Genomic DNA, 57,671 nt, shown 5'->3' with positions numbered 1-57,671 from the left:
TAAGAGTAGATTCTGTTGAAATCACCTTTAAATTAGACTTCATAATGTCTATAAGGCTTGTATCAAAGTACGTTGTCTGCACCACGTTCTGGAGGAAGCAGTGAAACGATGGATCAGTTATTTACAGGTAAAATTTGATTCACTAATTCAATTGCTCTTTGTGTTCTTTCCTCATAGTCTCCATCTATAGAAGTATATTTCACTTTATACTCATCAAGAAGTAATTTCAGAAGCTTATTGTTTTGCTCTCTTTCCTCTTTTTCACCGAATGAACGTGTCCCATCCTGGATCCATTCTACGGTTGGTTCGAGAAACAACCATAAATCATAATGTTGATTCTTAATGATTCCATCTAAAGAATTGTTGATATTGAGTCCTTCAGAATAAATCATTGAGTAATATTTAGTTACAATCGCTTCTGTGTCAATAAATATAATCGGATCACATTTACTCAAAGACAACTCTTCACGATATTTATGTCCAATAGCAATATTCATAAAGTCTTGAGCTATTGTAATATTGTCCAATTTTGAGTTGCCGAATAGATTCTCATAATAGGCTCTGCCATACTCTTCAACATAGGATGCATGGAAATGTTTTGATAAATTTTTAACCATCGTACTTTTCCCACAACTTTCCGTTCCAACTACTACAACTTTCTTGGTAAAATAGGGTTTCACTTCATTAGGTATGAAACCCCAATTTTTAAAAACGCCTTCTTTGCGAATTTTTGTGGCGGATATATTGTGCGTGCTGCGTTTTTGATCAATGATAGTGTGTTTTGCTTCGGGATATAGTTTATTAAATATTGGTGAATATGATTCTTCTGAACTGAAAACATAATGAATAGGTTTGTTAATTATCTTCCTAATTCCTTTTGCTCCCCTTGCCCAATCTGCAATACTTCCTGTTTGTTGCTCATAAACAGAATGAACATGGACATTGGGCATATTTTTTGTAATTTGTTTCCACCATCGTACTCTTAATTTCGGTGGAATCGGTTCAACTTTCGTGCTTTTACAAAGACTTTTCTCCCATTCTTCATCATGCATGACCATTACATAAAGTTCATCTACTATCTTACTAGCTTCTTTCATGGCGTATACATGACCATTATGGATCGGTAAAAATTTACCTCCATAGAAACCTACTGTTTTACTCATGCCATTTTCGCCGCCTTATTCCATTTAATATATCCATATAGACTGTTGAAGAAAAAAGCACTGTACATTACCAACAGGGTTACATCATTTCCGTCACTTATAAATGCAGAAGCCCACAATGTAATACTTGCGATGTTTACCATAATCCACAGCAACCACTGTTCCGTATAGCGTTTAATCATTAAAATTTGTGCAATGATAGATAAGATTACAATAGAAGCATCTAGGATGGCAAAGTTGCTGTCAATCATCACTAAGAAGTAACTATATCCAATCATAGAAGCAATAAATACTATGAATAACATCACCATCTGCTTTTTACTCATTTTCTTTGCTTTTACTTCATTTGTATAATGGTTCATATTTTTCTTCCACATGTAGAATCCGATGAATTGAATTGGAAGGTAAAACAGTATATAAAGCATCACTTCTCCATAAAATGCATTCCCTAATGCGATATAGGCATATGTCACTGTATTAACAAGTCCAAAGTAATAATTAGATAACTTTCCTCGTGCTGCTTGAACGACGCATATCATTCCTGTTAAAGAAGAAATCAGTCCGATAACGGTATCATCCCAGATAAAGAAAAGTGAAATGTTGATAATTGTAAAAATGCTTAACCATGTAATCTGGAATAGCGTCCATCCTTGTAATAATTTATTCATTTATGTAAAACCTCCATTTTCATAACCTTAAATAACAACTGAAAGTCCATGACTAAAGTAAAGAGAGTCGATATGATAATCAATATTTAAAAGTTGAGTCAAAACACCGTATTCTTTGTTTTTCAACAAAATTGCAACTGTGTACAAAATTAACTCATTAATTTATGTTCTTCGCTGTTTCATGTATAATTTTTATGTGAATTTTGCACAATATGTATTTATTTTCAATAGATAAAAGAAAATCGGTTCATATAGCTGAATCACTCCGTGTTCGATACAATCGTGTTACGCTCTGTTCGACAAACTCTGCCCTTCGCTGATTCAAGCTGCTCTATCTCTACTTCATAAACAAAAAAGTACACCACTATATATAAGTGATGTACTTAATTTTCATTTAACATGATTTCCGACAGAAGTCTCCCACTTCTAACCGCCGCGGGCAAAGCCCAGTTAAAATGGTGAGATGAATGTCGATTGGCTTCAGCCAGAGGCTTTTTGTTCATACTGCCAATTATGGTTGTGATGGATCATCGTCAATTCCTTTAGGCTGACTTGTTTGTAGCTTTTATTCGGAACGGTGATATAGTCCTCTTCCATTGTCTTGACATAAGCACCGCTAGTTCCGGTGAATCCAGTAATATAACCCATTTTCCCGAATAATCTCACTTTGTCATTCAGATAAAAACCTTTGAGCTGTTTTGTATTCTTTTCGTTTCGCTTACTTGTGATATTCTTCGCTGTACGCCCTTTTCTTGCTGTTGCTTCATGCAAGGAGCGTTTCTTTTTGCGAAACTGTTTGATTTTGAACATCGTATCGGCATTCTTCTTGATGGCAAGTATCCCACTAATCGCAATCGCATCATTCGTATGCGTCTTTTCTAATCCTAGTTCTTTACGCTTTGGTGTGGTGATCGAGCCGTATGTGAACGACGCATCGGGATACTTAGTGAATACCCGCCTGCGAAATACATTCATGAAGGTGCCTTCTTTGTAGCGCGGCAGCTTCTTTCCTTCCATCATCCATTTATACAGAATGTTCCCTTTTTGATGATTGTCGTACGTATGGCAATCGGTACAAACCGTCACTAAATTATCTGCCCGATCTGTTCCGCCATGTGAGCGGTAAACAATGTGGTGCGTGTTGAAGATTTTGTTCTTTTTCTTGCATATTTGACACGTATAGCGATCTCTCGCAAGCACGAAATACCGCACATCATAATAGCCAAGCATTTGCCCTTGCTGGTACTCCACTCCCTGTATGTCGGGATTCATCATTTTTTGAGCATCGAATTTCCCCACTTCAATCGTCAATATGGGATTGGGGACAAACGAACAGAACTTGTCAACCCAAAAAAACGTATTTTCGATTCGACTTTGGATACTTGGTGGCAGCCAGCCAGCTGGACGTGTACGATTCTGAAATCGGGGTTTCCGATACCGGGTTTTCCGGTTTCGCCTTGAACGTCTGTAACTCCGTCTAGTATCAAGTAACGTTTTTACATCTTGCCGTAACTCGATTTCACCTTTGATTAGGACGTTTTCTTCACTTGTCATAGCAAGGCCAACGTGTTTTGCCCCTAAATCGACGCCGATTCTTACTTCTTGTTTATAGCCGCTGCTTCCATACAACAACTGGATGGTAAATGGTTTGTATGACACAATCTTTGCTTTCTTTTGTTTCAGTAACAATCTTGCTTTTCTTGGCTTACATGGCATCAATGCTTCACCATGTATATTCATGACGAACACGAGCATAACGTGTTCCCTCCTTTCAGAGTTTGTTACCCTTCGCCAATGTTGATAAGGCTTTGCGGTAATACCGCCACATCAGGTTGACCGTTCCTCCCCATTCGGAACTATTACAGCGCCTGCACAGAGCAACGGACTAGGGTATCATCCGAGGGTGTGATAACCAAACCAACGTCGTTTTCGAAAAACGTAGGCTAGACAACTAAAGGCTCTTGCAAGCCCCCACTTCAATCAGACTGCAAGGTCGATAAGTGGCGGGTAGTTGACTGTGTGACATTAAAGACAAACATCTACTCTGCCAGTAGCAAGATATATTTATTTTTCCTTAATTTTATAGCACAACAGTCTTTCTTCTGAATTAAATCCATTAGTTCAAGAATCATTTATTTTTTTTCAGTTCTATAATCCCACTAATAAATCCTATATAACCGACGATTATAAAAATAACAGGAACAAATAATCCATTTGGATAGACAACAATTAAACGATACACGCCAAAAATGAATAGAATAAGACAACTTATTAAACCAATTATCATCTTTGCCTTTTTATTAATGAAGGGCACCTCCATAAAATTGTATTAATTTTTTACTCTTTATCAGATAAAGGAAAAACAGGCCATTATGACGTGTGAGTGTGGAAGAGGCTTGTTGTTCTAAATAAATGTATCTGCTTTATACAAATTGTCATTATAACGGATTTATGAGACTCTGATAGAATGTATTCGTTTCTTCACCGATGATATTGTGGTGCAAAACAGCAATGATCACGCCCGCTTCTTCTTTGGTAAGTTCTGTACTCTTTTTTATGAGTTTGATTTTATTTATTTTAATCAGGTTTTCAACGAGTTTCTGCTGCTTTTCAGTGGCTTTAAGCTGTGGTGCGATCGATGGACTCTTCATATTTACATTCACTCTATACACGAGACCGTCCACCAATGAGGATACACAGGCACGCTGATAGCTACCTGTCAGGTATTCATCTTTATGCGTCCGATAATACTTAGGAATGATATAATCTGCATATTCTGCAACCTCTTGCACGAAAGTCGGGTAGTTTTCAATGATGACCTCCTGCGGGCCCACTTTCTCCACTTGTTTTACTAAGTCTATAATGTGCGGCAGGATCTCCATCGCTAACTCTATTCTGTTTTTATCATTTAAAGCTTGTACGATCGATTTTATCTTACCGTCTAATGTTAAAAACAGTGGTTTTACTAATTCCTGCGATACATAATCCCTAATCGCTTTCTTAATGGCCATCTCCGTTTTATTGCGGCCTTGTGTATTTAGACTCTCTTCAAAGTAATCAAACATCTTTATCTGACCTCCCTTTCCTGCATACATGTGCACGATAGAATCCTATCATCCACGGTCACCCCGCTTCTGATAATCGAGCCATCATATGAAACTGTTATCATAACTGTCATCCCACTACCTCATGTCTCATTAAATGTATCCATATTATACAAGATATGTAATGATATGTTTAACGATTACACTCCGCTACACGTGCAAAATTCGTGACCTTTTCCTTTTCTAAAAACGCCACAATTTCTTTCGTTGTTTTATGTTCCAATTGTTCGAGCTGCTGTTTACTTTTTTGACGAATACGACTTTTCGCTTGCCGATATTTTTTCCATTGGTTCGATCCTTTTTTGCAGCGGGACATTTTCTTACTCAAGTCTGCTAATGCCTTGGCGCGAAATGGAGAAAGACTGCGCATCGCCCGTCCGGATACTAATAAGGCTTTGTCCTCCGTTGCCACCGTCACCGCATGAATTTCCCCTAAATCGCCACCGGCTACTTTACAATCATACACAGAAAGGTCTTTTTCAGGAACTTGAACGGAATAACAAAACCAATACGCTCCGTTTCGCCACACGATTTCCGCATAATTGCAGTTTTCAAGATTTTCCTCGGACCGATTCGGAATAACAACGGCCTTATTTTTCTTCGGAACCTTTTCCGTCCACGCATTCTTTTTCTTTTTCGTTATCAAGTCCGAAAGAGCATATCCATACTCCGCTTTTTTAATCGTGATCGTGTCTTTAGAAACGTCCATAGAGGCTTTTTTTAACGGAAGACAATAATAATACTTTCTACGCCACGGATATTGGGCTTTTTTGTCCGTTTTTCGTAGCTGCCGGATCGTTTCACGATTCGCCGCGTATTTATCCGCAATCGCTTGAACCGTTTGAGAATGAAGATCGTAGGTTTGTTTTCGGATGGATTGAATCTCTGTTTTACTCAGCCACTTTTTACACGTGAAATAATAAGATGCCGCTTCTCGAACGATATCATTCCATACGGATGCGGCTTCTCGCTGCATCATTCTCAATTCATTGTACAGCTCTTCATCATAAGGGATTCGAAAGGAATGTGTCACAAACATAGGATTCGCCCTCCTTTCTCGGTTGATAGGTCCATTATAACAGAATATATGTTCTTAATACAATTGAGATATGTTAAAAAAACAAAAAAGTCGAACAATTAACGTGCCAAAAGACACGCTTTGTTCGATCTCACTCTTATCCCCTGTCTAAAGACGATGGGCTTTCCCACTCAGAATATCTGTAATGTTTTTTTGTTAATCCAACGCTTATAATAAAGGAGAAGATTTTGAAATATTGTACTTAAAGGAACGGGTGCGTTAATATAAGAAAGTCCAGTAGAAAATTTTTTCCGTTTGATTGTGAAAAAAGGAAAAGCAAAAACAAATTACATTCAACTTTAATAATTTAAAGTTAGACAGAAAAACCTTAAGGAGAAAAAATAATGTTAAATTCTGATTTGGATATACGCTTAGAACCGCGCATTAAAGAATTATATCGATTACACAAGGAACGTTCCGCAAATATTGACTGGAGCTATCACGAATTTATTCCATGGGACAAAGCCATGTCCTTTAAACGAGTTCCTTGGGATGAGGGTCAAGCAACTCTTCCAGAAGGTGTAATTGTAGCAATCGAAACAGCCTTGCTTACAGAAGTAAATTTACCTTGGTATACTTCACATTTGGATTATACATTAAAAAATTCAATGGAAGTAATAAACGATTTCGTACGCACTTGGACGGCTGAAGAAGATCAGCACTCTAACTTACTTGAAACGTATTTATTAGTGACACGAAACGTAAATCCCACAAGGCTGCATGAATTAAGAAGACGAGTAGTTGAAAGCGGTTGGTTTCCAGACTTCACGAACCCTCTAGCAACAATGGCTTATACTTCATTGCAAGAGTTAGCCACACTCGTTTTTTATAATAATGTAGCTAAAATAGCGAGTCCGCACGATAAAGATTTAGCAACATTACTTCGACGTTTAGCGAAAGACGAAGCACTTCATTATGCATTCTATCGCGACACAGTGAAAGCACATCTTGAACTTGATCCGAATTTCATTGTTTATTTTGAGAATGTAATTATTAATTTCTCTATGCCAGGCGCTGTTATGCCCGACTTTAACGATCGAATGAAAACCATTGCATTAGATGCGAATTATGGTCCACTGCAATACTTTGACCAAGTATTAGATGTAATTGTGTCTTATTGGGATATTGCCAACTTACAACCTACTAGCGAAGAGGCCAAACAATCACAAGCAAATATATTGAAATATCATGGCCGTTTAAAAAGAATTAGGGATCGTAATTTAGTAAAAAATAAAAAGTAAAGGCAAGAAAGGATTTTTTATAATGAAGACGACTTGCGAATTGTGTGAAAAAGAAACGAAAGAGAAAGTCAGTTATTTAGAACTTGAAACGTGGGAATTTGATTTTTTAAAGACAGAGAAAAAAGATTTTTACTTTATTTGTTTCGATTGCTTTGACAAACATACCAATCATTTTATTGACAAAGAAACAGATCTTGAATTGAGAAAAAAACGTTCTCTTTCGGTAAATCGAGAGATCCAAGAAGAAATCGAGGCTATTCTTGAATTCGAAGGATAATGCCAGCTGCGAATGACTGCTCTTAAAAAATATGAACGATTTATTATATTGAACTCATCGTTTGTAAAGCATTGGACTTAAACAAGCGGGGGCTTTAGTTGAAAAAAGGGACCGTCATTTTACGGTCCCTTTTTTGTATGAGTAAACATAATCGCCTATGTTTACTTTAAGAAAATCTAACAAGGCCTACCTTTTAGACAATTATTCAAAAAATTAAATTGAATCGATATTTAAATAATAGACCGAAACTGCGGATTAAAGTGGACGCTAGAAATCTTTAGTAACATGTTGTTTGGATTTTAAGATTCGATTAATTCAAAAGAAGCCGCAATCATTATTTCATTTTCTGGACTGTATTCTTTTTCGCTGTCGCTAAATTCTTTGATAATCCGGTAATCTCCAGCAGAGAGCTCTTCATTAAAAATATGGAGTGAAATTGTTTCAGATACTGTTTGACCTGGAATAAGGTTGTAACCTTCAGTAGTAAATCCCATTCCTTCTTTAAGTGGAACGTCATACCATGTGCTATTTACGTTTTTTTCTAATAAAAACCCCTTTCCATAAAGGAAAGTTGTTTCACTATCATTATCATTGTGCAGTGTAAACTTAACTTCTGGATCTTTTGTGGTGTATTGTTCTTTTTCGAGCTGAATCGTTATCCCCTTAGCTGAAGAAGAAATTTCTTCTTGATTCTTCGACTTCATTCGTTCTGGTTCTTGCTGGCAGGCAGCTAATACAAAAGACAAGAGGATTAAAAAGGAGATGAGCATTGTACGCTTATTCATGAAATCCCTCCTTTTCTTTAAAAGTAACATATACTTACATTTCAAAGAAAGAGGTTAACCAATAGTTCAATCATTATGTTGCATGAAAGTTAACGATTAAAAAGCATGATAAAACGGAAATTTTATTTTTTAAAGCGGTTTTCACTTCGCTAATTTTGCGGGCCCGTTCGTAATATGCTTTACCTTGTCAATGAGGCAACTCATCGCCGGTTTCAATGTAATTTAACGCCAAATCCAATACATCCACTGTTGCATTCAACCGGTCTCTGGCCGCCCTGCAAGACTGGATCTTTTTTGAATTGGCAGTCTGTTTTTCGTTGTGTCACGTTCCCCTTGTTATCTCTTATTTTCCTTTATATTGAGGAGAGCGTTTTTCTGCAAAAGCCCTTAAGCCTTCCAGCCTGTCCTCAGTGGGTATTAATGTGTTGTATGCCAGTTCTTCTATTTTCAGTCCGGTAGAAAGATCCACTTCCACCCCACCATTGATCGCAGCCTTTGCCTGGATAAGTGCAAGCGGAGCATTTTTCACCATAGATTCAGCAATCTTCAGTGCCTTCTCCAGCAGTTTTTCGCGTGGGACCGCATATTCAAGGATGCCAATGGCTTCGGCTTCCTCTGCTGTCAGCCGCTTAGCACTAAAGATTAGTTCCTTTGCTTTTCCAAGACCGATTAAGCGTGGCAGCCGCTGCGTTCCACCAGCCCCTGGTATGATGGCAAGGGATGTCTCAGTTAATCCAACTTTTGCTTCTAGCGCACCGACGCGAAGATCACATGCCAACGCCAATTCGAGTCCACCTCCGAATGCCACCCCATTCAAAGCAGCAATGACCGGCTGTGGCAACGATTCCACTTCATTCACTGTCGCACCAATCAACCGGACGGCTTGCTTGACCTCATTGTCCGTCATTCCTTTACGTTCTTTTAAATCCGCTCCTGCACAAAAGGCTTTTTCTCCGGCACCCGTCAGGATGACCACTCGAACGTCCTGATCATTTTTCAAATCATATACAATATCATTCAGATCATAGAGCATCTGCCTTGATAAGGCGTTGGCAGCATCTGGACGACTTAGTATGACGATAGCAATTCCGTCACTCCGCTTTTCAACTCTTACTGTCTTTTTTACGACTTCATTCATGACAAACACCCCTTTCTTCCTTTATGCAAAATATCCATTTAGTGACTATTCAACTTTTTACCCAGTATTTTTTCAATAAGCTGAGCCCATTTCACCACTGCGTTAGTCCATCTCTGTTTCTATACTCATTTCATGGAGCATATACAGCCAGTCCTCAGTGGCGACGTTTCCTGAGGATCTTTTTGTATGCGGGCATCCACCTAATCCTCCAAGTGCACTGTCAAAAGTTGTGATTCCCATTTCAAGTGATTTCACTATATTCGCTTGTGCTGTTTCTCTTTTGGCATAGAAATGAATGGAAAACGTGCTTGCTTCAAAATGATAGTAGCTTAGACTGGATATACTGGGTGCTTTCGCTCAGAGCAGACAACATACTTTGATGAATACGCCTCAAATCGATTCACTAACTCATCACGTAACGAATTGGTTGGAATGACCCCATCGATAATCATTTCGGAGGCTAGACGGTAGATATCAATATCCTGCTTATATTCTTCCCGCTTTTGTTCAATAAAAGAGGCCCTTTCATTCTCAGGTAATTGAGCAATTCTTTTGGCGTACACGGCATTCACTGCGGCCTCCGGTCCCATAACGGCAATTTGAGCCGTAGGTAAGGCGAGACAGCAATCGGGTTCAAAGGCAGGGCCGGCCATGGCATAGAGACCTGCTCCGTATGCTTTACGGACGATAACCGAAATTTTAGGTACACTCGCTTCAGACATGGCGAAAATCATTTTCGCACCATGGCGAATGATTCCTGCCCGTTCTACCTTGGTCCCAATCATAAAACCAGGGACATCAGCAAGAAACAGAAGCGGAATATGAAACGCGTCACAAAGGGTAATGAATTTAGCAGCCTTATCCGCCGTATCGTGGAACAACACGCCTCCCTTGACACGCGGCTGATTAGCAATGATACCGATCGGATTTCCATTCATTCGGGTCAACCCCGTGATGAGTTCGCTCGCAAATAGCTTCTTAATCTCAAAGAATGACCCTTCATCTATAATCCCATCGATCAGATCATACATATTAAACGGAGTATTCTGATTGGAAGGGATGAGTTCTTCCAACGTTTTCTCGAAGCGCTTAGGTGCGAATGCTTCCTGGACCGGCGGTTTTTCAGAAAAATTAGCAGGAAAATAAGAGAGATAATTTCGGGCTATCGCAATGGCTTCTTCTTCATTTTTAGCCAGTACATCCCCGCATCCTGAAAGAGAACAATGCATACGTGCACCCCCCATCTCTTCCAATGTTACTTTTTCCCCAATAACCATTTCTGCCATCCTTGGGGATCCAAGGTACATCGATGCATTTTTATCTACCATTATTACAATGTCACAAAACGCAGGGATGTAAGCTCCCCCTGCCGCAGATGGACCAAACAAAATACAAATCTGAGGGACTTTACCTGAAAGTTTGACCTGGTTATAAAAAATTCGGCCAGCCCCACGACGCCCAGGAAACATTTCTACTTGATCTGTAATACGTGCCCCCGCTGAATCTACAAGATAGATGAGTGGCACTCTCATTTTTTCAGCTGTTTCTTGAATCCGAATCATTTTCTCTACGGTCCTAGATCCCCAAGAACCCGCTTTTATTGTTGAATCATTAGCCATAATACAAACAACCTGGCCGTTGATCTTCCCCATCGTAGTCACTACTCCATCCGCCGGAAGGTCCCCGGCTAAGCAGTTTGCGAAGAGTGCGTCCTCTAGCTCAAAACCCGGATCAAACAATAACTTTAAACGGTCACGAACAAACAGTTTACCCTGCTCTTTATTTTTCTGATGATATTTAGGGTCTCCTCCTTTTTGAATCCGTGCCATTCTTTTTTGAAGCGTTTGCTGCATGAAGTTCGCATCAAATGACATTGTCTTTCCTCCCTTATTCCCTCATATTCCCTATAAAGCCGGGAGATCTTTTTCCTTGAAAGCTTATCGCCCTTCTAATCGCTCCTTCATCGGAATGGTTCTCATAAACATTTTGCTCCATAGCAAGTGGTTGCTAAATCTATGTGACCCTCTTATCAATAGAGAATTTAACCTGAGTAACGGCAATGGAAGCATTCTAAACGATCTGATTAGCTATATCTGATGCTTTTTTAAGCAAGGATGAGCCGTTATTATATACTCAACTAACCCAATCTCCCCTGCTTCCCCAGCATCAGTCCTTCTGACAGTGAAAATCAGCCCTTTAGCTCGTCCCTTCCCAGCCCAATCTTGACAAACGTTGTATTCCACCTGGGCCTCGAATAATTCCGAGTAAAGTCTCCGTATTACCGAACTTCGCTGTTTCTGAAGCGACCCGGATGTCACAAGCCAACGCAAATTTGCATATGCCGAATAACCACCCTGGCCTATCCAGTCGAGCCCCAGACTTGAAGACTACGGCTTGGCAAAGGCCTTCCTACCTTATCCTGAATAAAACGGGCTGCGCTTAGCAGCTTTTCCTGATTCACCCCTGTGTTAATCCCCATGCTGTTCAGCATGTAAAGAAAATCTTCTGTAGCCACATTGCCAGATGCACCGGGTGCATATGGGCATCCTCCTAAACCGCCAAGGGAGGCATCAAATATGGTAATCCCCATGTCTAACGATACTAAAATGTTGGCTAATGCTATCCCATGGGTATCATGAAAGTGTAAAGCAAATTTATTTGCAGGAAAACGCTTTAATAAGACCTCTAACACCTGTTGTACTTGCTTCGGATTCGCCACACCGATGGTATCACCTAGAGACAACTCTCCAATTCCCATCTCAAACAAAGTTTCCGATACCCTAATAACCTTTTCTATATCAACGATACCTTCATAAGGACATCCAAATACAGTTGAAACATATCCTCGGCTAGACTTTCCTGCTGATTGGGACTCTTCCACCACTTTTCTTAAAATAGGAAATGTATCCTCTATCGATTTGTTAATATTTTTCCGATTATGTGTTTCACTGGCTGACATAAACACAGCCACTGTATCAATGTTGGCTTCCAGCGCCCGCTCCAGACCTTGATGATTCGGAACAAGAGCGGTATAGGCTACACCCGACACACGCGTAATGCCTGTTGCTACCGCAACAGCATCTGAAAGGGCAGGAATCCATTTCGGATTGACAAAGGAAGTAATCTCGATATTTTTCAATCCGCTCTCAGACAATTGATTGATCCAAGCAATTTTATCCTCCGTAGAAATAAACACCTTCTCATTTTGCAATCCATCCCTTGGTCCTACTTCTTTTATCGTTACGCTGGTCGGCCAGTTCATCGCCACGTCTCCTTTCCTCCCATTTCATATCTTTAGGGGATTACTCAAGCTCCACCATTACATCTCCTTCATTAACAAAATCGCCTTCACTCACCTTTACTTCTTTGACAGTCCCACCGAAGTCCACTGCAATTGGAATCTCCATTTTCATCGATTCTAAAATGACCACATCCTGTCCTGCATCTACCTGGTCCCCAACTTTAACAAGAATCTTCCATACACTCCCCGCCATAATTGCTAATACTTGACTCATCTTTATTCCTCCTGTTTCATGCGATTTATGTGGTTCCTTATTTTTCTTGTAAATACTTTTCCACAAAGTTCGTTGTCGTATCTCCTGAACGGAATGCCGAATGTGCTGCCACTTCTTGTAACATCGGAATATTCGTTTTGATCCCCTGGACTTGATAATGGGCTAACGCAAATTGGAGACGATCAATCGCCTCATTACGGTCCTTACCTTTTATCACGAGTTTGGCAATCATCGGATCATAAAATGGAGTAACGACTGACTTATCGCTCACTGCTAATTCATGGCGAATACCTGGGCCTTCGGGTAACACCAATTTCGTAATCGTGCCGGGTGACGGAAAAAATGTCTTCGGATCTTCAGCATAGATTCGTACTTCGATTGCATGCCCACCAAGTTTTACATCAGACTGAATAAAATTTAAGGAATCACCAGCTGCAATCCGGAGTTGTTCTGCAACTAAATCCAATCCAGTAATTTCTTCCGTAACCGGATGTTCAACTTGCAGGCGAGTATTCATTTCAAGAAAGTAAAAATTCTTATCAGCATCAACCAAAAACTCAATCGTACCAGCATTTCGATATCCGATTGATTTAGCCGCCTTTACTGACGCCTCCCCCATCTTGCTGCGAGTAACTTCATCCAGAAACGATGAAGGAGCTTCCTCTACTACTTTCTGATGACGACGCTGTACCGAACATTCACGTTCCCATAAGTAAACTGTATTTCCACATCCATCAGCCAAGATTTGAATCTCAATATGCCTTGGATTTTCTATATATTTCTCTACGTACATAGCACCATCACCAAAAAAATCCGTTGCTCGTTTTTGGTTCCCTCCAAACGCTTTACGAATTTCATCTGCACTGCGAACAATCTGCATGCCAATACCGCCCCCACCTGCTGAGGCTTTGAGCATAACCGGGTAACCTATACGATCGGCTACTTGCACCGCTTCCTCCGCGTCAGCTAAGGGATATGTTATACCCGGAACTATCGGTATACCAACTTTTCCCATCACCTTCCGCGATTCAATTTTGCTGCCCATGCGGGAAATAACTTCAGAAGAAGGACCAATAAATATAAGCCCCTCTTGCTCACAACGGCGAGCAAATTCAGCATTTTCTGAAAGGAGGCCATATCCGGGATGGATGGCCTCTACTTCGGATAATCGGGCGACTTCTAAAATCTTATCGATGTTTACGTAACTCTCCGCTACTCGCGGGCCTCCAATTAAATAGGCCTCATCGGCCATTTTGACATGTGGTGCCTCTGCATCGGCTTCTGAGTAAACCCCTATCGTAGAAATACCCAAAGACTTGCACGTTCGCATAACTCGAACTGCGATTTCTCCTCGATTCGCGACCAGAACCTTTGTAAACATTCTTTGCCTCCTCTGCTTTTGCTATATCTTTTTAATTGAAGTTTCCCTTTGCACGTTCAGAATCTGATTCGCATCCTCACGAAGCTTAAATTTTAACGGATTCAGTCATTGAAAACGGTGGTAGAATCGGACTGCTTTAATAGATACTCAAGTTCGGCGGCACGATAATTTGTATTTACTGTAACGAGAATAGCCCCCCTACCCCAGCGTGATACTCATTAAATCACCCATATAGGAGATCCATCTCTTTTAAATAGGATATTTTTCTTAACAGCCGATTTGACGAGCAATAACCATTCGTTGTACTTCAGAGGTTCCTTCACCGATCTCTAAAAGCTTAGCGTCACGGAAGAATCGCTCCACTTGATACTCCTTCATATAACCATACCCTCCATGGATCTGTACGGCTTGATCACATACTTTCATACACATTTCCGAAGCATATAATTTAGCCATGGCTGCTTCCTTTTTAAATACCCTTCCTTGATCTTTCAACCATGCCGCTTTGTAAACCATGTTGCGAGCTAATTCAATATTCATAGCCATGTCAGCCAGCTTAAATTGAATGGCTTGAAACGCAGATAAGCTGTTACCGAATTGTTTTCTTTCTTTTGCATACTGAAGCGATTTCTCATAAGCTCCTTGAGCAATCCCAACAGCCATTGCCCCGATCCCGATTCTTCCTCCATCAAGAGTAGCTAAAAACTGCTTAAACCCATTTCCTTCTACACCAAGAAGATTTTCTTTGGCAACGCTTACATTTTCAAAAATTAGCTCCGTTGTATTTGATGAATGAAGTCCCATCTTTTCGTAATTACTAATCACAGTAAATCCTGGCGCATCAGTAGGTACAATAAACGCACTAATTCCATTAATTCCTTTTGAGCGATCTGTTACGGCAGTGATGGCGAGATTTTTGGCATAGCTTGCATTGGTAATAAAACATTTAGAACCAGAAAGCACCCACCGATCCTCGTTAAGAATCGCCTTTGTTTGTGTTCCGCCTGCGTCAGAACCAGCATTTGGTTCAGTCAGACCAAAAGCACCCAAGTACTCCCCTGTACAAAGTGGCGTTAAATATTTCTCCTTTTGCTCATGCGTACCAAATAAATGGATAGGTGCTCCACCTAATGAAATATGTGCGGAATAGGTAATACCTGTAGATCCACATACTCGACTTAACTCTTCTACAACAATAGCAAAGCTGATTGTATCTGCATCACTACCACCATATTGTTCAGGAAAAGGAAGACCCATTATTCCTAGCTCTGCTAATTGATCGAATATCTCCTTTGGAAATTCACCTGTACGATCCCTTTGATCTGCACCTGGAGCAACTTCAGCTTCCGCAAAGTCACGAATCAACTTACGTATCATGGTTTGTTCTTTCGTTAAATCAAAATCCATTAAACTTTCAATCCTTTCTTTTTTCATTTTCATAAATTTTATTAATGCTATCTAATTAGTTGGTTAAATAGAAATACCCATTTTAGATTTTCCATTCCATGAAAATCAAAAAATTTGTAGTTTTTACATAAAAATACTGTTGAATGATTAATTATAGAAAATAAGATTGATAATACAATTTGTGGCTTTGTCTTATAATCTATAAAGTATTCTTAATTTTGTTATTTAATGCTATTTATTTTATGCTGGTTCCTTCCTAATTTAAAAGCCCAATTTCTCTGGATTTTATTCACCTTGACCTTTCTTAAATCTTCGTCTAGCTACGCTTTTTCCAAGTTCTTGAACAATTAAAGATGCATTAGATCCTGTAAGCTACGTATTGAAAGCTTATACATAAAAAAATTTATTTCGGCAGTGGCATAAAAAGTTGCAGGAAATTTATGAGGCAGCCAAGAATACTCATGATTTTAATCATGAGATGAATAGGCTTTGGATAAGGTGTGTCTTGTGACACGTTAATTATCCGATAGATTTTATTCTTTTTATGTATTTTATAAAAAATCAGAATGTAAACTCTTACATAAGAGAAAAATTAAGGAGGGATTTTTGTGAGCAAAGTAATGACATCCTTTCAAAAAGCGGTTTCAGACATTCAAGACGGCGCGACGCTTATTGTTGGCGGATTTGGTTTGTGCGGTATTCCAGAATTCTCTATTCAGGCACTTCGCGAACAAGGGACAAAAGATTTAACCGTTGTAAGCAATAACTGCGGCGTAGATGATTGGGGCCTTGGCCTTCTTTTGGCTAATCGGCAAATTAGAAAAATGGTGTCTTCCTATGTAGGAGAAAACAAAATTTTTGAACAGCAGTATCTAAATGGTGAACTGGAAGTAGAGTTGACGCCTCAGGGTACACTCGCGGAACGGATGAGAGCTGGCGGAGCTGGTATTCCGGGCTTTTACACAGCGACTGGTATTGGGACACCTATCGCAGACGGAAAAGAAATTAAAGATTTTAACGGGAAAACCTATCTTCTTGAACGAGGAATCATTGGGGATTTTGCGCTCGTGAAAGCCTGGAAAGCTGATACTCTTGGCAACCTTGTATACCGTAAAACGTCCCGTAATTTTAATCCATTGGCAGCGATGGCAGGAAAAATCACAATTGCTGAAGTCGAAGAAATAGTAGAGGCGGGCGAACTAGATCCGGATGCAATCCACACGCCAGGTATTTTCGTACAGCGTATTCTAGCGGGCACTAACTATCAAAAACGGATTGAGCGGCGGACTGTTGGACAAGCATAACCCGATAAAAGGAGCGGATGAAAATGAAAGGCACACGGTTAACGATTGTTAAAAGAGCGGTGCAGGAAATTAAAGATGGGATGAATGTCAACCTTGGGATTGGAATGCCGACACTGATCGCAAATAAGATTCCTGAGGATATCAACGTATTATTGCAGTCGGAAAACGGACTACTTGGCATCGGTCCTTACCCGATAGATGGTGAGGAAGATCCGGATTTGATTAATGCAGGAAAAGAAACGATTACAACAGTTCCTGGATCCTCTTTTTTCGACAGTGCTGAATCATTTGCGATGATTCGTGGCGGTCATATTGATCTTGCCATTCTTGGCGGAATGGAAGTGTCCGAAAAAGGGGATCTTGCCAACTGGATGATTCCGGGCAAAATGATCAAGGGCATGGGCGGTGCCATGGATCTTGTCAATGGAGCTAAACGTATCGTCGTCGTCATGGAACATATAAACAAGCAGGGCGAGTCGAAAATAAAAAAAGAATGTACTTTGCCTCTGACGGGTAAAAGCGTTGTACACCGGTTAATTACCGACCTTGCTGTATTTGATTTTACACCGGACGGCATGGTACTGATTGAAACAATAGATGGTGTGACGACAGAGGAAGTGAAAGAAAAAACAGAAGCAGCATTTCACGTTTCTGCAGAATTGTTGGAGGGTGAGTAAATGGTCAAAACAGTGATTTTAGACGGTGCACGTACACCAATTGGTAAATTTGGCGGCGCTCTTTCTTCATTACAGGCGTCAGAACTCGGCGGTATTGTCATGAAAGAAGCTCTACAGCGGGCCGGTTTAAAGCCCGAAGAACTCGATGAAATTATTTTTGGCAATGTGCTGCAGGCCGGTCAAGGACAGATTCCTTCACGGCAGGCTGCACGAGCTGCGGGCATTCCATGGAATATTAAAACAGAAACCATCAATAAAGTTTGTGCATCCGGCCTTCGAAGTGTCACTATGGCAGACCAAATCATTCGGGCCGGCGATGAAGAAGTAATTTTAGCCGGTGGCATGGAGTCGATGTCGAATGTGCCTTACGCAGTGTTTAAAGCAAGATGGGGGGCACGCATGGGCGATACACCGATGGTTGACTTAATGATTCATGATGGACTTTCATGCAGCTTTACCGGCGTTCACATGGGGACATATGGAAACACAACAGCTGAAGAACTCCAGTTGTCTCGTGAAGAACAGGACAAATGGGCCGTACGCAGCCATGAACGAGCGATTGCGGCCATTGAAAAGGGCAAGATGGCAGAAGAGATTGTTCCAGTTGAAGTGCCGCAGCGAAAAGGGGATCCAGTTATCGTAGATACAGATGAAGCGCCGCGTAAAGACACAACGACAGAAATTCTCGCAAAACTGCGGCCGGCATTTGGCAAAGATGGTACGATTACAGCCGGGAATGCGCCCGGCGTTAATGACGGCGCAGCGGCACTTATATTAATGAGCGATGAGCGGGCAGCAAAGGATGGGAAAAAAGTACTTGCAACAGTGATTAATCATGCAGAAGTTGCGGTTGCAGCTGAAAAATTCCCACAAACCCCGGGCCTTGTTATTAAAGAGATTTTAAAGAAAACAGGCAAATCTATTGAGGATATTGATTTGTTTGAAATAAACGAAGCGTTTGCAGCTGTTTTGCTGGCCAGCAATAAAATCGCCGGCATTGATCATGAGAAAGTGAATGTAAATGGCGGTGCCATCGCATACGGTCATCCTATTGGCGCAAGCGGAACACGTATTATTTTAACACTCGCGTATGAGCTGAAGCGACGCGGCGGTGGCATTGGTATTGCAGCGATCTGCTCTGGCAGCGGGCAAGGTGATGCGATTATGATTGAAGTAAAGAAGAATTAAGCTCGTCATGGTTCCATAGCGCAGCAACATCTAATACCCCATCCTTAAATCAGGACGGGGTCACTTTTATTCTCCGCCCTGGCAAATCGAAGTCTTTTTTTAAACCTGGGAGTCATTCTTCCAATTTGATAAGTGTAAGAAGATAAAACAGAAGCAATTGGAATGTCACCTCTTTGCCCAACTCATCGGTATTTTACTCTGCTCGTCTACGATGTTTCACATAATCAGTTGTGTGAAAAGTGCCCAAACTCAGGTGAATACCACTGCCATGGCGACCATATTTATGATAAAGATGCCGCTATTTTAGTGAAATTAGGGTTTAAAATCGGACAAATTCTGAATTGGAAGGGCATTGAGTCGCCCATCCGAAAGTATATCGTGCCTTCCGACATTCAAATTGTGTGTACATCTTGTTCCTGACGGTCATACGGAGTTTGTGAAGAGGGTATTCAAGAGATTCTTTGAAGGAAAGGGCTTAAGGGAAGTTAAATAAGCCTTTCCCCTTTTATTAAATAGTTCCGTTTTGAGATGTATTTAAGTAGAAGCACTACCAGCCTGAAATCATTATATATTAAGGTATTCTACTTACGTTAGTTGAAGAAGAAACCATTCCACAGCTCTTAAGTTATGACACCATCAATAACTTTCTTTTCCTCATTATCGCCCTACTTTCATCTAACCCTTATACACCCCCAAAAAACAGCCGAATTAATTTGACGAATGCCTTTACTCATAGCAGCTTTAATTTAATTATGTGAAAAATGAAAATTAAAGGAATAATGAGAAAATTAATGAGAAACTAAGAAAAACAGAGTTGGTTGCGTTTGCATTGCCAATGTTGTCGTTTTCATTGTCTATGTCTACGCTTTCATTGACTTTGTAAAAAAAGCCCAAAGGAAGGATAATGAAGACATACCAAATAGAAAGGGGATTACCTACATGAGTAAAGTTATTACAACTGTTAGTGACGCTATGAAATTGTACGGCAAAGAAATAACAAAAGCGTGGGAAAACGGCTCAATTATTGATAAAAAGAAAAAGTAAAAGCTTATCTCTAGGAAATAACAAAACAGATCAACAAATCGAAAGGAGATTATCCAAATGACTAAAGTTATGACAACGATCACAGAAGCTATGAAATTATATGGTAAAGAAATGACGAAAGCATGGGAAAACGGCTCAATCGTTAACAAAAAACAAATAAAAAGTAAGGTAGATTATAAATGATTTTAACTAACCAAATATATCAAAGTGACCCACCAACCGATTCTCAAAATTTAAAAAAGAGAATCGGTTTATTTATGTAAATTTACTTCTATACATACATCAATACACAAAAAACGATTATACTCCATAACGATTCATATGAAACATTGAATGATAGTACTGTCCACCAATGTACATCTGATTAATAATAACATCGGGTAAATACAGTTGCTCCAAAAATGCTCTAGAAACTTCTCTCATAAAAGCTTCTTGGTTCATATAATTCCCCCAATGGCCGATTGCTTGCCCTAAAACGATACTGAGTGCTGCGATATCTGCTAGTTTTAAGAATTATCCTTTCTTTCCTCCACTACGGTTTGCTCTACTCAAATATGTTCCACCTCTCATTAGGGTATATAAAAAAACGCGGAACAGCCGAAGCAACCCCGCCATTAAGCACATTATCTTCCATCCAATCAACCTTCAAGGAAGGATAAGAGCTTGTTATGGGAAACTGTAAATAACTCTTTCTTATCATAAAATCCGCTTCTCTTTCGCTTCTTTAACCACATAGGAAACTCATTCAATAAATTCTCATAGAGTTCTTCGTCTGATACCTTATCTATGTGATCAATGTGATAGAAATTAGCGTTATCTACAACTCTGCCTTCCATAGTATCTAACTTTCGAAGAACATCAAAGTTAGCATCGCCTTCATTTCATCACCTTGTATGACTGGCTGCGGCCGGTCCTTTTTGTTTAGAAAATCCAGTCATATTAATGCTCATGGCGTTTGATCAATCAACTTAAATGAGACAAATAATAAAAGCCCCGGCCGCAAACGCGTAACCAGGGCATATTTATTTACTCTTCTTTTCTAATCTGCGGATTGAAGCCATGATTCTTTGCAATTTCCACCTTTGCTTTTTCAGCAGTTTCCAGTGATGTGAATACACCAGTCCATACGCGCTGGTCTTTTACATACGCATTGTATCCGATTGCTTTGGCAGCTTTTTGTGCACTGGCTTCATCTTTAAACGTGCCTGTGTAAATACGATATGTGCCCGGAGATTCCTTTCTCACCAGCTTCGCGCCTTTCGCAATCCCCTTCGCGTGCGCTTTGGCCAGTCCGTCAAGAAAAGTATCGTTTTTCAAAAGAGCAGCTTCTTTCGGGTTGGTGACAAAAAGATTTTCGATCAGGACAGCCGGCATATTCGTTTCACGTAAAACAGCTAAATTTTTCTCTTTTTTCTGTCGATCTTGAATACCAAATGGTTGTAAAAATGATAGAATTTCTTCATGTACAGCTGTCTGAAAAGCAGCTGTTGCAGATCCTTTTCCCGGTTGTCGATATGTTTCAAAACCATGTGAATCCGCATTATAGCTGTTCAGGTGAATAGATATAAAGTAATCAGCGCCATCCTTATTAGCGATGTCTGCCCGTTTTGACAACTCGTGAAAAATATCTGTTGAACGAGTGAGTGTCGCTTGAACATTGGAATACTTGTTGTTTAAATAGGCTGCTGTTTTTTTAGCAATAGTCAAAACGACGTCTTTTTCCTGCAAACCGTTAGCAACTGCACCCGAGTCTTTCCCACCATGCCCAGGATCAATTTTGATTTTAATAGTCATTTCAACCCCTCACTTCCTAGAGAGGCTTTCTTACGTACCGCTTCTTTAGTAATATTATTTCGCCAATCTACTTCATCACGTGTTGTAAAAAACTTGATTCCAATTAACTTCAACGGTGTCCTGATTTCTTCCGAACTACATAACGGCATAAATTGTTCCTCCTATTAGAAATTGTACGGAAATCGTATTCGACAACTGGCTGGCATAGTTTTATTACCTTAGCCCCTATAGTTTTGCGTCGCCGCTTTTCAACGGTTTTGCCCTTTCGTACAATTCTTGGAGTACTTATTTATCATATGACTTAAATCCCGTTATTTTGAGCCCATTTACTCGTTAATTTCCGACAAAAATAACACTTTTATTCTGATTTGAAATGGCTCTTTCAGCTAAAATCATGTTTAGATAACAACTAGGTCCACCATCTAGTTTCGATTATCATTTCCTCCCAGTTAAATAAAAAAGAGCCGCCCCGGAGGCCCGCTCGTTATTTCTCTTCGCCCTTCAATCTGCTAATGGTTAATGATCCCCCAGCACTGCGAGCCACAATCCGGAGTTTTCCAACGTTATCATGATTGAGCCCTCCTTCCGCACTTTCTGATTCCGGCTGAACATGTCCCACTTCCGATGCTGTATCTGAAGAGAAGAGTTATCGCTGACGGAGATATCTACTGAAGAAAAAAAACCACAACTTTCTCTTGTTCCTCGGGAAGAAACGCCCATCACAATGGACGATGTCGTTTATTTTTTACGAAGTATTGAAACATCGCATGATATAAAACAAGAAAAAGGACTAAATGGTTTTACAATCATGTAACAGTGAATCGATTTTGCCTTATCAACTTTGCGCCGAATGCTCATTTTTACGAATATATAGATTGAGAGGGATCTTTAGTGCAAGTACTTGTCTATTTTTCCATATTTTCACTGAATTATATCATTCTTCTTATAGTGGAAACAATTTATTATTGGTAGGTTTCCAGAATTGTGTTTAAATAGAAAAGGATTCTAGCTAGACAAATAAAAACTATTGGAGGATATATGAAGAAGATTATCGCTGCAACACTGCTTACCGTCACCCTACTACCATCTATCGCTTCGGCAGCCACCACACATACCGTTCAATCTGGGGATACAATGTGGAAGATTGCCAGCAAATATAAGGTGGGAACCTTAGAGATTATCACGGCAAATCCGTCAGTAATGAACCCTAATATGATCTATCCGGGTCAGAAGCTAAATATTCCAACGGTTGACACAAATGTAACAAATACTGAAGCAGAAGTCATCCGTTTAGTTAATGTAGAACGTCAAAAGGCAGGACTTAAGCCATTGACACAAAACTGGGAGCTTTCTCGTGTCGCTCGAATTAAATCTCAAGACATGATGAATAATAAGTATTTTGGTCATAATTCACCTACATATGGTACTCCGTTTAATATGATGAAAAACTTCGGTATTACATATAAATCAGCCGGAGAAAATATCGCTAAGGGGCAAACGACACCTGCAGCAGTCATGAAAGCTTGGATGAATTCGTCTGGCCATAAAGCAAACATCTTAAGCAAAAACTTCACTCAAATTGGCGTAGGCTATGAGCCAAACGGCAATTACTGGACACAACAATTTATCCAGAAATAAAGAAAAAAAGGACAGGCTAATTAGCTTGCCCTTTTTCATCTTTACGTTAAGAACCCTTTTAACGCATATTCGTTTCATTTTCGCTTGAAAATTGAGTTTACGCAAAGTTAATGCCTTTGTAAACTGTGCGCCAAAACAAGATTTAGTATAGATGTTGACTATTACTAACCAATTTAAAAAACTCTTCCAAACCCTGTTTTTCGTGAGATTGAAACGTACCTTGAAGCTTTTTATCCAATGGTTTTGACAAATTCGTATTTCACTACATCTGGAATATAAGGTGACTTTACTAATAACATTTCATAAAAATACGATAATTCGTTTTAGTTGAATATGCACTTCTAATTGTATGGAACGCCTTTTTCTCGATTCCGCGCGACTCGTCTCCTTTTTCACTTGGTGCTGCCGCTCAATATGTACCGGAGAACGCCATTACTATCCGATTCTTCAGCTATATTACCGTTTTTCAGATATGGATGCTTGTCATTCAGTATCGTTTTTTACGGACATCGGAGGCAAAAGGTCCACGCTATGTTTTTTTCATGGTGTTCCTAATTGGACTTGGCTTTCTCGGTTTTATCTGCGTTATTTGCATCGATTCACGTCGACAATTTGTTTTAATCAAAAGAGGTGAGTACATTGAAATAAATAAAGAAATAAGCATGCCTGCAGCGAGTGCGGCTGTCATTGCCAGAAACTTGTATTTGATTTTTATAGAAGAAAACGGAACTATCTGCAATGTAAATAATAGTGCTATGCTTCTTTTAAACTTTAAAATCAACTGGCAGTTTCTTTTGATTGATCCACATGGGCTCTTACTCCATCTGTAATAAATTCTTCTGTTAAGGCGATCGCCATAATGATTGTTCCGAAAAAAAACATGGATAGACCGATCGCGTTTGAAACATGTGAAGAAGGACCAAAAAAAATCCAAAACATAGATACTAGATGAATGCTTATCCCTGATACGTATAGTTTTTTAGCGGACTTTGCCTCTTTCATTACCCATATTAATGAAAATAACACAAATAAAAACATGATGCTTTCAAGAAACAGCCCTACCGTAGTAAATAAAAAGTTCGGATTATTTGTGAACTCAACCATCTTGTTAAGCAGCAAACATGTACCTCCTTTTTAATTTTATGTATACGGCAGCGTCATCTTCTTTATTCCAGCGAGTTAATCATTCGTAAAATATAAATATCTACAGATAAAATTTCATTAAAATCCATATCAAAGTCAAATTAAAAGCGACATTACGTAAGTAACGCCGCGCTTAGACTTGCCTAGTTTTTAGCGAAATAGCATGGGCTTTATCAAATTTGCACCCAAATAACGTTCAGACCACTAACTATTATTTGTAGAACTAATGCCAACCCCTTTAGAAGAACATGGATAAATTCGTTGTTCCCAATTTATTTTTGCCACCAGAATTAATCCTGATGATAAACTTCTACAAATAGAACAGCTAAATATAGGCGCCATTACGAATCTTAGCGTTTCCCTTCCCCGCTCCCATGTTGCCCTTTCGACACGTCAACATTTATTCGGTTAACAGGTAAAAAGCAACCTAGCTTTTTCCTCTATTTCCAAACTCACAAACACAAAAGGTATTTACTATCTTTTGAAGCTCTCTCTTTTCATAGTAGCAATCGTACATTCACATCACCTCACTTCATAAATATAGGAAAAGCTATGGATTTATGTCTACAATATAGTCCGGTTACTCATTCAATATATCAACATCTGTTCGGGTAATAGGCATAAAACAACCTGTGAAATCTGAATTTTCTCCACAATAAAAGCCCATGTGGCTCAACAACTCGCCACATAGACTTTTCGGTTTTCCATAGTTGCTCGCTACAAAATAACGACAGATTTTCCGCCTAAATACAAAATCAATACAAAGTCCATACCTACAAAATTCACAAAAATTTCGTTACCGGTCTGAAGGAATCTCATGTTTATAAACTTGTCACTACAAGCTTATGTAGGTTTAATAATTAAGAACCACTGCTATGCTCACCTGTAGTTTCTATGGCAGCTTCCCAATTTGGAAAATGATATAATGCATTTTTCATTAGCTCTGGATATGACTTTTTTATTTGTTTCTTCCGAAGTTGCTCTCCGTCTCTTTGCTTTAGTTCAGAAATTTGATTCATTACTTCTTCAATGCTCATACTCACTTCCATTTACTAACTTACCTCCCTTTCCTAACTTATTTTTATTTTCCCCATAATCTCGGAGAGTCATACTCCGTTTTTCCAGTAAAGTTGGATTTTATATAATGCCTTGAACAATCATAAAGACAAACTCCCGCTGTATCTCTTTGTATGGATTCGTTTTTCTTTTATACATATAAAGGGAGTTTTTACTCTTGGCAGCGTGTTTGCTCCCCAATTTAAGAGGATTCTTTTATTTTGGGAAGATAGCTTTTAACTCCGGTCTGGGAGCAACCTCACTTAGGCGCCATTACTAGTCCTGTACTTACCGTCTCATCAATTCGATGTTGCCTATTCAACACGTCAACATTTATTCGGGTAACAGGTAAAAAACAACCTCGCTTTTTCCTATATTTTCAAACTCACAAACCCAATCGGCTCAAGAGTTTGCGAAGCGGTCATTGGCATTTCCCAAGTTGCTCAATACAAAATAACGAGAAAGTTTCCTAATAAATACGAAATCGATACAGAGCCATATACAAAACGCATAGAGATTCTGTTGCTCAAATGGAATATTGTTGCTCACTCCCCATAACAGACAGGAACCTTTCCCTCGTCTCCCCAAACCAAATAAAAAAATCACCCTGCCCAAGCCTAGTTTATAAAAAGGACGGACGTTGTCCAACTTCACAATAACTTTCTTAGCTATAAATAAAGGCTATGAAAATACGGTCATTTATGTGAACTTCAACCGGGAGCTTGAACAACATTTAAGGAAGCACCTTGAAGAAGCCAGCTATTCTGTTTGGCCCTCTTTTTTTGCCAGAGAGGAACCAAGCGGCAAAAGCTGCTTGTAAATGCCGATTATTTCCTCCATTTTCATCCTTACGAGACCACTGGAAGAAGGTGCCACGAAGTCCAACGTGCCCGGAACGACAGAGGCAGGTTGGGGACCCCATAAAACCTGTTTCCTGCCACTATATTCCTGATAAACCCCTTTGCCGACAAAACAAACAATTTTAGGACGATAACGTTCTATCTTTTTTTGTAATAGAACCCTTCCCTCTTGATATTCTTCTTTTGTAATTTCGTCAGCCGTTTTTGTTGGCCTCGCGACAATATTTGTTAAGCCATACCCTAAGTCTATTAACTGGCTGTCCTCGATTGCCATAAACTTTCTCGGGGTTAATCCCGCTTCAAAAAGAATTTTCCAAAAACGGTTATTCGGATTAGCAAAATGATGCCCCGTTTCCCCAGAGCGAACACTGGGATTAAAACCGACAAAAAGAATATCAAGATTTTCTGTTAAATGGTCCTTGATTGGTTTCACTCTTCGGATCTCCTCTCTTATAATCGACTCATTTACTTCCCTATACTGTTCCCCACTTTTCGCTGTCGTAAAAAAACGAAACACTAAGCTTTAACGTTATGAATACAAATCCGTAGTGTATTTTCACTTTTACCAAAAAATCCCTTGAGCTAATCCTAAAAATAAAAAAGTTGGTCCCTACTATTTGTAGAGAGCCAACTAAAGTTCATTCATAAATCTTGTAATGGATCATGAAGCCTGTCCCTATCGTTTAAAGCGTCTCGGATTCGATTTTAAATCCTTCCACGAACACTCTTTATAGAATTTAAAATAACGCATTTTGAATGAAGTCTTGTCAAAATGCGTTATCCCTATTTGTCACTGATATTCATTTTTACTTCATATAAGGTATATATTTCATGACCTCCACTGCATACGACACAATGAAGTACATATGTACATGCCAAACAATAATACAATGAAACCGGCAAAGGGTGACAAGGTATCTGTCATGAATATAACGAACCTCAAAACTCCAGACAATTAGGTAGCTGTTAAAGACGATACAAATTTTGGTAAAATACCAGATTCATACCGCCTAGCTACTGCTCTTCTTTCAAACTCAATGAAGGTGTCAAAACTGATATCACTTCATATAACGATATTCCCTCAGATTATTCAAAATGGAGATTTTCTGTAATAATTCCTCACCAATATTCGTTTCTCTCACTCTTTTTCTCTCTAGTTCTTCATCTACCAATCTTTTTACTGATAAAACATCCGTTCCGTTACATAAAACCTCTTCTTTTGAATTAAAATGTTTATGGGCGACTAGCTGCATCCCGTAGGAATTGTATAGTAACGTGTATCCAGCTATACCCGTTGTGGATTGATATGCTTTGGAAAAACCGCCATCGATGACGATCATCTTCCCATTTGCCTTAATCGGATTTTCTCCATCAATTTCTTTAACGGGTGTATGGCCATTGATAATACGGCCCTGATCAGGATTAAGATCAAATTCGGTTAGGATTTTACGGCAAATTTCCTCATCTTCACGTAAAGAGTAGTATGGATTCTTTCTCTCTCTATGGGTTTCCTTATCCTTAATAAAGTATCTCTCAAAGGTTGTCATTTCTCTTTTCCCAAAGAGTGATGAATATTCTCCTGTCCATAAATACCAGACCATATCGATCGCAATGTCATCCGTTTCTTCAGGACGTGCAAAGGCATACCGCAGATAATGTTCGAAAATATCAAGCAAATCACGGCCTGCATAATTTTTATTTTCAATCACCATTTTTTCCATATTTCCTTTTTCATCTAAAGGAATGCAGCCATGTATTAATAAGTTCCCATTGTATTTCAAATAAAGACTGCCTTTTTTCATCAGAAAATTCATATGTCTGGCTAGTTTTTCTGAATGCTGAACAGAAAATAACAGTTTATCCATCACTTGTTTTTCTTCCTCTAACAATTGATCAGGCTGCTCTGGATTAATCGTGGCAAAACACGTATTTTCCAGCGGATACGTTTTCCCCTGAATCGTTACTTCGTTTTTGTCATAATCAATTTTTTCAAGCAAAAGTCTCTCCGACATATCAAAGCACGGGCGTCTTTTGATGATCAGACTTTCAAGCTTGAACTGAATGATAGAAATGGCTTGATGAATTTTGGTAATTTGCAAGTGTTCCTGCTCAGATAAGTTTTCATCTGACTGTCTCTTTGGCCGAAAAGCTGGATTGTCGTCATAGTACTTTTCCGCGAGGTTCAGAAGCGGCCTTAGATTGATTCCATAAACATCTTCAATAATATCTAAGTTATTGTAGCGGGCACAGATACGAATAATATTAGCAAGACAAACCTTTGAACCGGCAAAAGCACCTAACCATAGGACATCATGATTTCCCCACTGAATATCAACGGAATGATAATTAATGAGAGTATCCATAATTTTATGAGGATCAGGTCCGCGGTCATAAATATCCCCAACGACATGAAGATGGTCCACAACCAATCTTTGAGTGGTATAGGCAAGGCCAATAATCAGCTTATCAGCTTGGCCAAGTGTAATAATTTGCTGGACCATTTTTGTATAATAATCTTTCTTGTTTTTGAATTCATCTGTTTTATATAATAACTCTTCTACAATATAAACAAACTGTTTAGGCAAGGCTTTCCGTAATTTCGAGCGTGTATACTTGGAGGAAGCATATGAAATAAGCTTCATCATACGCTCCACGATCTCTATGTACCATTGGTGTAATTCTTTTTCATTGCCAAAATGACTTTTAATTAATTGTAATTTTTCTTCAGGATAATAAACCAATGTTGCAAATTCATTTAATTCTTTTTCATATAATTCATCTTTAAAAAGGTCTCTGATTTTCACTTTTACATTTCCTGAACCATTTCGCAGCACATGCTGAAAAGCTTGGTACTCTCCATGCAAATCACTCACAAAATGTTCCGTTCCCTTTGGCAGATCAAGAATGGCTTCAAGATTAATAATTTCAGTGGCCACCTTTTCTTCACTATCATATTTTTGCGCTAATAAATCTAAGTATTTTGAGTTTAACATTATGTATCCCGCTTTCAAATTTAGTCATTCATGTTGCATCTAATATATGTAGCACTTCTATTATAAAAGAAAAAGCAACTAGAAATTATAAAAATAATTAATATTTCTATTGTCTTTGTTTGCCATAGAGATTGAATCGGGTAATAAAGGTTCCCTCCACTGAAAAATATGGTAATAGTGAGCTTATTAATTGTGCAAAGTTTCAGATTTTATTCTTCAGCTTCCTATAATGAAGGATAAACCTCATTTACTTATGATACGGTTCACCGAACAAAACATAATAACATGGTTAATTTTGAACACAAAGTATTCATATCTATATAACATTTCCCACAATCTTGTTGTGGATTATATCTTTTCCTCAACATTGACTTCATTCAAAAAGCTTATTTTGGACAGCTAATGATAAATTATTTATTTCCTGCTTCAGTTAAATTAAATAAATTTTTATAAAATTATTCAAATTTAGACAAAATTATTCATTTTTGATTTATAAAGCCCCTATATTATGGAATCTAGCTGTTATGTCCAAGCTCACTTATTCCTTTTTCATATACTAATAAAAAAAGGAGGTGAGAAAGTGAGTAATAGTAAGTATAGCTCTTCACGCAAGAATAAAGAGAAAGAGAGTAATAATGAATATAGCTCTTCACGCAAGGATAAAGAGAAAGAGAGTAATAATGAGCATAGCTCTTTACGTAAAGATAATGCAAAAATAGAATCGGCACACCAAAAGTGTATTGACCGTGCTTATCGTATTCCTATATTTTTAAGTACGACAACTCATTTAAATGACAACCAACAACGGTTTCTAAACCGTCTAATTTTAGAGATTGAGAAAGCTTTGCTTTTTCCACGTACATTACCTTTAAGCGAAAGTTATCCCGAATCCATTTTAACTGATATTCGTCGGTTAGTTTCATCAAGCTATGGAATGTTGGCAGTAAACCTTCGTCGTTTTAAAATTCAAACAGTTGACGTCAATGCGGGACCCCTTCCACCATCCACTCCGTTCTGGGAAGGATCAGTTTATTCACAAGTAGAACCTTCAATGGCTTTTCAATTTGGTCTACCCTTATTATTAGTAAGAGAAGAAGATACTGACGCAAATAATGGAATTTGGGCAGGAGGAATTGCCCCACTCAACCTATTTATAGTTTGGCATTCTGAAACTCAAACTGTTGATCAATTCTTTAACACTCCTGAATGGAGATCAGCCTTTGCGAATTGGAGTGCACAAGTAAGAAATGCTTTTTATATTCAGACAGAGCCTAAGTTCAAGTACAGATGTGAATGATAAACTGGTACTTTAGCATCAAGCCGAAAATATACAAGGTTTTGTTCACCATTATATATTTTCGGCTTATTTACATAAAATAAATATTTCCATTTGGTTGCCAAACAAAAAATTGAACCCAAAAACAAAAAGATTTACTTCATTAAAAAAACAGCCTTTAATGAAAGTAATTCACCAGTTGAAAGAAGTGTCAAGAACTATGATACGGTTCACCGTGATGTATCTAAATGAGGTTATTGCCAAATGTTTATTAATTTTCTAAGAGTAATACCGCTACTTTATCGATTTCACTAAGCTCAATTTGTCCATATTTTTTTTATGAAGAAGTACCCCCACCCCGAGACCTTCTAACCTTTATCAAAGGTTGTAAAAAGACGAAATCAGTGATATGCTATTTCCATTGGTATCTGGTATACCAGATACCAAATGTTTTTTTTCCTCTTTTCGTAGATTATTAACAATACTGATAATCTCTTAAGATCTAACTACTATTATGATAAAGGATGAAAATTGATGAGTTTCTCAAAGGCCGAACAACCCCAATTATTTAAAGATCATGCCTATAAAGAAATTAAGAAAGGAATTATTCAACACACAGTCGAACCTGGATCCATGTTATATGAACGTTCACTTAGTGAAAGCCTTGGAATTAGTCGTACCCCATTAAAATTAGCTTTGCAACAGCTAGAATTAGAAGGGTGGATTCAGTCTGTACCAAGAAAAGGAATTGTGGTCCAAACCATTAATAGACACGATGTGGATGAAGTTTTTCAACTGCGAAAGGCTAATGAAGTTTTGGCCATCGAACTACTAATTCCTCTTCTTGATGACGAAACAATCGATAAAATTGAGAAGGTAAATAAACAACAATTTGACATCAAGGAAGACCCTATACAATTTATGTATTCTGATTCATCCTTTCACTTGTTCCTTGCAGAGTTAAGTAAAAACCATCGGCTGTATCAATTAATCCAAAACCTCACCGACCATGTTAATTGGTATGGACTCGTTGCATTAAAGGCCGGAATAAGCTTAGATGAGGTTTATTCCGAACATAAATTAATTATTGAGGGGCTAAAAGCAAGGAATTTACGCCAAACAACGGATGCTGTTTTGAACCATCTTGATCACTCACATCGCACAATAATAGCAAATCTTGAGAAGTGAAAAGAATCATCCATAAACTACACCTCTATTCGATGTACGATAATATTCATTTTATAAGAAAGAAGGGAAGTTGTTTCCAAAAAGAGGGACAACACAACATGAAAATTCTCACCATTGTTTTACAAATTTGGATTTTGTATATCTTTTCCTTCATTGGAACTTTTATTCAAAACTTTTTCCACCTGGTCATTCCGGGTAGTATCATAGCACTCTTATTACTTTTTATTTGTCTATGTTTAAAAATAGTTCCAGTAAAGTGGATTGAAAATGGAGCAATTTTTTTGCTAAGTATATTAATGTTATTATTTATTCCAACAACAGTTGGTATCATGAACTATCCTTCGTTACTTTCTATTCATGGTGCATTGCTCGTTGTAGCCATACTATTAAGTACCATCATTTCAATTGCAATTACAGGAACAGCAAGTCAATTTTTTGAGAAAAAAGCACAAAAAAGAAAGGATGATAAAGAATGCAGCAAGTCCTTCTCGCATTCTTCATGATTTTATTAACCGTTGTTGTTTATTTTGCAATGGCCGAATTGTATAAGAGGTATTCCTATTCTTATTTACTACCCATTTTAACAACGACGGTCCTAATCATCATTATCCTTGTAATACTTAATATTCCGTATAAAAATTATATGATTGGCGGGCAATGGATTAATTCCCTTTTAGGACCAGCGGTTGTAGCGCTTGCTTATCCTTTGTATAAACAACGTCATTTTTTAATGGATTATTTATTCACAATAGTAGGAGGAGTTTTAATCGCTACTATTTCAGGAATGGTTAGTGTCGGCCTCCTGGCTAAGATACTCGGGATAAATCATACGTTAATTCTTTCCATTATTCCTAAATCTCTTACTACTCCTGTTGCGATGGAAGTAGCTAAAGGATTAGGAGGAAATGCCTCTATAGCAATTTTTAGTGTTGTGATTGCAGGGATACTTGGTGCAATAGCAGCTCCTACTATCTTTAAATTTATGCGAGTGCATAGCCCTATTGGTAGAGGTATCGCTCTTGGTAGTGCCTCACATTCCATGGGAACTTCTAAAGCTGCCGAATACAGTGAACTCACTTTTTCAATGAGTTCGGTTGCAATGGCATTATGTGCAATCATCGGTACCTTTTTAGGGCCAATTGTTGTGTCGCTATTCCACTTTTGAGAAGCTCTCTCACGAATTCACGAATAAAATATAGTTTACTTATGCATGTAAGAATCCAATTGCCCCACTAAAGAGGAGCCCAATTTCCTTTACATGCTCTTTGGAAATTGGACTTTTTATCCAGAAAAATTGTACTTACTTAATTGCTTTAGATAATCACTCTATAATTCCTTTTATAACAAACCCTTTGTAAAAACCTCATTTACTTATGATACGGTTCAGTACGATTAATCCTAAACACCTTGCCCGTCTCATTTTGCCCTTTCAACACATCAACATCTGTTCGGGTAACAGGTAAAAAGCAACTTTGATTTTCCCTATTTTTTCATGCCGACAAACCCAATCAACTCAAGGGTTTGTGGAGCGCTCATCTGTCTTTCCCTAGTTGCTCAATACAAAATAACGAGAAAGTTTTCACATCAATACGAAATCAATAAATACTCAATCATGACGAAACCCATAGAAATAGGTGTTGCTGGAAAGTGTCCCGTCCCCAATCCCCCACAACACCCCCAACGGAAAAACTCTACTCAAACCATGGGGCACAAGGAATCCCTTCAATCCCATAGTTTCCCACCCTCAAAAAGAAAAAAAAATAAACGCAAGACAAAGGTTTGTCCCAGATGTGAAAGGTAAGGGGGTTGTCCAACTACCTTCTGGCCGGAATCCATGTCCACTCCGTTGTAAATTGAATGGAAGAGCAACTAATCACATTTTTGACCAGATAAAATGATAAGAATCTGGAAAAGTAATACGAAAATTTCGAGTTTCTACTATTACTAACTGGCAGCGAGCTAGTTGGGTTTCTATTTCCCCTTTTTTCAGCAGAAGAATAAGCGGAGGTCTACAAACACATGCGTCGCCTATACTTCTTAATATAAAAAAAGAGAAAGCTTTATCCTCAATATAAAGTCAATCCAGAATCAATCATGACAAACTCCATAGAACAACATCTTACTGACAATTGGCGGCTCCCCTTTTTCTGGCCATCTCTAAAAAGAAAAAACAGAGCGGTCCATGAGCCACAAGCAGCCCCTAAAATCCTATAATTTCCCTGGCGGAAAATCAGGTAGGAACATAAATAGAAAACAAAACACTCTCGCTGTAGAAAGCAAGATTATTGTACAACTTTCTTTCAGCGGAAGTGCATTTGCATTTTATTAATTGGATATTAGACGAGTTGTCTTTAGTAAGTAACAGAAAGGTAATCATTGAATTCTTGGGCCTCTACTCAAAAATTCATCGGTCAACATAATTTGAACCCTCTCTATGTTACGTCAGTTGATAATCCTAAAGAGGTTCAAGCCAATCTATCTTGATCTTCTACTAAAAAATAAATTGTACCCAGAGTATTATCGGCTTTTTGAAACATCCACTTTTGGTCATCATCCATCATAACTTTCCACAAGATTTGTCCATAGAAATAAGCAGATAGTTGTTTATCTTTTATCAAATCAAATATTGGTTGAAATACGCTACCTTTCCAATGCTTAGGAGGAATATAACTTGAATTAACAATCTCTTCTTTTTCAACAACATTCATTAAGCAGGCAACGATTTGGTCCAGTTCACGCTTGTTCATTTGCTTCACATAAGAGATATAGCTTCTATAATGCGGCACTTCAGTTACTCTTTTACCTTCGATTGTGTATAACATGAAAATTCCTCCTCTTAATGAACTTGCATTTTAAATATAACACGCTTATAATCACATGTAAACACACAACACCACATGTGAAAGGATGAGGAACGTGATTATTAAAAAAAATACCTGGTTGCTACGCCCAATGCCTCATGGAATAAATCGGCTAAAGCAATTTTTAGAAGACGGCTTTATAGCAATTGGTTATCCAACTGGAAAATCCTTTAAAGATCGAAGTTACAATGAATTAAGAGATTTTTTAGAACAGGAAAAATGGGCTGAAGGAATTGGAAATGTAAACATCTTTGTTAAAGAACTACAGATTGGCGATTATATCGTAGTACCAGACGACAATAAAAAGGATGTTTATATTGGGGAAATTACTTCAAATTATTATCATGCTCCAGATGTAGACAAACCCAACAAAGGATCCTACCCTCATCAAAGGAAAGTAGAATGGTTTTTTGATAAAAAGCCTTTGCTTCGTAACGAATTACCTGAAACCCTACGTGGTTCATTGCGTTATCCAGGAACTATTGCGAACATAACAAAGCATCGAAAAGCTATCGAACATCTTATTCTTTCTGAAGAAAGCACACAAGATGGAAGCCGCGATGAGTCTAATAGTGAAGAGCTACTTGATAGTGCTATTCACGTATTAAAAGATCTGCTTAAAGATCCAAGTGCTGAAATTCGCCTTAAAGCTGCAGAAGTGATCTTAAAACATTACTCATGATATTTCTGCCTGCTGTCATTAACCATTCTCTGAAGGTAGACGGATAAATAATGATCCCGAAAGAAGCATAACCCCCTGACTCCTAACAACTCGATACAACCCCATCGGTTTTTTACATTTGCTTTTTGTTTTGATAGGGGAAGAGGGGGATTACCCTCAAAGTCATGGTACAACTGAGTTTGTCTGTCCCCACCGCTAGGGGATATGTTTAGGGAAAAAGGGGAAAGGGAAAAGCAGCCGATCAAAATGAATCAGCTGCTTAGTAGGATTCCATTAGATTAGCTACTTCATAGTCGTATCCATATTTCTTAAAGAATTCAATTAATGCCACTTCAAAAAGATCCCGTTGTTTGATATTGCGCTCATTGCAAAACGTAACGGCCATGTTCTGCAATCCTTCAGACATTTGGATGGCCTTCCCGCTCGCTCTTCCCGGAATGATGTAGCGAGGCAGTGTGTCTGAATGGGTTGCAGGCTCCATTTGCAGTGATCCCTGTCAAGTAGACAGAAAATAAAAAGAGATACTTTAGGCAGTTTGAGTCCGATATTCATACGGGCTCCGGTTGCCTAATTTTTTTTGGAAGCGCTGGTGATTGTAGAATCGCATATATTGCTTAACGCAGTTCTGTACTTCTTTTGAAGACCGGAATGAATAAAGTGAAAAACTTTCTGTTTTAAAGTGGCTGAAGAAACTTTCCATACAGGCATTATCCCAGCAGTTTGCTTTTCTGGACATACTGGCTTGGATCTTGTATTTTTTGAGTAGATTATGATATTGGCGGGATATATATTGGAATCCTTGATCACTATGGAGAAGGGTACCGTTCACATTCCGTTTTTTTCGTGCTTTTTTCACCGTATCTATGACCAGCTTTAAATCGTTGCGGACACTCATCTGATAAGCGACAACTTCGTTATTATAAAGATCGATAATCGCTGATAGATAGAGCCTCTGGCCGTTGAAGATTAGGTATGTAATATCCGTGACCCATTTTTGATTGGGTTTGGACGCATGGAACGCTCGATTCAACTGATTTTTCGAAACGATATAGGCCTCTTTCTTGCCGTAATACGGACGCTTTTTACGGATAACAGCCTGGATGCCCATTGTACGCGCTAAACGCCGGACCCGTTTTTTATTTACATGAATCCCGTACGTTCTATTGAGCCAGACGGTCATTCTGCGATAGCCGTAAATACCGTGATGCTTTCGATAACCTTCATCTATTTTCTTTTTGAGTGCGTCATCTTTGCGCTGTTGATCCGTCACTATTTTTTGTCTGTTTACCCATTTGTAATATCCGCTGCGAGATACGCGGGCGATTGTGCATAACAAACCAACGAGGTAGCGCTGCGACATCTCTTGAATCAATTCAAAACAGTCCCCTGTAGGGACCCTGTAGGGATAGCGTCCAATCCCCCCTTTGCTTTTCTAAGAGCTTTTTTAAGAATTCATTTTCTGCTTCTAGGCGTTTGATTTTTTCTTCCAGTGATTCTGCAGATATTTTAGGTCTGCCTTTACCAGGTCCTTTGGCTTTCCCACGTTTTTCTTCAAGGCCTTTCATTCCTTCTTCTTTAAAGCGTTTTACCCAAAGATATACACGAGAATGATGAACATTTAGCTCGCGAGCCACACTGTGATAACCGAGTCCTTCTTTTAAATACATTTCTACCGCTTATCTTTTAAATTCCAGTTCATACCGCTTGTAAAGTGTGTCCATAGAAAAATCCCCTCCTATAGGTAGACGATAAAGATGTTTCTTTTATCTGTCTACTAGAAGGGGATCATATCAGACTTCCTGCCTGCTTTTTATGAAATAGCTAAACTAACGGATTATTTTGTTACTTCGATTTTTCCGTTATTTGTTGTTAACTCGATCAAATTTTCCCCCTTGCCAAATTGGGCATTGCCGCTGTATTGATCAAGGATATTAATTTCTCCGTTGTCTTTGTGCACCTCAAACCGTACGATTGGATCCTTTCCCTTTTTCTCCGAATAAAGTGACCAGTCCGATGACCAGGGAAATGCACAGCAAGGTTTCAATAAAAGACCGGGCCAACGATCCCGTATTGAATCCTCCTTTAGCCAGGTAAGGATAAACAGCGTCCCCTCCAAAGTAAAGAAGAAAGGATATCATTATTACCGTTGCCAGCCACATCATTCCTGTTGTCGTTTTGCTGTTAAAAACCATTTTCGCTGATAAGCTATAAGCCCTAAACAAAAAAAGCTTACATACTGAGGAACATGAGCAAATTCCGTTTCGATAATGCCTAGAAAACCTGTCCAATGGTCAATTGGGAACCATATCCTCACAAGAAAGGTGATCAGGGTCACCATAATTAAAAAGAAAATAAGCTGATTCGCTTTAATCGTGCTTTGTATTTTATTTTTTTCATGTTTGGAAAAAACCTTTACCCAGACTGTGAAAATAAGGGCGTACACAAGGAGATGTTCTAAAAACCATAAATGTCCAAACTACATATCCGGCCACGAAGGTCCCGTCCAATTTTCTGGCTTTCCCCCAAAACCAAAAAAGATTTGAACATAATAAGGAAAAAAGGAAATAGACTCATATCCTCTAAAGTTGAGATAATAAGTGTACATCAGAATAGAAATCATCACGAAAAAACCAAGCAGTAAAGGTATGCCAATTCTTATAAATCGTTCTTTTAAAAATCTGCGCGTCCCTTTTTTCGCTAAGAAAGCAGGGAGAAAATAAGCAGACATAAAGAAAAATAAGCTCATAAAAAAAGCAGCATTTACGGCGAAGAATTGGCCCAGCCACGGGATCCATTCTTTTTCTTGAAAATACCACCCACCATCCACCTGGTCATACGTCTGCCCTGCATGATGGACAATAACGAGCATAATGAGAGCAATCTTTAAATTGTCAATAAAGTATAGATGTTCGGATTCTTTTTTCACTTTTCCAAAAGCCTTTTTCGTTTTTTACTTTTTTCTATATATTTAGATAGTAACGAAACATACGTTTACTGGGAATGTATTTTTTCCTTATATGAATCCAAACGTGAAAAGCAGCCAGGCATCTGGCTGCTTTTCAAATCTAACTACTACTATTTTTCGAATTCTATTGTTTCTGCGCCCTTTTAATTAATTATTAGAATGCTATAACTTTTTTATTAAACTACGGATAAATCTATTAGAGGTAATGTTCGTCAAAGACAAAATGGAATAGGTTATTTCCGCTTTGTCTTTGATGGATCAAATGTGATTTGCTTGACTTCGGATAGACTTTCTAATATCCAAGTACTCATTTCTCTGCCTTTTCCACTATTCTTTACCCCACCAAACGGCGCCAAGAAATCCCAATAATTGGTATGTTCGTTAATATGCACTGTGCCATGCTGAAGACGATCCGCCATATACCATGCATCTTCTAAGCTAGATGTATAGACACTTGTAGTTAGACCATACTGAGTATCGTTAGCAATATCTATCGCTTCTTCTCGTGTATGGAATTTGATAATTGGCGCAACAGGACCAAAAGTTTCTTCCTTAGCAATCTCCATTGCTTGAGTGACATTCGTAAGGATAGTCGGTTCATAATAAAGACCATCGTGAGTTCCACCGTAAATGATTTTCGCACCCTTTTCTACAGCATCTTGAATGTGAAAATTCGTTTTATCCACAACCGGCTGATCTGAAAGTGGACCCATATCTGTCTCCTCATCCAATGGATTGCCCAGGCGAAGCTGTCTCGTTCTTTCGACCAATTGATCGACAAATTGATCATGAATACTGTCGTGAACCAAAATACGTTCCGAAGCGGTACATACTTGTCCGCTATTATAAAAACATCCGGCAACGGCAGCTTCCACCGCTTCTTCTATATTTGCATCCTCCATAACAGTTAAAGGTCCGTTTCCACCCAACTCCAACAGCATTTTCTTTAATCCAGCTGTTTCTGTGATTCTTTTACCGACTACCGTACTGCCTGTAAAACAGATAGCACCTATATCTTGATGCTCTACTACTTGACTTCCCACTTCTCCTTTTCCATGTACCAAATTAATTACGCCAGGAGGAAAGCCCGCTTCTTCAAATAGTTTAACAAGCAAAGTAGGGCTAAATGGAGTGATTTCAGATGGTTTAAACACAACAGTATTTCCAAGTGCCAAAGCATAAGGAATAGATTCATTCGCAATGGAGATTGGGAAATTCCACGGAGTAATGATACCTACCACCCCAACAGGAACATGAGTGACAAGGATCTTTTTATTATTCGTTCTCTCAAATGTGCTAGGCAGAGTATGGCCGCGGAACCGTTGGATTTCTTGAGCAGCATGCTCAAAGTTTGGAAGGCCCATCACATCGACCTCTTCTCGGGCTTCCCTAATGATTTTGCCCATTTCCCGAGAAATGTAGCTCGCCATTTCTTCGCTGTATTTTTTTCCGATTTCTTCAGCGCGTTTAAGTAATTCCACTCGCTCCATCAATGGAACTTCCGCCCATGATTTCTGTGCCTCTTTTGCACTTTGAATGGCCACATCGACCTGCTCGCTGGAGCAAGCTCTTATCTGTCCTAAAAGTTCACCGTCAATTGGGCTGTATCGCTCAATAACTTCGCCTTCCCCTTCAACCCATTGACCGTTAATATAGGATTTAGCCTGTAGTGTAGCTTGAGAGATCGTAAGTTCCATAAATAGTTCCTCCTCATTTTTCCACTGTTTATATTTTGATTTTTATTAAGATAGCCACCCATAATCTATTCTTTTTTCCTTACAAAATCATTATTAACATAATTCTTTTTTTGTTGAGCAGATTCTGAAGAACCTTAACCGGGAACAAATGGCATTCTATTAACCTTAATACTAATAGACCTCTTTATTCACCACCCCCTCATAGTCATATTAAAATATAGTAGACTGACTGATACATTCCTGTTCTAATGAGCCTTCTTGTAAATTAGCGATGCCTCAAGGTAGGAAGTACTGAAGCTATTTAACTTAAAAATCTATTACGGTAGGCTGCCAGATCCGATATAAGAATACCCTCAACTACATGATTAGTTTAATGGGCAGTAATTAAAATTCTGTTTTTTAATTGAGTATTGCCAATCATTACACTTGTAAATAGATGCTTAAAATTAGACACTATGAATTCACCCCTTTTTAAATACTTTCTGTTTAATAAGTTTTTCCCTTTGTATACTATTAATTAATGCAATTATCGGGCCAACTAATTTATCAACAAATAATATATTATGGTCTCATCATGCAAAACATAGGATTTTCAACAAAAGTATTTAAAATTAAATGTATTCTACTGAATCGAAAGTGATATATTTTTTTCTACATGCTCATAAAGTGAAGCAATTCAGCATCACATCGTTCTAGAAAAGGTTCGATTTATAAAAACGACTAGTGCATGGCTTAAATTTGATTGTATAGTACTGGATTAGGTTGCTTTTCAGACCAAAAAACGATGCAAAATAGGTTCAATCTTTTGTAAAATCTATTTGAGTAATTAATAGAGTTCTCCATCGAAATTCCCCAAAATATTCCCTTTAAAGGAAGAGAAGCATGGCCACGCACTAGAAGAACTCAATAGGGGAAATTGGGATATGGTTAGACCATATCGCAAATAAAAAAACGAGATCGTAGAGGAAGGAACTACCTATTCAATAGCTGCACTTTTCTGTAACATTAGGAAGTCAGCAAAGGCTGCCTGATTTCTTACCTTAGCAATATTTATTTGGTTCCTTCCCGTTTTACGAAGCAGAAAGGGAATTCAGGATAACACGGTATAGCACTAAAGATTTTCGATAAGTAGGAGAGCACACCATACCCATCCTCTTGCCTCTGTAAAGTCTAAGTCTTTTATGATAGCGGAGCATTACGAAAGGTTATCTTCCACCAAAAAACCAGGAATAGAAGAATCAACATCGTTTGGCGATCCACCAGTCTTCAATTCCTACTCCCGTTTTAATGCAGGAAGCCGTTCTCTCCCTGCCTCCACCACATTTGAAGAAAGTAAATATCAAATATCAATAGTATAAAATCAAAAATCTACTAATCTGCTAATACTTTACTGTTTTGCAAGTTATACTTATGTATTTTCCGAATGATTGTAGTTTGGTTAACCTCCAGTGCTTTTGCTATTTTGCGAGAACTTTTATGCTTCTCTAACGCTTGCTTCAAGATTTGTTTCTCTACTTCTTCTACAGCTTTATTAAGAGGAATAATACCAGTAACGATCACCCCTGGAAGCTTTCTTTCATTCTCTTTTATTATATGGGGTGGTAGATCATCCGCAGAAATCACAGAATTCTTAGCTGTCACGATCAATTGTTCCATCAAATTTTCAAGTTCTCTAACATTTCCCGACCAGTCATATCCCATTAAAAGCTGTACAACTTCATCATTTATCCTTATAGTTTGTTCATATCTTTCATTGAATTTCCCTAAAAAATATTCTATTAATAATGGGATATCTTCAACACGTTCGCGCAGAGGAGGAATGACTATTGGAACTACATGAAGACGATAGTATAAATCTTCCCGAAATAAATTTTCTCTTATTCTCTGCTTCAAGTTTTTATTAGTAGCGGAAATAATTCGAATATCTACTTTTTTTTCTTTTGTGCCTCCAACAGGAATAAAACTTTTTTCTTGCACCAGATGCAAGAGCTTAACCTGTAAATCCAGTGCCAGTTCACCAATTTCATCTAAAAATAAAGTTCCTCCATCCGCTTGTTCTATCAAGCCGGCTTTCCCTTTTTTATTAGCCCCTGTAAAAGAACCAGATTCATACCCAAACAATTCAGACTCAATCAACATAGGAGATATTGCACCACAGTTGATCTGTACAAAATTTTTCCCTTTTCTTTTACTTTTTTCATGAATAAGGCGTGCCACCACATTCTTTCCCACCCCCGATTCTCCTTCAATTAGTATAGAAGAATCCATTGGTGCCACTTTTTCTATCAATTTGATGATAGGCAACATCTTTTCAGATTGTGTATTTAGCTTCGTGAATAAAGGATTAGATTTACTTTCCAATAAAAACTGGTTTTGACGATCAATAATTGAGTTTGCAAAGTTAATTTGGTTGCGCAACTCAACAAGTTCAGAAATGTCCCTCGAATTAGTAATGATAAGGATTATCTCTCCCTCTTCATTAAATACTGGTTTGCCAGTAGCTAACACCGTTGTTCCGTTTTTATAGGTCTGCTGATGAGATAGGACTTTTTTAGATTTCATTACTTTTAAGGTAACTGAATTTTCAACAATACCCTGCTTAGTTAATTCTTCAAGGTTCTTTCCTATATATATTTCCGGAGGGTGTCCTGTGAATTTCTTAGTACTTTCACTAACAAACAATGTATTCCCTTCCCCATCAGTTACAAAAATTTCATCATATGAAGAGTCAAGAATACATTCTAACTGACTAACTTTCTGTCGGAGGACATCTAATTCAACACTTAACCGATCATTTACATTCATTAGGCATTTTTTCTGTTCCCGCAGAGAAAAAATTCCCCTTTCACAATTATTATAAACCTTGTATCCACTTTGATTATCCTTGACAATAAAGTATTGGATATTAGATTTGATTCCTGCTTCAGATAAAAAGTCACTTTCCTCTTCAATAATCTTAAAATTCTTGCTTGCAACGTCCATGATTTCGATTTCCAATCCCATTAACGCAACATGCTTCCAAAAAAGAGTTTCATCTAAAACTCCAGTAACTATGTCCCGATCGTCAACAAGTATGTACGGAAACTCTAAGGTTTCTAAAAGCTCTTTAACTTTTATACACGTTTGTCCTTTAAAAACCGGCAATATCTTTGCAATTTTGAAATCAATCATAGAGACCCACCCTTTATTCTGTAAAATGCTAAGAACAGAAGACCTATCTAAAATCTTAAAATTTATAAACGAATCATTCTTCTCTCGAAATTTCTAATTCGCTTTCTTTTTTATTTTCTTAATACTTTTACCTTTTACTATCTAATTGGCGTGACCTTACAACCGAATAAGATTCAAAACAGATTCTACTTTATAAGGTTCTAACCTCGATTAAACACTTATCACATCTAACTTTAACACAATATTTAGAATTGTCAAAAAATATGATATTTACTATATTAACCTATAAATAGCCGTACAGATTGATTATGAATACTCTCCATAAAGAAACGGTAAAAAGGGACAACTTCTTCATTCTGAGTTTCATAAAGACACACCTGTCTGATTTTGGATAATCAATACGCATCGTAAATACATTTAGTATTTCACATTTTAACGGGCTCATTTTACAAAAAAAGGCAGCCGGAAATATCCGGCTGCCTTTTTTTCGGCTTATAATTTGAGAACATCTATTATGCCCTGTTCAACAAAACAATCCATTTTTAAAGTTTTAATTACTAGATCGCTAATTCTAAAATTTCTGCAATGTCCAATGTCTTAACATTCTAACCCTTTCAGAAACTAAAACTAATCTTAATTTTTTTGAACTTTAATTTAATATATCTGGCCATTCTTTTAAAGCCCTCGTTTCCACAATACGGATAGATTCATTTAAAATGTGAACCAGGTCCGTTATTTCTTCTTTTGTAATCGACAGTGGAGGCGCCAACACAACAATATCTTGATCATCCAGAACAACTGAGCGGCAGATCAATCCATGTTTAGCCGCTTCTGCCACGATAGAAGGGGACAAAGGTGTATCAATCCCTGCGCTTGTTTGCTTGTCTTTCACAATCTCAATGCCGCACATTAATCCTAGTCCTTTTATTTTCCGGATAATCTTTCTTTCTTTTTGTACCCATGCAAGGCCTGCAAGAAGTTCTTGCCCTCTTTTTCCTGCATTTTCAATTAAATTCTCTTGTTCGATGATCTCTAAGTTTTTCAAAGCAACTGCACAAGCCATTGGATGGCCGCTATATGTGTAACCGTGGAGAAGTGTACCTACTGAAAGTTGGGTAAACTCTTTATAAATCTTCTCTGAAATCATGATGCCCCCCAGCTGGGCATATCCGCTTGTGACACCTTTGGCAAAGCACATCATATCAGGAGAAATCCCGTAATGGTCCATAGCAAAATACCTTCCAGTCCGGCCAAATCCGGTAATAACCTCATCCGTGATAAACAAAATACCATAGTTAGCACATATTTCCTGAACTTCTTTAAAGTAATTTTCTGGAGCCACATGAACACCTCCAGCCCCTTGAACAGGTTCAGCGATAAAAGCGGCAATGGTTTCAGGTCCTTCCGCTTCAATTAAAGAACAAAGCGAATCAGAAGAAAAGTGATCAACATAAAGGAAATCGGGGGCTAATGAATTTGTAAAATCTCGAAATGCTTTTAGCCCTGTGGCGCTAGTGGCGCCCATGGAGACACCATGGTAGGATTTTGTTCTGGAAATGATTTTCTTTCTCTCCGACTGCCCCTTTAAAAGCCAGTAATGACGAGCTAGTTTATAAGCTGTATCATTTGCTTCCGATCCTCCAGAAGTAAAGAATGTAGCACTTAGGTCTCCAGGTGCAATTTGGGCCAGTTTCGCCGCCAACCGGATAGCAGGTTCATTACTGAAAGTTGCAAAACTCGAGCTAAAAGCTAATTTCGACATTTGTTCCATTGCCACTTTACCTATTTCTTCGCGGCCGTGGCCTACGTTCACGTTCCAAAGCGATGACATGCCATCAATCACTTTTCTGCCAGTTATGTCATAAAGATAAATTCCTTTCCCTTCAGTAAAAACAAAAGCAGCTCCTTGTTCTTGTTGCTGTTGAAGCGGAGAAGTTGGATGGAAAAAATGTTTTTTATCAAGATCCCTTAACTCTTCGATTAAAGTTTCCATTTTTGTCATAATAACCAACCTTTCTATTTATAAATAATTCTTTCATACAGAAACAAAAGTTTCTCTTACTTTTATTGCAATTACCGTGCCAACCTTTTTGGCGTTGAAACATGCCATGGTATAAAACAAGAAAATGGCAGGCTGCAAAATGAGTTAGAAATAGCAACAAATGAAAATAATGAATTGAAAAAGAGGATTTATCGTCTTAAGCAATCGTCCCTGACTATGCGGGAAGACAATGAGACAACGGTTAAAATATGAAATGTGCACGAAATCTTGTTCTCTTTGGTGAAGAGGTTTTATTACGCATATCCTTTAAAATGGACCCTAAGGGGAATTTAGATTAAGCGGTCGAATAATAGAACTCTGCGATCAATTTGTGGATTGTTTTTTATTATTTCTAGATAGTCTGTTAAATATGATCTAAAAAACTTTCCTAAGACTAAATGATTTTACAATCATATAACAGTGAATCGATTTTGCCTTATCAACTTTGCATCGAATGCTTATTTTGCGAACAGATAGATTGAGGAGAGATCTTTAGTGCAATCACTTGTCCGTTTTACCATATTTCCACTGAATTATATCATTCTTTCTATATTGGGAAAAAATTATTATTGGTAGGTTTCCAGATTTGTGTTTAAATAGAAAAGGATTCTAGCTAGACAAATAAAAACTATTGGAGGATATATGAAGAAGATTATCGCTGCAACATTGCTTACCGTCACCCTACTACCATCTATCGCTTCGGCAGCCACCACATATACCGTTCAATCCGGAGATACAATGTGGAAGATTGCCAGCAAATATAAGGTGGGAACTTTAGAAATTATCACGTCAAATCCGTCAGTAATGAACCCCAATATGATCTATCCGGGTCAGAAGCTAAATATTCCAACGGTTGACACAAATGTAACAAATACTGAAGCAGAAGTCATTCGGTTAGTTAATGCAGAACGTCAAAAAGCAGGCCTTAATCCTTTGACACAAAACTGGGAGCTTTCTCGTGTCGCTCGAATTAAATCTCAAGACATGATGAAAAATAATTATTTTGATCATAATTCGCCTACATATGGTACTCCGTTTAATATGATGAAAAACTTCGGTATTACATATAAATCAGCCGGCGAAAATATCGCCAAGGGTCAAACAACACCTGCAGCAGTTATGAAAGCTTGGATGAATTCGTCTGGCCATAAAGCAAACATCTTAAGCAAAAACTTTACTCAAATTGGCATAGGCTATGAGCCAAACGGCAATTACTGGACACAACAATTTATCCAGAAATAAAGAAAAAAGGACAGGCTTTTTTAGCTTGCCCTTTTTCCTCTTTGCGTGGAAACCCTTTTAACGCATATTCATTTCATTTTCGCTTGAAAATTGAGGTTTACAGGGTATAAAAACCTCAAAGGATGCAAAAAAAGACCGTCTATTGACAGCTCTGTTCTTGAATTAAAGCACCCATTGGTATTATAAGGTCAGCCAGAAATTTCTGGTTGGATCTTTTTTATTTAGGATTTAATTCTAACGGTAGCCGGGGTAGAACGTAAGCATCCATGGGGCTAGATCCCGTCAACTAAACAGTTCGCCCCCCTACTTGTAGAAGAAACATGATTGAGGCTAGTTGGGACAACGATCTCGTATAACAAGCGAAGCTGTGAGACTACAAAAAGGAACAGCGGTACCGGTCATTTTATTTGAAGATTCGTGGTTTAGGGACAACGTTTTTTCTATTATTCCTTAGCAGCTTTCTTTTGTCTTTGCTCACCGGTTACCTCGATGTGCAAGGTGAGCACAAGTCTCTGCTTACATGTCTGAATTAGGTAGCTCTATATATGAATGGATAAAAGTATTGTTTGCAGGAGGGGCTGCTTTATGGGGATTGCTCTTTCCCCTGTTCTTTATTTTCATTCCGGCTCTCTTATTTTGGATACTTCTTGAAATTGACTTCAAAAAATTAATTGGTTTGCAATGCATGGCGTTGACCATCTATTTAGTTGAATATGCACTTCTGATTGTATGGAACGTCTTTTTCTCGATTCCGCGCGACTCGTCTCCTTTTTCACTTGGTGTTGCCGCTCAATATGTACCGGAGAACGCCTTTGCTATCCGATTCTTCAGCTATATTACCGTTTTCCAGATATGGATGCTTGTCATACAGTATCGTTTTTTACGGACATTAGAGGCAAAAGGTCCACGCTATGTTTTTTTTCATGGTGTTCCTGATTGGACTTGGCTTTCTGGTTTTATCTGCGTTATTTACATCGATTCACGTCGACAATTTGTTTTAATCAAAAGAGGTGAGCACATTGAAAAAAATAAAGAAACAAGCATGCCTGGCAGCGAGTGCGGCTATCATTGCTGGAAACTTGTATTTGATTTTTATAGAAGAAAAACGGTACTATCTGCAATGTAAATAATAGTGCCATGCTTCTTTTAAGCTTTAAAATCAACTGGCAGTTTCTTTTGATTGATCCACATGAGCTCTTACTCCATCTGTAATAAATTCTTCTGTTAAGGCGATCGCCATAATGATTGTTCCGAAAAAAAACATGGATAGACCGATCGCGTTTGAAACATGTGAAGAAGGACCAAAAAAAATCTAAAACATAGATACTAGATGAATGCTTATCCCTGATACGTATAGTTTTTTAGCGGACTTTGCCTCTTTCATTACCCATATTAATGAAAAGAACACAAATAAAAACATGGTGCTCTCAAGAAACAGACCTACCGTAGTAAATAAAAAGTTCGGATTATTTGTGAACTCAACCACCTTGTTAAGCAGCAAACATGTACCTCCTTTTTAATTTTATGTATACAGCAGTGTCATCTTCTTTATTCCAGCGAATTAATCATTCGTAAAATATAAATATCTACAGATAAAGTTCCAATAAAATCCATATCAAAGTCAAATTAAAAGCGACATTATGTAAGTAATGCCGCACTTAGACTTGCCTAGTTTTTAGCGAAATAGCATGGGCTTTATCAAATTTTCACCCAAAATAACGTTCAGACCAATAACTATTATTTATAGAACTAATACCAACCCCTTTGAAGAACTATGGATAAATTCGTTGTTCCCAATATAAATGCCTGCATGTAAAGCTTCAGGTTTATATGTTTCAAAGAAGTCCAAGTCTCCAATTTGTGGTGTTGAAACTTTTGTTCCCTTCTATTTCTCCCTTAAATAGGTAATCCTCTCATCTTTATCTTTGCCATCAGAATTACTCCTGATGATAAACTTCTACAAATAGAACAGCTAAATATAGACACCATTACGAATCTTAGAGTTTCCCTTCCCCGCTCCCATGTTGCCCTTTCAACATATCAACATCTGTTCGGGTAACAGGTATTATGCGTTCAACAACTGTAATAACTTTTTTCAAATATAAAAAAGCTGAGGGATACAACTTCATCGCCATATTGTCTATAATGGCATCCTAACATTGGACGATGTGATATTTTTCATGCTATTGAAAGTCATCATTGATATCAGATACTTCTGTATGCGTCATAATGATTTGATAAGACCTTTTATCTTTACATAAACTTGTTCTTCTAATTTTCCATATGTATCATTCTTTCATTTTCTATAATTATAAAATACAATCAGAATAAAAAATGAAAGAGGACATTATATTATGCTTGAAATATCAGGTGTCTTTTCTGTAAATATTGTAGTTGATCATAATGATTATGAGAGTACAGTAATTAAAAAATTAGAACCTTACATGAAGTCCGAAACAATAGTTAAAATCTTAAAAATTTCAAAACCCTTTCAAAGTTATGACAAAAAAACGATTGTTACTGTTGATTGTGTTTATAAAATTACAACAGAAGAAGTACATCATTTCTCGGCAGAAAGTGATTATTTAGGTATTGTGTTAAATACGCTAAGGTCAACCATTAGTTCTCAAGTATTCTCTCCTACTATTTTCAGTATTAATTAGGGTTCTTCGGGTGATATAAAAAATACCCTCTTATCCTTGTTAAATTTCACACATCAAAGAGGGTATAGGATCAAATGCAATAATGGTATTGCAGCTGACTCAAATATAAAGTTTAAATGGATAATTCACAAAGCACCTATCCCCAAAAACGTTAATAAACCGTGTCACATCGCTGTTAACCGCAATACATCACGGGCGATCATTACTTCTCCTTCTTCGTCCGTTGGAATTACGATTACTTTCACTGGTGAATGTGGGTGTGGGTATATGAAAGATTTCCTATGCGTAGTCTTTTTAATATCTAATGAGTTGAGCGGATTGTACTTGTCATTTTCTCCTATTTATTGAACGAGGATTTCTGCATTAAAGGATATCTTAGAAGAGTGAAAAAAACCAGGTTAGCGATTTGATTAGATCGGTAAACTTAGAATCAGGATTAAAAAATCACTTTCATTCTTACAAGATCTTGAATACTCCCATCTTTAGGGCTTCTTGTGAAAATACGAAGTTCCCCTGTACTTGCTGTAGGCGTTTTGTCAAAAGGCAATGTACTTCTGAATTTTCCGTATTCAGGAGCTCCTGCATCGGCAGTTGTAAAGCGCTCTTTGGAAACTATCACTCCATTTGCATCTCTTAGTTCATGATTAAGAGTGGCCTCGAATGCTCTTGCTTGCCCTTGTACTTGCTGTCCGCTCACAACTTTTGCTCCAGGTAGGGGGGACCACACAACAATATTTTGAGATGTTGGCAAAGGGAGAATCAAATAAAATTTGGGCCAAATAAGGTCTTCTTGATAACCTGGGCGTCCCTGATTTGATTTGGTTATTCTTGAAAGTGGAATCCCAAACCAGCGTGAAATGGAGAAAAGCGTATCTCCGGATTGTATTTCATAGATACACGCAGGTACCTGTAACCATTGATCCTGTACTATGAGATTGTTCATGTTCAAATTGTTTATGCCGGAAACTAGATCTGTAAATGTGCTAAACCTCGATGCAATTCCACTGACTGTATCTCCGCCTTTTACAATATAAGATACTCTTCTAGATTCTAAAAGAATTGGAACAACCAACACATTTCCCAGATAGATAAGCCCAGGATCTGTAACAGGTGGAGTTAAATGGTTTGCTTCCTCGATCGCTTTAACAGAACTTCCAAATCTGCTGGCTATTGAAAAAAGAGTGTCCCCTTTCTGTACTGTATAAATAAAATTTTTTTTCGTAACTATCAATTCATTCACCTCCGTTTTCTTGGAGTTTTCTTTATTTTATGCTCCTACATTCAAGTTGGTTTGGATATTCTTTCTCCGGGTTAAAGTGGAAACATGAATAAAAAGGGATACTGCACCTTGTACTTTTATTTTCCTCTTGTTTTACGCACAAAAAAACCTCCCTGAAAGTGCTGTGAACACAGGCACGTCAAGAAGGTTAAGGTAAATAAACGGTAATGGTTTTATTTACACTTTTATTTAGTTCAGATAGCATAATTCAGCAAATTTAAGTGAACGTAACCATTATCCAACAATTTGTGTTCATCAGTTCCAGCAGCAGTAATTGTACGATTAATATCTTGCGGATTTCCCCAACGTTTTAATACTTCATCTTGCGTCATGCCAATATGGATAGTCGCTTGCTCTATTGTTCCCCATTCCATCAAGATTCTTTGACCCAAAGTTATCGAGCAATGTACGCACTTCATCTGTTGACTCTGTGTTCATTAATTGATTTCTTAATTCACTTGCCCCTCGAAATCCTTTGACATATATCTTAAAAAAGCGATGAAGAGCCTTGAACGGACGCAGCTCTAATTTTGAATATTTATCATGGAGGTCGAGATGCAACCTTAAGAGATCAAGTAATTCCTTACTACTATGATCTTTCCGCTGCTTTTCAAAGGCAAATGGATTATTGAAAATACCACGCCCAATCATAATCCCATCAATACCGTATTGATGAGCGAGCTTTAAGCCAGTTTGACGGTCAGGGATATCCCCATTGATCGTCAAGAGTGTATCTGGTGCCACCTGATCACGAAGTTTCTTAATCTCCGGAATTAGTTCCCAATGAGCATCTACTTTGCTCATTTCCTTTCTTGTACGCAGATGAATGGAAAGATTAACAATGTCTTGTTTCAATATGTGTGTCAGCCAGTCGTGCCATTCGTCTACATCCGTGAAACCAAGCCTTGTCTTTACGCTTACGGGCAATCCTCCTGCTTTTGCTGCTTGTATTAAATCTGCTGCAACTTCCGGCCGGCGGATAAGACCGCTTCCCTTCCCATTCTGCGTCACATTAGGCACAGGACAGCCCATATTGATATCTACTCCCCGAAAACCTAGTTTCGCCATACCAATACTCATTTGCCGAAAGTATTCAGGCTTATCCCCCCATATATGCGCTACAATTGGTTGTTCATCCTCTGTAAAAGTCAAACGCCCACGCACACTATGGATCCCCTCTGGGTGACAATAACTCTCCGTGTTTGTAAACTCTGTAAAAAACACATCAGGTCTGGCTGCTTCACTCACTACATGGCGGAAAACAACATCCGTCACATCTTCCATTGGTGCCAGTATAAAAAAAGGTCGTGGTAAATCACGCCAAAAATTATCTCTCATATTCAAATTCCAATCCTCTCATTATGGGATACCATGCCAACCCCTTATCCCAAAATTAAAAAGCAAAATGTCCCTGCTTCCTTTACACTTATACCATGTTTAAGCACTTTTTATCAAACTGATCGGAAATGTTTATTTTAACTAGCAAGAGCTAACCATGCAAAGCTTTGAAATAGAAAAATAAAAAATCCATGCGGCCAAAACTTGCCGCATGGATTTTTTATATACGACTGATTTATGATATATGAAAAGAACCGTTCCCCTGTTTCTTCTATTCTGCTTATCTATTTACTTGTTTCACTTTTACAGGCTTGTTTTCGCTGCTTACTTTGATGATTTGTCCGATAATACTGATGGCAATTTCTTCTGATGTTTCCGAGCCAATTTCCAATCCGATTGGAGAATGAACCTGCTCCAATTGTTCTGGTGTGACTCCTTCACTTTTTAATTTTTCAAATATGTTTATGACCTTGCGCTTGCTGGCGACCATTCCAACATACGCACACGGAAATTGTAGTGCCGTTTTTAATACAATATCATCACAATCTTTTGTAACAATCACCACGTAAGACTTTTCAGTTGGGTTGGCTTCTCGCAAAGCCTCTCCAATATTCTCATTCACAAATAGATTGGTCGCATTAGGAAAGCGTTTCTTCGTACAATAACCAACGCGATCATCGACAATGCAATAAGGATATTCAAGGAAATCAGCGAGCTTTGCCAACGCGTAGGCTAAATGACCGGCTCCAGCCAGAATGAGTTCAGGCCTGCTTGTATAGACTTCAATAAAGACCCGTAACGTTCCGCCGCAATTCATCTGAATTCCGTCTTTTGCCTGTTTATTCAATTTATATTCAACGATTTTTGATTGGCCATTTTGGATTGCCTTTACACTATCTTCGATCACATAGTGTTCAGCCAAGCCCCCTCCGACAGTCCCTTCAATGGTACCATCACGGTAGACAATCATTTTTCCAACATGCCTGGGAGTCGAGCCCTTTGATTCTATAATCATGGCTAAAGCGAATCTTTCATTTTGACGTGTCAGCATGGACACTTTTTCCATCAGCAGCACGAATATACTCCCCCTTTATTGAAAAAATTAATTCGTTTAATATTGCTTCAAATTAAGAAAATATTGTAAAAGATTTAACGCGACGGTTTTTCTGTAAGCCGCAGTGGAACGTTGATCGTCGATTGGTCTAATGATCTTATCGAAGGCTGCCACAATCGCAGCGATGTCTGCATCAGCTAATGGTATCGTTTTTCCAACCAGCTTCTTCTCAATATCAATGGAACGAACCATAGTAGGTCCGACCGCCCCGAAGGCAAATCGAATGTCATTGATCCGACCTTTGCTTATCCGGATGAAACCCGCAAACGATACTTTGGCAATTGCATCTGCGTTGCGGTTGCCTACTTTCTCAAAAACGACATAAGTATCTTCTTCTAATACGGACGGCAGAATAATCTCAGTTAATATTTCATTGTGAAAGCGTTGAACCCGTCGTGGGCCTTGAATAAAATCACTAATCGCAACCATGCGATCACCATTTACGGAGCGCAACAGAAGCTTTGCATTGTATACATATAATAAAGGAAGCATGTCACCCGCTGGAGAGGCGTTGCAAATATTACCGCCTAATGTTCCCCGGTTTCTAATTGCCGGGGCAGCAATTGTTTTAATTGCGTTCTTTAAGGCAAAAGGAATAAACGGATTTTCAAGTAATTCACTATAGGTACAGCAGGCCCCGATGTGGAGATCCTTGTGATGTTGATACACCTGCTTTAATTCGGAAAGATGATCAATAAAAACAATCGGTTTAGGGATTTTCGGAGGCACTCCCCTTCGACTTTTGTGAAGAACCATAACATCGGTGCCGCCAGCTATGATTGCACAGTCTTCTCTATTCAATTGGCTCAAAGTTTCGTCTAAACGCTCGAAGCGATACGCAGTTATTTTCTCTACCATAAGCCATCACCTTTTTTAGCTGCCAGGTTAATTGCCTCAACAATCATATTGTAGCCAGTACATCGGCACAGATTTCCGGAAATGCCTTCACGAATTTCAGCCTCTGAGGGATGAGAATTTTTGGATAACAAAGCTGCACTTGCCATAATCATCCCCGGAATGCAATAGCCGCATTGCACTCCCCCGGCAATGGAATAGCTCTCATCTAAAATCTTAAATTGTTCCGTTTCAATTATACCTTCGATCGTTTGAATATCGGCACCAGCAATCGAGCCAATTGGAATAAGGCAGCTGTTTTGCAGGAGGTTATTCACAAAAACACTGCAGGCTCCGCACTCCCCTTCACCACACCCTTCCTTTGTTCCGATTAACTCAAACTCATCTCTTAATAAATCTAGTAATCTTACTGTAGCAGGGGCGTCAGTTTCCACCTTTATTCCATTTAATGTAAATTTAATCACCCCTCTTCACCTTCTTTCATCCAAAGACTTTCAATAATGACTTCCGGTGTAATTGGGATTTGCTGAAAAGAAGTTTGCAGTGCATCCTCGATCGCAGCTTGGACTGCTGGAGCGCCTCCGATTAAAGTCAATTCACCTGCGCCCTTCGCCCCGTATGGACCATCAGCATAGGGGTTATCAAAGACCTTGCTTTCGATTGAAACAACGTCCAATGAAGTCGGCGGTCCATAATCCGATATGCTTTTTTGTTGGATTCTACCTTGCTTCGACGTCATCCTTTCTAGATAACCGTACGCTAACCCTTGAGCCAACCCACCGTCAATTTGGCCTTTCATAATCAGTTCATCGATGACCTTCCCGACTTCATAATTGCCGTATACTTTTTCTAACTTTACATTTCCTGTTAATGTATCAACTTCTACTTCAACGATATTAACGCCCCATGAATAAGCCGGGTAGGCATCTCCAGTAAAGGTTTTCTCGTCCCAAGGAATCATTTCACGGTGAACATAGTGCTCAACTACTTCCTGTTCCACCCCTGTTTGCCACTGAGCCTTAAGTTTTTTTGCGGCACGTTCAAGCAATTTTCCGACAATCATCGTCGTCCTGGAGGCTACGGTCGGACCAGAGTCGGGAACCTCTTTTGTATCGGGATAAGGATACAAAATATCTTCGTACGGGAGGTCAAGTTCTTTGGCGACAATTTTACACAACGTCGTCAAAATACCTTGTCCCATATCAGAATTTGAGATTTTTAGCGATACCTGGTCGTCCTTTGATTTAACCAGCTTCACCGTTGCTTTAATATGATCTCTTTCGCCGCTGCCTGTAAATCCACAGCCGTGGAGGAACAGCGAAGTTCCTATGCCTTTTTTATAGCGCTGATTTTGTTGATTTAAGCGCTGGAAGTCTTCTTTTTTCTTTTTGTATTCTGACACGTTGAGCAGGTCCTCGATCATTTCTTCCATTAATATCGGGTCGCGGAATTTACCTTTGGTGATGGTGGGGTCTTCTTGTTTGACAAGGTATTTTCGTTTATATTCAAGCGGTTCAATTTTTGCCAGTTTACTAAGATGTCCAATATGACTTTCGATTCCGGCAAAGCTTTGTGGCGCACCAAAGCCTCTGAAGGCGCCGTTCGGAACTGTATTGGTTTTTAAGACATAGCCTTTTGCATGAAAGTGCGGAATTTTATAAACACCGGCACTGTTTATTAATGCGCGCTGGAGCACGACAGAGCTCAGTCCCACATTCGCTCCTCCATCGAGAAAGATGTCAACACACATGCTCAAAATATTTCCTTCCTTATCAAGAGCAGTTCGATATTTAAGTTTGGCCGGATGCCTTTTTGTCGTAACCAGCATATCCTCGGAACGGTCGAACACGAGCATCACCGATTTTTTGACTGCTCTTGCAGCAACGGCTACGTGACAAGCCATCATCGAAGGATAATCTTCTTTGCCGCCAAAACCTCCGCCGGTAGGGCTTTGAACAACTCTGACTTCATCGTCACCACAGGCTAGGGCGCTTAGCAATGCATTTTTTATATAATAAAGACATTGCATCGATCCCTGGACGACAATTTCATCATCCTTATAAATGGCGAGCATTCCTTGCGGCTCAAGGTAGACATGCTCCTGATAGCCTGTATCATATTCTTCTTCGATGATTTGATGGGCTCCCTGCTCGATTGCTGAAAGGTTCTCTAAGCTTTCCCCAAATTCATAGCTTGCCATCACCCCGGATACTGATTTTTGTTTAATCGCTTTGTCCAATGTATAGATGGCCTGATGTTCTTCAATTTCAATCTTCACTTCAATTAACAAACTGTACAGGATATCCAGGTCTTTTCCAACGAGCATGAGAATCGGCTCACCCATATAATTGACCCACTCATTGGCAAAAATGGGCTGATCTTCTTCGATAATTTTGACATAATTCGGTCCGGGGATATGCTCTGCTCCAACAGCTTCATATCCTTCCGGAAGGTTAGGTAATTGAATGGATATGATTTTTCCATAAGCAATTGGCGACCGATACAAAACCCCATAAACCATATTTTCCAATTTCACGTCACTAATATAGAGCAGCTGGCCCGATACTTTACCTTTATGGTCCTTCTTGGGCACTGAGGTGCTTATGTCTTTGAGATTCATTGCAACAACACCCTTCGACTCATTTTTTTAAGGCGACATATCATTAATAGAAGCCTCTTCCTACGATTTTATAAGTGGGATTGATATTTTATGATTCATTTCCATTCAAGAATCTCGTGGTTTTTAATTAAATTTTATGATTTGTAATAATCAATGGCTTTTTGGTAATCCTCCGGCGTGTCAACATCCATTAATACTCCCGGATCATCTACATTCATATATTTCTTTTCGTAACCGCCCAGGACCACACGCAAATTACTTTCTGGATTGGTTTCGAGAATTTTCTGTTTCACTTCGCTTGATAATTTGATGGGGTGACCGCCTTTATAGTTAAAGCTGGGAATAACTACGTTCCCTTTGTGTTTTGCTATTAGCTGAACCGTCTCTTTTTTAACAAGCGGACAATCTCCGGGTGTTATAAAAAAGGTTGGGGCGTTTACTTCGTTGCAGCCCTTTTGAATGGAATGAAACATTCCCTGGTTAAATTTTTCATTATAAACAAACTTTACCTTAAATGAATAGGCATTTTTACTGATGATTTTTGCCATTTCCTCTTGGATGATTTCCGCTTGAAACCCGGCTACGACGATGACCCTACTGCATAGTCCTTCAAATTTCGATATCGTTTGCTCCAACACGGTCATTTGCCCCAGCGGCAAAGTCATTTTAAATTCATTCGCTCGGCTGGAATATCCAGCAGCTAGGACGATTGCTTCCATGTTTGTCACCCTCTACATATCATTTTTCTAAAAGAAAAGCCCCTAATATATTAAGAGATCATTAATTGTTTATGCTTTAAATTTTAATTAAAGAATCTGGTTAGTGTTTTTTCCTTATATGCGTAAAAGCCTGATTATATTACTTATGGTACGCTTCACCATACATTGCATAAACAAATAGTTAATTTTGAATATAAAATATATATTAACGTTTAGATTACAAAGACCACTTTTGTTGTTACTGAAAGTGGTCTTCTTCTCTAAACACTGGTAATCTTAAACTATATAGTTTTCATCATCCTCTTTAGAATAAAAATCTTTTAAATCTTTTCCAAAATATTTTGCAAAAACAAGCATTCCAAATCCAGTAAGTTCCAATTTATGGTTCTCTTCCATCAATATACTATTGCTTATCAGAGCAAACCTTTCCATTTCACTTACACTGAATCCAATCGTCTTGCATAAACGATATATATTGACGTAGCAGATTCCGGTCAATTACGGCT

At 38.5% G+C, this 57,671-nt stretch carries 53 protein-coding genes, 3 pseudogenes and 1 riboswitch; of the genes and pseudogenes, 17 read left to right on the top strand and 39 right to left on the bottom strand.

Translation table 11 applies throughout. The features are described 5' to 3' along the window. Nucleotides 1-113: 113 nt before the first annotated feature. From nadR to ACZYRN_RS04550, 5 genes are all read right to left on the bottom strand, one after another. Complete coding sequence (gene nadR, locus ACZYRN_RS04570) at nt 114-1,163, bottom strand: multifunctional transcriptional regulator/nicotinamide-nucleotide adenylyltransferase/ribosylnicotinamide kinase NadR (RefSeq protein ID WP_488910311.1); 1,050 nt, start codon at nt 1,161-1,163, stop codon at nt 114-116. Continuing rightward, on the bottom strand, nt 1,160-1,831 hold the full coding sequence (gene pnuC / locus ACZYRN_RS04565; protein ID WP_488910309.1) for a nicotinamide riboside transporter PnuC: 672 nt from the start codon (nt 1,829-1,831) through the stop codon (nt 1,160-1,162). Before pnuC ends, nadR begins: the two co-directional genes overlap by 4 nt. Nucleotides 1,832-2,311: 480 nt before the next feature. Beyond that, nucleotides 2,312-3,586: an RNA-guided endonuclease IscB gene (gene iscB / locus ACZYRN_RS04560; protein ID WP_488910307.1), complete on the bottom strand. Its 1,275-nt coding sequence runs from the start codon at nt 3,584-3,586 to the stop codon at nt 2,312-2,314. A 683-nt stretch (nt 3,587-4,269) separates the two neighbouring features. Further along, on the bottom strand, nt 4,270-4,896 hold the full coding sequence (locus ACZYRN_RS04555; RefSeq protein WP_488910305.1) for a hypothetical protein: 627 nt from the start codon (nt 4,894-4,896) through the stop codon (nt 4,270-4,272). Between the two features lie 172 nt (nt 4,897-5,068). Continuing rightward, on the bottom strand, nt 5,069-5,974 hold the full coding sequence (locus ACZYRN_RS04550) for a transposase (protein ID WP_488910303.1): 906 nt from the start codon (nt 5,972-5,974) through the stop codon (nt 5,069-5,071). A gap of 383 nt (nt 5,975-6,357) precedes the next feature. On the opposite strand from ACZYRN_RS04550, the gene ACZYRN_RS04545 reads away from it, so the two are divergent. Continuing rightward, nucleotides 6,358-7,254 carry an acyl-ACP desaturase gene (locus tag ACZYRN_RS04545; RefSeq protein WP_488910301.1) on the top strand — a complete coding sequence of 299 codons (897 nt, stop codon included), beginning with the start codon at nt 6,358-6,360 and terminating at the stop codon, nt 7,252-7,254. Between the two features lie 22 nt (nt 7,255-7,276). Next, the gene (locus ACZYRN_RS04540) at nt 7,277-7,531 is read left to right on the top strand and encodes a hypothetical protein (protein WP_488910300.1); all 255 of its coding nucleotides are present in this window, start codon (nt 7,277-7,279) and stop codon (nt 7,529-7,531) included. Nucleotides 7,532-7,830: 299 nt separating this feature from the next. Here the strand turns inward: ACZYRN_RS04540 and ACZYRN_RS04535 are convergent, their stop codons facing one another. The 9 genes and pseudogenes from ACZYRN_RS04535 to ACZYRN_RS04495 all read right to left on the bottom strand — a co-directional run bounded on the left by ACZYRN_RS04535 (nt 7,831) and on the right by ACZYRN_RS04495 (nt 15,757). Next, nucleotides 7,831-8,316, bottom strand: a complete 486-nt coding sequence (locus ACZYRN_RS04535) for an immunoglobulin-like domain-containing protein (RefSeq protein ID WP_488910298.1) — start codon at nt 8,314-8,316, stop codon at nt 7,831-7,833. A gap of 343 nt (nt 8,317-8,659) precedes the next feature. Then, nucleotides 8,660-9,454 carry an enoyl-CoA hydratase gene (locus ACZYRN_RS04530; protein ID WP_488910296.1) on the bottom strand — a complete coding sequence of 265 codons (795 nt, stop codon included), beginning with the start codon at nt 9,452-9,454 and terminating at the stop codon, nt 8,660-8,662. 38 nt (nt 9,455-9,492) lie between these two features. Further along, nucleotides 9,493-9,748: pseudogene (locus tag ACZYRN_RS04525) on the bottom strand (hydroxymethylglutaryl-CoA lyase); the annotation flags it as partial. A gap of 35 nt (nt 9,749-9,783) precedes the next feature. Continuing rightward, nucleotides 9,784-11,328 carry an acyl-CoA carboxylase subunit beta gene (locus ACZYRN_RS04520; RefSeq protein ID WP_488910295.1) on the bottom strand — a complete coding sequence of 515 codons (1,545 nt, stop codon included), beginning with the start codon at nt 11,326-11,328 and terminating at the stop codon, nt 9,784-9,786. A gap of 322 nt (nt 11,329-11,650) precedes the next feature. Next, nucleotides 11,651-11,779 (bottom strand): enoyl-CoA hydratase-related protein, encoded by a 129-nt coding sequence (locus tag ACZYRN_RS04515; protein ID WP_488910294.1) that lies wholly within the window; start codon nt 11,777-11,779, stop codon nt 11,651-11,653. Between the two features lie 34 nt (nt 11,780-11,813). Beyond that, nucleotides 11,814-12,716 (bottom strand): hydroxymethylglutaryl-CoA lyase, encoded by a 903-nt coding sequence (locus ACZYRN_RS04510; protein WP_488910549.1) that lies wholly within the window; start codon nt 12,714-12,716, stop codon nt 11,814-11,816. Nucleotides 12,717-12,756: 40 nt separating this feature from the next. Continuing rightward, complete coding sequence (locus tag ACZYRN_RS04505) at nt 12,757-12,969, bottom strand: acetyl-CoA carboxylase biotin carboxyl carrier protein subunit (RefSeq protein ID WP_488910293.1); 213 nt, start codon at nt 12,967-12,969, stop codon at nt 12,757-12,759. Between the two features lie 37 nt (nt 12,970-13,006). After that, on the bottom strand, nt 13,007-14,350 hold the full coding sequence (locus ACZYRN_RS04500; protein ID WP_488910292.1) for an acetyl-CoA carboxylase biotin carboxylase subunit: 1,344 nt from the start codon (nt 14,348-14,350) through the stop codon (nt 13,007-13,009). Nucleotides 14,351-14,617: 267 nt separating this feature from the next. Beyond that, entirely contained in the window at nt 14,618-15,757 is a 1,140-nt protein-coding gene (locus ACZYRN_RS04495) for an acyl-CoA dehydrogenase (protein ID WP_488910548.1), read from the bottom strand. A 620-nt stretch (nt 15,758-16,377) separates the two neighbouring features. On the opposite strand from ACZYRN_RS04495, the gene ACZYRN_RS04490 reads away from it, so the two are divergent. The 6 genes and pseudogenes from ACZYRN_RS04490 to ACZYRN_RS04465 all read left to right on the top strand — a co-directional run bounded on the left by ACZYRN_RS04490 (nt 16,378) and on the right by ACZYRN_RS04465 (nt 20,153). Further along, nucleotides 16,378-17,061 carry a CoA transferase subunit A gene (locus ACZYRN_RS04490; RefSeq protein ID WP_488910547.1) on the top strand — a complete coding sequence of 228 codons (684 nt, stop codon included), beginning with the start codon at nt 16,378-16,380 and terminating at the stop codon, nt 17,059-17,061. Nucleotides 17,062-17,084: 23 nt separating this feature from the next. After that, nucleotides 17,085-17,738 (top strand): CoA transferase subunit B, encoded by a 654-nt coding sequence (locus ACZYRN_RS04485; protein WP_488910291.1) that lies wholly within the window; start codon nt 17,085-17,087, stop codon nt 17,736-17,738. After that, the gene (locus ACZYRN_RS04480) at nt 17,739-18,926 is read left to right on the top strand and encodes an acetyl-CoA C-acetyltransferase (protein WP_488910289.1); all 1,188 of its coding nucleotides are present in this window, start codon (nt 17,739-17,741) and stop codon (nt 18,924-18,926) included. It abuts the gene before it with no gap. A gap of 67 nt (nt 18,927-18,993) precedes the next feature. Continuing rightward, nucleotides 18,994-19,143, top strand: a pseudogene (locus ACZYRN_RS04475) (IS4 family transposase); the annotation flags it as partial. Continuing rightward, a complete protein-coding gene (locus tag ACZYRN_RS04470) occupies nt 19,089-19,346 on the top strand; it encodes a DUF1284 domain-containing protein (RefSeq protein ID WP_488910287.1) in 258 nt (85 codons plus the stop codon). The pseudogene ACZYRN_RS04475 and the gene ACZYRN_RS04470, both read left to right, overlap by 55 nt. A gap of 681 nt (nt 19,347-20,027) precedes the next feature. Continuing rightward, the gene (locus ACZYRN_RS04465) at nt 20,028-20,153 is read left to right on the top strand and encodes a hypothetical protein (RefSeq protein ID WP_488910285.1); all 126 of its coding nucleotides are present in this window, start codon (nt 20,028-20,030) and stop codon (nt 20,151-20,153) included. 91 nt (nt 20,154-20,244) lie between these two features. On the opposite strand, the pseudogene ACZYRN_RS04460 reads toward ACZYRN_RS04465, so the two are convergent. From ACZYRN_RS04460 to ACZYRN_RS04445, 4 genes and pseudogenes are all read right to left on the bottom strand, one after another. Further along, nucleotides 20,245-20,483 (bottom strand): annotated as a pseudogene (locus ACZYRN_RS04460) (prolipoprotein diacylglyceryl transferase family protein); the annotation flags it as partial. A 125-nt stretch (nt 20,484-20,608) separates the two neighbouring features. Beyond that, nucleotides 20,609-20,806 (bottom strand): VWA domain-containing protein, encoded by a 198-nt coding sequence (locus tag ACZYRN_RS04455; protein ID WP_488910283.1) that lies wholly within the window; start codon nt 20,804-20,806, stop codon nt 20,609-20,611. Between the two features lie 190 nt (nt 20,807-20,996). Continuing rightward, complete coding sequence (locus ACZYRN_RS04450) at nt 20,997-21,764, bottom strand: N-acetylmuramoyl-L-alanine amidase (protein WP_488910281.1); 768 nt, start codon at nt 21,762-21,764, stop codon at nt 20,997-20,999. Then, nucleotides 21,761-21,913 carry a hypothetical protein gene (locus ACZYRN_RS04445; RefSeq protein ID WP_488910280.1) on the bottom strand — a complete coding sequence of 51 codons (153 nt, stop codon included), beginning with the start codon at nt 21,911-21,913 and terminating at the stop codon, nt 21,761-21,763. Before ACZYRN_RS04445 ends, ACZYRN_RS04450 begins: the two co-directional genes overlap by 4 nt. 38 nt (nt 21,914-21,951) lie before the next feature. Then, a riboswitch (cyclic di-GMP riboswitch) is annotated at nt 21,952-22,036 on the bottom strand. A gap of 766 nt (nt 22,037-22,802) precedes the next feature. On the opposite strand from ACZYRN_RS04445, the gene safA (ACZYRN_RS04440) reads away from it, so the two are divergent. Beyond that, nucleotides 22,803-23,402 (top strand): SafA/ExsA family spore coat assembly protein, encoded by a 600-nt coding sequence (gene safA / locus ACZYRN_RS04440; RefSeq protein ID WP_488910278.1) that lies wholly within the window; start codon nt 22,803-22,805, stop codon nt 23,400-23,402. 777 nt (nt 23,403-24,179) lie between these two features. Here the strand turns inward: safA (ACZYRN_RS04440) and ACZYRN_RS04435 are convergent. The 4 genes from ACZYRN_RS04435 to ACZYRN_RS04420 all read right to left on the bottom strand — a co-directional run bounded on the left by ACZYRN_RS04435 (nt 24,180) and on the right by ACZYRN_RS04420 (nt 29,454). After that, nucleotides 24,180-24,521: a hypothetical protein gene (locus ACZYRN_RS04435; RefSeq protein ID WP_488910276.1), complete on the bottom strand. Its 342-nt coding sequence runs from the start codon at nt 24,519-24,521 to the stop codon at nt 24,180-24,182. Between the two features lie 884 nt (nt 24,522-25,405). Beyond that, on the bottom strand, nt 25,406-25,594 hold the full coding sequence (locus tag ACZYRN_RS04430; protein ID WP_018392665.1) for a hypothetical protein: 189 nt from the start codon (nt 25,592-25,594) through the stop codon (nt 25,406-25,408). Nucleotides 25,595-26,360: 766 nt separating this feature from the next. Further along, on the bottom strand, nt 26,361-26,894 hold the full coding sequence (locus tag ACZYRN_RS04425; RefSeq protein ID WP_488910273.1) for a mismatch-specific DNA-glycosylase: 534 nt from the start codon (nt 26,892-26,894) through the stop codon (nt 26,361-26,363). A 625-nt stretch (nt 26,895-27,519) separates the two neighbouring features. After that, a complete protein-coding gene (locus ACZYRN_RS04420) occupies nt 27,520-29,454 on the bottom strand; it encodes a fructose-1,6-bisphosphatase (protein ID WP_488910271.1) in 1,935 nt (644 codons plus the stop codon). Between the two features lie 715 nt (nt 29,455-30,169). Here ACZYRN_RS04420 and ACZYRN_RS04415 point away from each other — a divergent pair. From ACZYRN_RS04415 to ACZYRN_RS04400, 4 genes are all read left to right on the top strand, one after another. Further along, on the top strand, nt 30,170-30,751 hold the full coding sequence (locus ACZYRN_RS04415) for a hypothetical protein (protein WP_488910546.1): 582 nt from the start codon (nt 30,170-30,172) through the stop codon (nt 30,749-30,751). Between the two features lie 513 nt (nt 30,752-31,264). Beyond that, a complete protein-coding gene (locus ACZYRN_RS04410) occupies nt 31,265-31,918 on the top strand; it encodes a GntR family transcriptional regulator (RefSeq protein WP_488910270.1) in 654 nt (217 codons plus the stop codon). A 98-nt stretch (nt 31,919-32,016) separates the two neighbouring features. Continuing rightward, a complete protein-coding gene (locus ACZYRN_RS04405) occupies nt 32,017-32,421 on the top strand; it encodes a CidA/LrgA family protein (protein ID WP_488910269.1) in 405 nt (134 codons plus the stop codon). Beyond that, entirely contained in the window at nt 32,391-33,083 is a 693-nt protein-coding gene (locus tag ACZYRN_RS04400) for an LrgB family protein (protein ID WP_488910268.1), read from the top strand. Before ACZYRN_RS04405 ends, ACZYRN_RS04400 begins: the two co-directional genes overlap by 31 nt. A 1,300-nt stretch (nt 33,084-34,383) precedes the next feature. Here the strand turns inward: ACZYRN_RS04400 and ACZYRN_RS04395 are convergent. Next, complete coding sequence (locus tag ACZYRN_RS04395) at nt 34,384-34,740, bottom strand: hypothetical protein (protein ID WP_488910267.1); 357 nt, start codon at nt 34,738-34,740, stop codon at nt 34,384-34,386. A gap of 94 nt (nt 34,741-34,834) precedes the next feature. On the opposite strand from ACZYRN_RS04395, the gene ACZYRN_RS04390 reads away from it, so the two are divergent. Beyond that, nucleotides 34,835-35,461, top strand: coding sequence for a restriction endonuclease (locus ACZYRN_RS04390; protein ID WP_488910266.1), 627 nt, complete (start codon nt 34,835-34,837; stop codon nt 35,459-35,461). 259 nt (nt 35,462-35,720) lie between these two features. Here ACZYRN_RS04390 and ACZYRN_RS04385 read toward each other — a convergent pair whose 3' ends face one another. The 7 genes from ACZYRN_RS04385 to ACZYRN_RS04355 form a co-directional block, all read right to left on the bottom strand. After that, nucleotides 35,721-35,942: a hypothetical protein gene (locus ACZYRN_RS04385; RefSeq protein ID WP_488910265.1), complete on the bottom strand. Its 222-nt coding sequence runs from the start codon at nt 35,940-35,942 to the stop codon at nt 35,721-35,723. Nucleotides 35,943-35,987: 45 nt separating this feature from the next. Further along, a complete protein-coding gene (locus ACZYRN_RS04380) occupies nt 35,988-36,833 on the bottom strand; it encodes an IS3 family transposase (RefSeq protein WP_488910263.1) in 846 nt (281 codons plus the stop codon). A 1-nt stretch (nt 36,834) separates the two neighbouring features. Then, nucleotides 36,835-37,128 carry a transposase gene (locus ACZYRN_RS04375; protein ID WP_488910262.1) on the bottom strand — a complete coding sequence of 98 codons (294 nt, stop codon included), beginning with the start codon at nt 37,126-37,128 and terminating at the stop codon, nt 36,835-36,837. Between the two features lie 809 nt (nt 37,129-37,937). Next, the gene (locus tag ACZYRN_RS04370) at nt 37,938-38,387 is read right to left on the bottom strand and encodes an acyltransferase family protein (RefSeq protein ID WP_488910261.1); all 450 of its coding nucleotides are present in this window, start codon (nt 38,385-38,387) and stop codon (nt 37,938-37,940) included. A 272-nt stretch (nt 38,388-38,659) separates the two neighbouring features. After that, on the bottom strand, nt 38,660-40,123 hold the full coding sequence (locus ACZYRN_RS04365; RefSeq protein WP_488910260.1) for an aldehyde dehydrogenase family protein: 1,464 nt from the start codon (nt 40,121-40,123) through the stop codon (nt 38,660-38,662). A gap of 1,371 nt (nt 40,124-41,494) precedes the next feature. Beyond that, nucleotides 41,495-43,294, bottom strand: a complete 1,800-nt coding sequence (locus ACZYRN_RS04360; protein WP_488910259.1) for a sigma-54 interaction domain-containing protein — start codon at nt 43,292-43,294, stop codon at nt 41,495-41,497. Nucleotides 43,295-43,943: 649 nt separating this feature from the next. Continuing rightward, nucleotides 43,944-45,296 (bottom strand): aminotransferase family protein, encoded by a 1,353-nt coding sequence (locus tag ACZYRN_RS04355; protein WP_488910258.1) that lies wholly within the window; start codon nt 45,294-45,296, stop codon nt 43,944-43,946. Nucleotides 45,297-45,977: 681 nt separating this feature from the next. Between ACZYRN_RS04355 and safA (ACZYRN_RS04350) the strand changes: the two genes are divergently transcribed. Next, a complete protein-coding gene (gene safA / locus ACZYRN_RS04350) occupies nt 45,978-46,577 on the top strand; it encodes a SafA/ExsA family spore coat assembly protein (RefSeq protein WP_488910257.1) in 600 nt (199 codons plus the stop codon). A 520-nt stretch (nt 46,578-47,097) separates the two neighbouring features. Further along, on the top strand, nt 47,098-47,703 hold the full coding sequence (locus ACZYRN_RS04345; protein ID WP_488910255.1) for a hypothetical protein: 606 nt from the start codon (nt 47,098-47,100) through the stop codon (nt 47,701-47,703). Nucleotides 47,704-48,318: 615 nt separating this feature from the next. On the opposite strand, the gene ACZYRN_RS04340 is transcribed toward ACZYRN_RS04345, so the two are convergent. Beyond that, on the bottom strand, nt 48,319-48,426 hold the full coding sequence (locus tag ACZYRN_RS04340; protein ID WP_488910253.1) for an NlpC/P60 family protein: 108 nt from the start codon (nt 48,424-48,426) through the stop codon (nt 48,319-48,321). Between the two features lie 505 nt (nt 48,427-48,931). Here ACZYRN_RS04340 and ACZYRN_RS04335 point away from each other — a divergent pair. After that, nucleotides 48,932-49,240: a hypothetical protein gene (locus tag ACZYRN_RS04335; RefSeq protein WP_488910252.1), complete on the top strand. Its 309-nt coding sequence runs from the start codon at nt 48,932-48,934 to the stop codon at nt 49,238-49,240. A gap of 436 nt (nt 49,241-49,676) precedes the next feature. On the opposite strand, the gene ACZYRN_RS04330 is transcribed toward ACZYRN_RS04335, so the two are convergent. The 8 genes from ACZYRN_RS04330 to ACZYRN_RS04295 all read right to left on the bottom strand — a co-directional run bounded on the left by ACZYRN_RS04330 (nt 49,677) and on the right by ACZYRN_RS04295 (nt 57,597). Next, nucleotides 49,677-50,480 carry a LysM peptidoglycan-binding domain-containing protein gene (locus tag ACZYRN_RS04330; protein WP_488910251.1) on the bottom strand — a complete coding sequence of 268 codons (804 nt, stop codon included), beginning with the start codon at nt 50,478-50,480 and terminating at the stop codon, nt 49,677-49,679. Between the two features lie 357 nt (nt 50,481-50,837). Then, nucleotides 50,838-51,857, bottom strand: coding sequence for a tRNA dihydrouridine synthase (locus tag ACZYRN_RS04325; RefSeq protein ID WP_488910545.1), 1,020 nt, complete (start codon nt 51,855-51,857; stop codon nt 50,838-50,840). Nucleotides 51,858-52,137: 280 nt separating this feature from the next. After that, nucleotides 52,138-52,923 carry an XdhC family protein gene (locus ACZYRN_RS04320; RefSeq protein ID WP_488910544.1) on the bottom strand — a complete coding sequence of 262 codons (786 nt, stop codon included), beginning with the start codon at nt 52,921-52,923 and terminating at the stop codon, nt 52,138-52,140. 45 nt (nt 52,924-52,968) lie between these two features. Beyond that, nucleotides 52,969-53,829: an FAD binding domain-containing protein gene (locus ACZYRN_RS04315; protein WP_488910250.1), complete on the bottom strand. Its 861-nt coding sequence runs from the start codon at nt 53,827-53,829 to the stop codon at nt 52,969-52,971. Next, nucleotides 53,823-54,290: a (2Fe-2S)-binding protein gene (locus tag ACZYRN_RS04310; RefSeq protein ID WP_488910249.1), complete on the bottom strand. Its 468-nt coding sequence runs from the start codon at nt 54,288-54,290 to the stop codon at nt 53,823-53,825. Before ACZYRN_RS04310 ends, ACZYRN_RS04315 begins: the two co-directional genes overlap by 7 nt. Next, on the bottom strand, nt 54,287-56,446 hold the full coding sequence (locus tag ACZYRN_RS04305; RefSeq protein WP_488910248.1) for a xanthine dehydrogenase family protein molybdopterin-binding subunit: 2,160 nt from the start codon (nt 56,444-56,446) through the stop codon (nt 54,287-54,289). Before ACZYRN_RS04305 ends, ACZYRN_RS04310 begins: the two co-directional genes overlap by 4 nt. 134 nt (nt 56,447-56,580) lie before the next feature. After that, nucleotides 56,581-57,165 (bottom strand): nucleotidyltransferase family protein, encoded by a 585-nt coding sequence (locus tag ACZYRN_RS04300; protein WP_488910247.1) that lies wholly within the window; start codon nt 57,163-57,165, stop codon nt 56,581-56,583. Nucleotides 57,166-57,441: 276 nt separating this feature from the next. Further along, nucleotides 57,442-57,597: a hypothetical protein gene (locus ACZYRN_RS04295; protein WP_488910246.1), complete on the bottom strand. Its 156-nt coding sequence runs from the start codon at nt 57,595-57,597 to the stop codon at nt 57,442-57,444. Between the last annotated feature and the right edge of the window lie 74 nt (nt 57,598-57,671).

The sequence above is a fragment of the Domibacillus sp. F004 genome, assembly GCF_057814295.1.
Note: the sequence above shows the minus strand (reverse complement) of the source record. Positions and strands in the feature narration are given on the sequence as shown.

Excerpts from the sequence above, each read along its gene's own strand:
- ACZYRN_RS04295 (WP_488910246.1), bottom strand. The coding sequence starts at position 57,597 with ATGGAAAGGTTTGCTCTGATAAGCAATAGTATATTGATGGAAGAGAAC.
- nadR (WP_488910311.1), bottom strand. The coding sequence starts at position 1,163 with ATGAGTAAAACAGTAGGTTTCTATGGAGGTAAATTTTTACCGATCCAT.
- safA (WP_488910257.1), top strand. The coding sequence starts at position 45,978 with ATGAAGAAGATTATCGCTGCAACATTGCTTACCGTCACCCTACTACCA.
- ACZYRN_RS04305 (WP_488910248.1), bottom strand. The coding sequence starts at position 56,446 with ATGAATCTCAAAGACATAAGCACCTCAGTGCCCAAGAAGGACCATAAA.
- ACZYRN_RS04360 (WP_488910259.1), bottom strand. The coding sequence starts at position 43,294 with ATGATTGATTTCAAAATTGCAAAGATATTGCCGGTTTTTAAAGGACAA.
- ACZYRN_RS04355 (WP_488910258.1), bottom strand. The coding sequence starts at position 45,296 with ATGACAAAAATGGAAACTTTAATCGAAGAGTTAAGGGATCTTGATAAA.
- ACZYRN_RS04410 (WP_488910270.1), top strand. The coding sequence starts at position 31,265 with ATGAGTTTCTCAAAGGCCGAACAACCCCAATTATTTAAAGATCATGCC.
- ACZYRN_RS04485 (WP_488910291.1), top strand. The coding sequence starts at position 17,085 with ATGAAAGGCACACGGTTAACGATTGTTAAAAGAGCGGTGCAGGAAATT.
- ACZYRN_RS04540 (WP_488910300.1), top strand. The coding sequence starts at position 7,277 with ATGAAGACGACTTGCGAATTGTGTGAAAAAGAAACGAAAGAGAAAGTC.
- ACZYRN_RS04300 (WP_488910247.1), bottom strand. The coding sequence starts at position 57,165 with ATGGAAGCAATCGTCCTAGCTGCTGGATATTCCAGCCGAGCGAATGAA.
- ACZYRN_RS04505 (WP_488910293.1), bottom strand. The coding sequence starts at position 12,969 with ATGAGTCAAGTATTAGCAATTATGGCGGGGAGTGTATGGAAGATTCTT.
- ACZYRN_RS04495 (WP_488910548.1), bottom strand. The coding sequence starts at position 15,757 with ATGGATTTTGATTTAACGAAAGAACAAACCATGATACGTAAGTTGATT.
- ACZYRN_RS04385 (WP_488910265.1), bottom strand. The coding sequence starts at position 35,942 with ATGGAGCCTGCAACCCATTCAGACACACTGCCTCGCTACATCATTCCG.
- ACZYRN_RS04535 (WP_488910298.1), bottom strand. The coding sequence starts at position 8,316 with ATGAATAAGCGTACAATGCTCATCTCCTTTTTAATCCTCTTGTCTTTT.
- ACZYRN_RS04500 (WP_488910292.1), bottom strand. The coding sequence starts at position 14,350 with ATGTTTACAAAGGTTCTGGTCGCGAATCGAGGAGAAATCGCAGTTCGA.
- ACZYRN_RS04345 (WP_488910255.1), top strand. The coding sequence starts at position 47,098 with ATGTCTGAATTAGGTAGCTCTATATATGAATGGATAAAAGTATTGTTT.
- ACZYRN_RS04315 (WP_488910250.1), bottom strand. The coding sequence starts at position 53,829 with ATGGTAGAGAAAATAACTGCGTATCGCTTCGAGCGTTTAGACGAAACT.
- ACZYRN_RS04520 (WP_488910295.1), bottom strand. The coding sequence starts at position 11,328 with ATGTCATTTGATGCGAACTTCATGCAGCAAACGCTTCAAAAAAGAATG.
- ACZYRN_RS04365 (WP_488910260.1), bottom strand. The coding sequence starts at position 40,123 with ATGGAACTTACGATCTCTCAAGCTACACTACAGGCTAAATCCTATATT.
- ACZYRN_RS04555 (WP_488910305.1), bottom strand. The coding sequence starts at position 4,896 with ATGTTTGATTACTTTGAAGAGAGTCTAAATACACAAGGCCGCAATAAA.
- ACZYRN_RS04405 (WP_488910269.1), top strand. The coding sequence starts at position 32,017 with ATGAAAATTCTCACCATTGTTTTACAAATTTGGATTTTGTATATCTTT.
- ACZYRN_RS04530 (WP_488910296.1), bottom strand. The coding sequence starts at position 9,454 with ATGAATGAAGTCGTAAAAAAGACAGTAAGAGTTGAAAAGCGGAGTGAC.
- safA (WP_488910278.1), top strand. The coding sequence starts at position 22,803 with ATGAAGAAGATTATCGCTGCAACACTGCTTACCGTCACCCTACTACCA.
- ACZYRN_RS04450 (WP_488910281.1), bottom strand. The coding sequence starts at position 21,764 with ATGACTATTAAAATCAAAATTGATCCTGGGCATGGTGGGAAAGACTCG.
- ACZYRN_RS04490 (WP_488910547.1), top strand. The coding sequence starts at position 16,378 with ATGACATCCTTTCAAAAAGCGGTTTCAGACATTCAAGACGGCGCGACG.
- ACZYRN_RS04400 (WP_488910268.1), top strand. The coding sequence starts at position 32,391 with ATGCAGCAAGTCCTTCTCGCATTCTTCATGATTTTATTAACCGTTGTT.
- iscB (WP_488910307.1), bottom strand. The coding sequence starts at position 3,586 with ATGCTCGTGTTCGTCATGAATATACATGGTGAAGCATTGATGCCATGT.
- ACZYRN_RS04545 (WP_488910301.1), top strand. The coding sequence starts at position 6,358 with ATGTTAAATTCTGATTTGGATATACGCTTAGAACCGCGCATTAAAGAA.
- pnuC (WP_488910309.1), bottom strand. The coding sequence starts at position 1,831 with ATGAATAAATTATTACAAGGATGGACGCTATTCCAGATTACATGGTTA.
- ACZYRN_RS04445 (WP_488910280.1), bottom strand. The coding sequence starts at position 21,913 with ATGCCGTTATGTAGTTCGGAAGAAATCAGGACACCGTTGAAGTTAATT.
- ACZYRN_RS04470 (WP_488910287.1), top strand. The coding sequence starts at position 19,089 with ATGTCACCTCTTTGCCCAACTCATCGGTATTTTACTCTGCTCGTCTAC.
- ACZYRN_RS04375 (WP_488910262.1), bottom strand. The coding sequence starts at position 37,128 with ATGTATTTAAAAGAAGGACTCGGTTATCACAGTGTGGCTCGCGAGCTA.
- ACZYRN_RS04430 (WP_018392665.1), bottom strand. The coding sequence starts at position 25,594 with ATGGAAGTGAGTATGAGCATTGAAGAAGTAATGAATCAAATTTCTGAA.
- ACZYRN_RS04455 (WP_488910283.1), bottom strand. The coding sequence starts at position 20,806 with ATGGAAGGCAGAGTTGTAGATAACGCTAATTTCTATCACATTGATCAC.
- ACZYRN_RS04325 (WP_488910545.1), bottom strand. The coding sequence starts at position 51,857 with ATGAGAGATAATTTTTGGCGTGATTTACCACGACCTTTTTTTATACTG.
- ACZYRN_RS04510 (WP_488910549.1), bottom strand. The coding sequence starts at position 12,716 with ATGAACTGGCCGACCAGCGTAACGATAAAAGAAGTAGGACCAAGGGAT.
- ACZYRN_RS04465 (WP_488910285.1), top strand. The coding sequence starts at position 20,028 with ATGACTAAAGTTATGACAACGATCACAGAAGCTATGAAATTATATGGT.
- ACZYRN_RS04480 (WP_488910289.1), top strand. The coding sequence starts at position 17,739 with ATGGTCAAAACAGTGATTTTAGACGGTGCACGTACACCAATTGGTAAA.
- ACZYRN_RS04335 (WP_488910252.1), top strand. The coding sequence starts at position 48,932 with ATGCTTGAAATATCAGGTGTCTTTTCTGTAAATATTGTAGTTGATCAT.
- ACZYRN_RS04395 (WP_488910267.1), bottom strand. The coding sequence starts at position 34,740 with ATGTTATACACAATCGAAGGTAAAAGAGTAACTGAAGTGCCGCATTAT.
- ACZYRN_RS04550 (WP_488910303.1), bottom strand. The coding sequence starts at position 5,974 with ATGTTTGTGACACATTCCTTTCGAATCCCTTATGATGAAGAGCTGTAC.
- ACZYRN_RS04320 (WP_488910544.1), bottom strand. The coding sequence starts at position 52,923 with ATGGAAAAAGTGTCCATGCTGACACGTCAAAATGAAAGATTCGCTTTA.
- ACZYRN_RS04420 (WP_488910271.1), bottom strand. The coding sequence starts at position 29,454 with ATGTTAAACTCAAAATACTTAGATTTATTAGCGCAAAAATATGATAGT.